This window comes from Telluria sp. Soil_C_11 (assembly GCF_057657395.1).
The window spans coordinates 1-56,203 of record NZ_JBDGIN010000009.1; the positions used below are offsets into that span (position 1 = coordinate 1).

A 56,203-nucleotide genomic window follows, 5' to 3' on the forward strand; every position below is an offset into this window, starting at 1 on the left:
TGGACGACGCCAGCGCCACCAACACGCTGCTGGGTGGACTGGGCAATGACCAGCTCTACGGCGGCGCCGGCCAGGACAACCTCGACGGTGGCGGCGACAACGACCAACTGTATGGAAATGACGGGAACGATACCCTCGAGGGGGGCGACGGCGACGATATGCTCAATGGCGGGAGTGGCGCCGACGTGCTGCATGGCGGTTCGGGAAACGACATTTTTGTGCTCGACATCCCGACGGATATCGGGACCGCAGTCGATGTGATCTCCGATTTCCGTGTGTCGGCCAACAATCGGGACAGCCTGGACATGCGAGTACTCTTGCACAGTTTTGCCGGGTACAACGGCAGTAATGCCTTTACCGGTGGATACCTCCGCTTGACCGCGTCGGGGAACGATACCTTGGTGGAGGTCGACAGAGATGGCGGGAGCGACGGCTTCGTGACTGTTGCCGTACTCACGGGCGTCACGTCGCAAACCGATGTCGCCGATGCGCTTCTGCTTTGAGACCAGGTGGCCTGCAGCTGCCCGGCGGACCGCACCAGGCCCAGCGGTCTCCGGCAGGACTGCTTCAGCATGGCATCGATCAGGCTGCGAACAGGGCTGCCGACATGTTCAGGACCCCGTGCCGCCGTCCCGTACCAGCAAGTGCTCATGCGAGCGCACCTGGTTGCGCCCCTCGTTCTTGGCAAGGTAGACGGCCGCATCCGCAGCGGCGAACAGGTCGTTGATGCCCTGTTTTTGTTCCATCGACGCCACGCCGATGGACACCGTGACCTGCAGCCTCGGCTTGTCCAGCAAGGGGGCCCGCGCAATACCGGCACGGATTCGTTCGCCGACTTCCATCGCCGTGGCCAGGGACGTCTCCGGCAGGACGACGACGAACTCCTCGCCGCCGAAGCGCGCACAGAAATCGGCCGAACGCAGGAACTCGCGCAGCCTTTGCGCGAACGCGCGCAGGACATCGTCGCCGACCATGTGGCCGAATTCATCGTTGATATTCTTGAAGAAGTCGATGTCGAGCATCAGGATCGAAAACGGCTTGCCGGAGGAGGCACAGCGCTCGAGCTGCTGCTCGAGCACGTTGTCGAGCGCACGGCGGTTCCAGTGCCCGGTCAGCGCGTCGGTCGCGGCGTCGAGCTCGACCTTCTCGAGGGCCGTGCGCAGTTGCGCCGCCAGCGAGGCGTTCGCATGCTGCAAGCGGATTCCTTCCATCAAGCGCTGCGAAATCGCGCGCGTATAGTAGGCAATCAGGGCGATGAACACGCTCAGGCCGGCGACCAGGTCGGGCGCGTTCTGGATGCTGGCAACCTGCAACAATCCGAACGCCGAGATGGCCCACAGGACGCCGATCTGGCCGTAATAGGCCACCACATAGGTGCCATACACCTGGGCATTGACCGCCGTGACGCCGCACAGCAGCGCCATCAGGACGGCATCGAGCACGGGGTCGTAGCCGACCAGGAACCAGGTCAGCAGGCCCCAGCCAAAGCCGTCCAGCGCGGCAATCCAGCGCAGCCGCCGCCGATGGACCGCCAGCGTCGAGCCGGCCACGATCATCGAGTGCAGGACCGACAGGCTGCCGGCCCATACCACGCCGGCGATGCCCAGCCACGACAGGATGGAATGCATGGGAACGCGGCCCCAGCAGAACCACACCGCGAGCAGCCATCCGACCGGCGTCGTCGTGAGTGCGCGACGCAGTGCAATCGCACACTCCGAAAAGCCCGTCTCACGCGCAAGGGATAGATCGGACTCGCTGATTGGCATATTGGTGGTCACGACGCGCCTTGTTGCCGGCTATCGGCCTCTGGCCGGTTATGGAAATTCACAATCGCTCAGTGTACGGGAGTTTTGCCATCCGGACAATAATGATTTGCTCTGGGAACTTTAGAAACAACGAAGACTGGATGTCACCTCTTCAATCTGCACAATCCTGGAGCTAGCGCAAACCCTTCCCCCGCTCCGGCTTATTGGACCGCTCATGCGACGCACAACCGGCAAAGGCGCAGTCTAACGCTCATCCTTTCCCCGGAGCGGAACATGAACCAGACGACGTTTCACGGCGATGCCGGCGCCCCTTCGAATCCGCCGCGCCGCAGCTTCCTGCGCGCCGGCCCGGCCCTCGCGGCCGCCCTCGCCCTCCCCGCCGCGGCCCGGGCGCAGACGCTCGAGCGCTGGGTCGCCACCTGGGGCGCAGCCCCGGCCGGCCCGCCGCCGGCCACATCGACGATGAGCCTGTCGAGCCAGACCCTGCGCCTGATCGTGCACGCCAGCGTCGGCGGCAGCCGTGCCCGGATCCGCATCTCGAACGAGATGGGCAGCACCCCGCTCACCATCGGCGCGGCCCGCATCGCCCTGCGCGCCAGCGCCGCCGGCACCGTGGCCGGCACCGACCGCCAGCTGCTGTTCGGCGGCCGCCCTTCGGTCGCGATTCCGGCCGGCGCGGCCGCGCTGTCGGATCCGGCCGGCTTGAGCGTGCCGCCCTTCTCCGACCTTGCCGTCAGCCTGTACCTGCCGGGCCCGTCGCGCGCCACCACCCTCCACAACCTCGCGCTCCAGACCAGCTATGTCTCGACCGCCGGCGACCGCAGCGCCAACACCAGCTTTCCGGTCCAGCGCACCATCGCCACCTGGCCCTTCCTCACGGAAGTCGACGTCAGCGGCGCCTTTTCCGGGCTGGGCGCGACGACTGCGCTGGTCGCGCTCGGCGACTCGCTCACCGACGGCCAGGCCAGCACGGCGAACGGTAACCGGCGCTGGCCGGACATGCTGGCGCGGCGCCTGCAGCTGGAACTGGGAACGGCCGGGAATATCGGCGTGGCCAACCGCGGCATCGCCGGCAACTGCCTGCTGACGGAGTTTTCGACGGCCATGCTGGGCGGGCGCCGCGCCCTCGAACGTTTCGACCGCGACGTGCTCGGCACCTCCGGCGCGCGCTGGGTGTTCGTGCTCATCGGGATCAACGACATCGTCTACAGCGCCGCCTCGCGCCCGATCCCGGTCGAGAACCTGATCGCCGACCACCAGCAGCTGGTGACGCGCGCGCATGCGGGCGGGCTGAAGGCGATCGGCGCGACCCTCGCGCCCTTCGAGGGCCAGGCCTACTACAACACGGCGCGGGAAAGCGTACGCAAGCGCTTCAACGACTGGATGCGCAGCAGCGGCGCCTACGACGCCGTGGTCGATGTCGACCTGGTGCTGCGCGACCCGGCGCGCCCGACGCGCCTGCGGCCAGCCTACGACAGCGGCGACCACCTGCATCCGAACGATGCCGGTTACGCGGCGATGGCGCAGGCGATTCCGCTGACCCTGTTCACCCAGGGGTGAGACGCGGCCTCAGGGATTGACCGAGGGCGATCGCTTCAGGCAGCGCAGCGCGAAGGTCGAGCGCGTGTGGCGCACGCCGGGCAGCTTGTACAGCTTCTTGCGCAGGAAGGTTTCGTAGCCTTCGGTGCCGGCCACCGCCACCTTGATCAGGTAATCGTATTCGCCCGACAGCAGGTAGGCTTCGATCACTTCCGGCAGCTCGGCCAGGGCATCCGAAAAGGCCTTGAAGATCTCGTCGTCGTGGCGGTCGACGGTGACTTCGATGATCACCGTGTCCGGCACGCCCATCTTGCGCTGGTCGAACACCGCCGCGTAGCCGGTGATGAAGCCGGCCTCTTCCAGCGCCTTGACGCGGTGCCAGCACGGCGTCGGCGACAGGTTCACGGTATCGGCCAGTTTCTGGTTGCTGATGCGGCCGTCGCGGCTCAGGGTGCGCAGGATGTGGCGGTCGATTTCGTCGAGCTGGCCGTCCTTCATGGGAGTGCTTCCTTGTCTATACAGGTGAGTGGAAAGATAGTTCTTTCCTATTCTAGCCCAACGATAGAAGAATCTTCCATAGAGCTGTCTCCAGGCGGACCGAACAGAAGCACATTTTTTGTGCGCTGCAGTATGATTTTCGGGCATCAATCGTTAGGAGTTTTTAGTGTCGGAAGCAGTATCCCGCGGCGGACTCGGAGTCCAGGGCGCCGCCTTCAATGCCGAATTGCCGCTCATGCTGGTCACCCCCGCGCTGTTCGCCGCCAACCTGGTGGTCGCGCGCTGGGCGCAGGGCGCCGGCATTCCCCCCGTCTTCCTCGCCTTCGGCCGCTGGGCCCTGGCCTTCATGATCCTGATGCCGTCGGTGTGGCCGCGCATGTGGGCGCTGCGCGGCACCCTGCTCGCCAGCTGGCCGCGCATCCTGCTGCTGGCCACCCTCGGCATGGGCCTGGCGGTGGCGCCGCAATACATCGGCGCACGCCATACCGGCGCCGCCAACGTCGCCATCATCCTGGCCGCCTGCCCGGCCCTCGTGACCCTGGTCGAGCGCCTGGTCTGGAAAGCGCCGCTGGGCCGCCGCCAGGCCGCCGGCCTGCTGGTGGCGATCGCCGGCGTGCTGGTGGTGCTGTCCAAGGGCGACCTCGGCGCCCTCGGCCAGCTGGAATTCGGCCGCGGCGACCTGTGGGTGGTGCTGGCCGCTGTCGGCTGGTCGCTGTACACGGTGTTCAACAAGCGCCTGCCGCTGCCGCCCCTGCCCGGCACCGTCAAGCTGGCCGCCCTGATCGGCGGCGGCGCGCTGGTGCTGGCCCCGTTCGCGGCGCTCGAAGCCGCCGGCGGCGACCTCCCCTCCTTCGGCGACGGCCGCCTGTACGTGGCGCTCGCCTTCCTGGCGGTCGTCCCCAGCCTGGGCGCCTACTTCTGCTTCGATCGCCTGGTGGCGGTGGCCGGCCCGGCGCGCGCCAGCATGGCGGTGTACCTGATCCCGCTGTTCGCCACGCTGGCGGCCTGGCCGCTGCTGGGCGAAGCGCCGCACCTGTACCACGTGGCGGGCTTCGGCATGATTTTGGCCGCGGTGGCGCTGTCCAGCCGCCGCCGCAGGTCCTGAGCGCGCCCGAAGTTTCAGTGAAGTGAACAGGTGTAACAGCCTGTAAATCCTTCAGGCAAGCGCTGCGCGGATCGGTATAGTAGGCAAGTGAGGAGAACCGCCATGAAAAAACTCGCCATCATTCTTGCAGTTGCCGCCCTGGGCGGCTGCGCGACCCCGTATCCGGGTCCCGCCAACTACGGCACCCGCGCCTATGCCCAGGCACCCGACGCGGACGGCTGGCAGGTCGTGTCGGTGACGCCGGTCGCGCCCGGCACCGCCGCCCGCGCCAGCGCATCCGGCGACGCCGGCCGCGTGACCACGTCGGACGTCGTCACCTACAGCCCGGCGCCGTCGAGCACCACCTATGTCACCCAGCCGGTTTACGTGCCGGCGCCGGTCTATGCCCCGGCCCCGGTCTACGATCCGTTCTGGTACCCGCCGGTGACGATCGGCCTCGGCTTCAGCTGGAGCAACTGGGGCCACCGCGGCGGCCACTATGGGGGCCACTACGGCGGCCACTGGCGCGGACATCGTTGACCAGCAAATCCAGCGGCAACTCAGCAAAAATGCACTAAAATGGGGAGGTCACGCGCAGGCGTGGCCTCTTTTTTTTCGCCCCGCCATACACCCTCTTCCTTACGTTTTTCTTACGGATTTGCATGAATGACGCATGCTGCAACGCGTCACATTAATCGTTTGCTGTTGCTCAATTGCCATCCTACAATGGGTCGACGATAGGTTCGGCGCGTGCCGATCCGCCCCGGAACCGGCGCCCCCCGGCGCACGGCAAAAAACGAAGTCAACTACGGAGACAGCAATGGATTTCAAACTGAAAGCATTGGTTGCAGGGGTAGCACTGGGTTTGTCGATGACCGCCATGGCCGCGGAGCCGATCAAGATCGGCGTGTCCGGTCCGTTCACGGGCGGATCGGCGCCGATGGGCGTGTCGATGCGCGACGGGGTGCGCCTGGCCGCCGCTGAAATCAACGCCAAGGGCGGCGTGCTGGGCCGGAAGATCGAGCTGGTCGAGCGCGACGACGAAGCCAAGAACGAGCGCGGCGTGCAGGTGACGCAGGAGCTGATCAACAAGGAGCACGTGGTCGCCACGGTCGGCTACATCAACACCGGCGTGGCCCTGGCCTCGCAGCGCTTCTACCAGCAGGCCAAGATCCCGGTCATGAACAACGTCGCCACCGGTTCGATCGTCACCAAGCAGTTCGCCAACCAGCCGGAGAACTACATCTTCCGCAACTCGGCGAACGACACCATCCAGTCCGCGATGATCGGCGACGAAGTCGTCCGCCGCGGCTTCAAGAAGCCGGCGATCCTGGCCGACTCCACCAACTACGGCCAGCTGGGCCGCGAAGACCTCGAGAAGGTCCTCGACAAGAAGAGCCTGAAGCCGGTCGCGGTCGAGAAGTACAACATCGGCGACGTCGACATGACCGCGCAGCTGCTGCGCGCCAAGCAGGCCGGCGCCGACGTGGTGCTCACCTACGGCATCGGCCCGGAACTGGCCCAGATCGCCAACGGCATGCAGAAGCTGGGCTGGAAAGTGCCGATCATCGGCAGCTGGACCCTGGCGATGGCCAACTTCGTCGACAACGCCGGCGCGAACGGCAACGGCGCGCGCATGCCGCAGACCTTCATCCAGAACCCGGACACGCCGAAGCGCAAGGCCTTCATCGACGCCTACATCAAGGCCTACAACCCGCCGGGCGGCCGCATGCCGTCGGCGGTGTCGGCAGCCCAGGGCTATGACTCGGTCTACCTGCTGGCCGCCGCGATCCAGCAGGCCGGCAGCACCGAAGGACCGAAGATCGCCGCCGCCCTCGAAGACCTGAAGACCCCGGTCGAAGGCGTGGTCGCCACCTACAACAAGCCGTACAGCAAGACCGACCACGAAGCCATCAACTTCGACAACACCAAGTTCGGCGAAGTGCAGAACGGCCGCGTGGTGCTGGCCAAGTAAGACGACGTAGCGCTAAAAGCAGCTCTCGCCACTAACTCGTCGTCCCTGCGCAGGCGGGGATCCAAGTTTGCCGTTACGCACGCAAGACTTGGGTTCCCGCCTGCGCGGGAACGACGTGGTGCTCAAGGTAAACTATGGAAATTCTCCTCCAGCTGGTCTTTTCCGGCATCGCGCTCGGCATGATCTATGCCGTCATCGCCTTTGGCTATCAACTCACCTTTGCCACTTCCGGCACCCTGAACTTCGGCCAGGGCGAGGCCCTGATGCTGGGCGCGCTGGTCGGCCTGTCGCTGGTCGGCACCATCCACGGCGGCCCCTATCTCGGCTACTGGGCGATGATCCCGATCGTGGTCGTGTTCGGCGCCCTGCAAGGCATGTTCGTCGAATGGATCGGGGTGCGCCCGGCGATCCGCATCAAGTCCGAATTCGGCTGGATCATGTCGACCATCGCACTGGCCATCATCTTCAAGAACGTGGCCGAGAACATCTGGGGCAAGGACGTGCTGCCCTTCCCCTCGCCGCTGTCGTCCGAGCCGTTCACCGTGATGGGCGCGAACGTCCAGCCGATGCAGGTGCTGGTGATCGTCGGCGCGCTCGCCATCATGCTGGCGGTCGAGATCTTCAACCGCAAGTCGATCTACGGCAAGGCGGTGGTGGCGACCTCGAACGACCGCGACGCGGCCGGCCTCATGGGCATCAACACGCGCATGGTGATCACGTTTTCGTACGCGCTGTCGTCGGCCACCGCGGCCTTCGCCGGCGCCCTGATCGCGCCGCTGACCCTGACCTCCGCCACCATGGGCGCCTCGCTCGGCCTGAAGGCCTTCGCGGTGGCGATCATCGGCGGCCTGACCTCGGGCATGGGCGCGATCGTCGGCGGCATCATCCTCGGCATCGCCGAAACCGCGACCGGCTTCTACCTGTCGACCGGCTACAAGGAAGTGCCGGGCCTGGTGCTGCTGCTGCTGGTGCTGGCGGTGAAGCCGTCCGGCCTGTTCGGCAAAGCCGCGATCAAGAAGGTGTAAAGCATGAATAAGAAGACTGCACTCGCCGTCGCGCTGGGCATCGTCCTGGTCGCGGCGTATCCGCTGCTGTTCACGAATCCCTACTACGTGCACCTGGCCGAGACCATCCTGATCTACGCCATCCTGCTGTACGGCCTGGACATCGTGGTCGGCTATACCGGCCAGGTCTCGCTGGGCCACGCCGGCCTGTTCGGGATCGGCTCCTACATCACCGGCGTGCTGGTGATGAAGCTGGCCATGCCCTGGTACGTGACGCTGCCGGCCAGCGTGATCGGCTGCGCCCTGTTCGGGGTGATCCTGGCCCTGCCCGCGCTGCGCGTGACCGGCCCCTACCTGGCGATGGTGACGCTGGCCTTCGGCACCATCGTGCAGATCCTGATCAACGAGATGACCTTCCTCACCGAAGGCCCGATGGGGATCATGCTGACCAAGCCGAAGCTGGCCGGCGTCGAGCTGAACGAAGTCCAGTACTACTACGCGGTGGCGGGGCTGATGTTCCTGTCGCTGCTGCTGGTGCACCGCCTGCTGCGCTCCCACATCGGGCGCGCCTTCGAGGCGCTGCGCGACAGCCCGATCGCCTCGGACTGCATGGGCGTCTCGGTGTACCGCTACAAGGTCTACGCCTTCGTGATCAGCGCCGGCTTCGCGGGCCTGGCCGGCAGCCTGTACGCCTATTCGGAACAGTACATCTCGCCCAACACCTACAACTTCGAACTGACGATCCTGTTCCTGCTGGCGGTGATCATGGGCGGACGCAAGAGCCGCCTCGGCTCCCTGATCGGCGCCGCGATCGTCGTGATGCTGCCCAGCCTCCTGTCGGACATCGAGCTGTTCCGCAAGATCGCCGTCACCGCCGCCGCGGTCGCCGTGATCGGCGCCGGCATCGCGCTGGCGCGCGGCCGCACCAGCATCGCCAAGGTCGCGGTGCCGGTGGTCGGCACCCTGGCGATGGCGATCGTCTCCTACCGCCTGCAGAACATGGTCGACTGGCGCCTGACGATCTTCGGCCTGATGACCCTGTTCGTGGTCTACTACCTGCAGGACGGCATCGTCGGCTTCTTCAAGAGCCTGATGGGACGCGGACGCCTGCACGTCGCCGCCGCGCGGGCCGGCCAGGCCGATCCGTTCGCCGGCGCCCGCGCCGATGCCGCCGGCGCCGGCGGCGAGCTGCTGCGCGTCGAGCAGATCCTGATGCAGTTCGGCGGCCTGAAGGCCCTGAACCAGGTCGACCTGAACGTGGCGCGCGGCTCGGTGCATGGCCTGATCGGGCCGAACGGCTCGGGCAAGAGCACGATGATGAACGTCCTGACCGGCATCTACAAGCCGACCGCCGGCGGCGTGGTGTTCGCCGGCCAGCCCATCGCCGGCCGCACGCCCTCGCAGATCGCGCTGGGCGGCATCGCCCGCACCTTCCAGAACGTGCAGCTGTTCGGCGAGATGACGGCCACCGAGAACGTGCTGGTCGGCCTGCACCACAGCTTCCGCTCGACCGTGTTCGACGCCATGCTGAGCACCCCGCGCTACAAGCGGGAAGAAGCGGCGGCGCGCGAACGCGCGGCGGCCATCCTGGAATTCATCGGCCTGGCCGACCTGGCGATGGAAGAAGCGCGCAACCTCCCCTACGGCAAGCAGCGCCTGCTCGAGATCGGCCGCGCGCTGGCGCTCGACCCGCGCCTGCTGCTGCTGGACGAGCCGGCCGCCGGCCTGACCGCGCCCGACATCCGCGAGCTGATGGCGATCATCCGCAAGATCCGCGACCACGGCATCACCATCGTGCTGATCGAGCACCACATGGACGTCGTGATGTCGATCTCGGACACCGTGACGGTGCTCGACTTCGGCCAGAAGATCGCCGAAGGCACGCCGGCCCGGGTGCAGTCGGATCCGAAGGTCATCGAGGCCTACCTGGGCGGCGCCGCCGAAGCAGAGCCGCCGCAAGCCGCCGCAATCTAGGAGCAAGCATGTTAACGATCCAGAACCTGCACGCCGCCTACGGCAAGGTCGAAGTCCTGCACGGAATTTCGCTCGAGGTCCCGAAGGGCAAGCTGGTGACCCTCATCGGCAGCAACGGCGCCGGCAAGACCACCACCATGCGCGCCATCTCCGGCATGATCAAGCCGAAGAGCGGCAGCGTCCAGCTCGGCGGCCAGGACATCACGGGCCTCGACTCGCACCGCATCGCGCGCGCCGGCCTGGCCCACTCGCCCGAGGGCCGGCGCGTGTTCGCCACCATGAGCGTCACCGACAACCTGCTGCTGGGCGCCTTCCCGCGCTTCACCCGCGCGCGCCCGAAAGGCGACATCCAGCACGACCTCGAACGCGCGCTGGAACTGTTCCCGCGCCTGAAGGAGCGCCGCACCCAGCTGGCCGGCACCCTGTCCGGCGGCGAACAGCAGATGCTGGCGATGGCGCGCGCGGTCATGCTGAACCCGGAAGTGGTGCTGCTCGACGAACCCTCGATGGGCCTGGCGCCGATCCTGGTCGACGAGGTGTTCCGCATCATCGCCCGCCTGAAGGCCGAGGGCGTGACCATGCTGCTGGTCGAGCAGTTCGCCCAGGCCGCGCTGAACGTGGCCGACTATGGCTACGTGCTGGAGAACGGCGCCATCGCGGTGCACGGGCCGGCGGCGAGCCTGAAGACCGATCCGAAGGTGGTGGCGGCTTACCTGGGCGGCGGGCACGCGCACTGAAGTCGCGCGCGGCGATACTGGCGGGCGCGGATTCCTGCGCTTCGCCATTCCCGGTGTATCTGGTCTTCAAGCCCTGTCATCATTCCCCGGTCGGCCAGCGATGGCCTCCACCGAAAGGCATGCATGAAACGCTTGAAGACCCTTCTCTGCGTACTCGCCCTCCTTGCCCTGGGCGGCTGCGCATCGATGTTTTCCCATGCCGGTGCGCGCCAGGCCGGCAGCGCCGTCGACTACCTGTACCCGGACGCGAATGAACCGCCGAAGATGGAGCCGACCGTCACCCGCCTGCGGCTGCCGGTGCGCGTCGGGATCGCCTTCGCGCCGGGGGCCCGCAGTGGCACCCCCGGCGGCGCCGGCCCGCAGGAAGCGGCGCAGTTGCAGCTGCTCGAACGGGTCAGGGCGGCCTTCTCGCAGTACGATTTCATCGGCAGCATCGAGGTCATCCCGGCCGCCTACCTGCGCCCGCGCGGCGGCTTCGACAACCTCGACCAGGTGGCGCGCATGTTCAACGTCGACGTGATCGCGCTGGCGTCCTACGACCAGATCCGCTTCAACGACACCAACCGCCTCGCGGTGCTGTACTGGACCGTGGTGGGCGCCTACCTGGTCAAGGGCGACCAGTACGACGTCCAGACCATGGTCGACGCCGCCGTGTTCGACGTGCGCAGCCGCAAGCTGCTGTTCCGCGCGCCGGGGACCAGCCAGGTCAAGGGCTCCTCGACGATGGCCGGCTACAGCAAGGACATCCGCGGCGCCCAGGCCGACGGTTATACGCAGGCGGTCGACCGGATGATTCCGGCGCTGCAGACGGAACTGGCGGGCTTCAGGGAGCGCGCGAAATCCGACCCAGGCATCCAGGTGGAGCGTGCGAACGGCGCACGGGGCGCCGGCAGCTTCGACTGGCCGGCCGCGCTGGCGCTGGTCGCCCTGGTCTTCTGCCTGAGGCGGCGCCGTGATTAGGGGCGCGCCGGTGACGCTGGCGATCGGCGGCACCTGCCTGCTGCTCGCCAGCTCGGGAGAGCCCCTGGCGTCGGGACTCGCCTGGGAGCGCGCCGGCATCCTGCACGGCGAGCTGTGGCGCCTGTGGAGCGGCCACCTGGTGCATTATTCGCTCTCGCATGCGGCGGCCGATGCGCTGGTGCTGCTGGCGATGGGCTGGTATGCCGAGCCGCTGATCGGGTCGCGCCGTTTCGGCCTGCTGCTGGCGGGCGCCGCCATCCTGCTGTCGCTCGGCCTGCTGGCGCTGGCGCCGGCCCTGAGCGAATATCGCGGCGCTTCGGGGCTGGCGGTACTGACGGCGGTGCTGGGCGGCGTACTGGCCTGGCGGCGCCAACCGGCGAGCCGCCCGATGTTGGGCTGCGCCGCGCTGGCCCTGGCAGCCAAGACCTCGTGGGAAGCCTGTGCGCATACCGCCGCGTTCACCGACCTGCCTCCGGGCGTGGCGGTGGCATGGCAGGCGCATCTGCTCGGCGCGCTGCTGGGCGTGGTGGCCGCGCGCCGTTTATCCCGGCAGATGGACGGCTGCGCTTAGCGGGAAGCCAGCTGCATCCCCAGCCGCAGCGCCTGCGCCATGTTGCGCGCCGCGGAGCGCAGGTTGTCGTGGGCCTGCGCCAGCGCCTCCTCGACCGTGCACGGCCGGCAAACCGCCGCGAACACGGCGTCGATGCCGTGCGCGTGGACCGCGGCCGCATCGCGCGCCAGCCCGCCGCCGATGCCGATCACCGGCTTGCCGTGGCGCTTGGCGACCCGCGCCACCCCGACCGGGGTCTTGCCGCTGACGCTCTGGCCGTCGATCCGCCCTTCCCCCGTGATCACGAGGTCGGCGTCGCGCACGGCGTTCTCGAGCCCGACCGCTTCGGCGATGATCTCGATGCCGGGCCGCAGGCGCCCGCCCAGGAACACGACCATCGCCGCCGCGATGCCGCCGCCGGCGCCGGCGCCCGGCATGCCGGCGACGTCCTTGCCGAGGTCGCGCGCGATCAGCTGCCCGTAGTGCGCCAGGCTGGCGTCCAGTTGCGCGACCATCTCCGGCGTCGCACCCTTCTGCGGTCCGAAGATGGCGGAGGCGCCATTCGGCCCGACCAGCGGGTTGTTCACGTCGCACGCGATGTCGAAGCTGCTGTCGCGCACCCGCGGATCGAGCCGGGACAGGTCGATGCGCGCCAGCCGCGCCAGTTCGCCGCCGCCCGGGCCGAGGTCCTGGCCGGCATCGTCCAGCAGCCGCACGCCGAGGGCCTGCAGCATGCCGGCGCCGCCGTCGTTGGTGGCGCTGCCGCCGACCCCGAGCACGAAGCGGCGCACGCCGGCGTCCAGCGCGTGCAGGATCAGTTCGCCGGTGCCGCGGCTGGTGGCCGTCATCGGATTGCGGCGGTCTGGGGGCACTATTTCGAGACCGCTGGCGGCGGCCATTTCGATCACGGCCAGCGGCGCGCCGCCATCCGGCGCCGGGGCCAAGCCGTAGAAGGCGCCGGCCGGCCGGCCCAGCGGCCCGGTCACCTCGAGTTCGACGCGGCGCCCGCCGGTGGCGTCGATCATCGCCTGCACCGTGCCTTCGCCGCCGTCGGCAACAGGCAGCTTGACGATTTCGGCGTCGGGGAAGATCTCGCGGAACCCGGCCCCGATGGCTTCGGCCACCTGCAGGGCCGACAGGCTCTCCTTGAACGAATCCGGCGCGATGACGACTTTCATTGACTCCCCTTTTATTCAGCGGTTGACGGGCCGCGCCAACCGTCATTCCCGGCGATCGACGCCGAACAGGTCGTGGGCATCGAGGATCGCCCAGGTGATCTCGGGATGACGGTCGAGCGCCTTGCGCACCGCGGCCGGAATGGATTGTCGCACTTTCTTGCAAAGGCCGGGCCGGTCCTCCAGCAGGATCACGATGCCGCGCAGGGTGCGCACCTCGTTCGGGCCGGGCGCGATCTTCAGCTCGACGCCGAGGTTGGCGCGGATCCTGTCCTGCAGGCGCTTGAGGTCCTCGTAGCTGGCGATGCCCTCGATCCGCTCGATCAGCTTCTGCTCCTCCATGCGCGTCAGGCGCAGGGGACGCAGGTCGGCGCCGGGTTCGCCGAGCAGGCGCTCACGGTCGCAGACGCAGGCGCCTGGCGGACATTCGGTGCGAAGGGGGAAGGTTACCTGTTGCAACATGGGCTCACGTCGTCAAGCAAGGATTGTCACAGTGTACATTATGAAGGACTTCGCTCATGCGCTGCCAGTGCGAGCCCTTCCAGTAGACGCGCCCGCAGGTGTCGCAGGTGCTGAATTCTTCCTGGGTGGCGGCGACCTGCGGCGGCAGCCGGTCCAGAACCGCGGCCTTGGCCACCTCGCGCAGCGGCGCGTTGTCGTGCAGGCAGCGCGTGAACGGTCGCGCGCGCTCGGCCAGCCCCAGGCGCTCGAACACTTCGCGCAACTGTGCCTGGGCCTTCAGGGCCCGCACATAGCAGCCGTAGGCGATGGTGCGGCGCTTGAGGAGTTCGCGGTCGCGCGTCAGCACGATGCGGTCCTCTTCCACCGCCAGCGCCTCGACCTGGTCGTCGCGCAGGCTGTTGTCGTAGATGGTGTCGAACCCGGCCATTCGCAAGAGCCGCGCCAGGCCGCCGAGGTGGGCGTCGGCGACGAACCGCAGCCGGCCCGGCGGCAGGGCCGGCGCCGGCGCGAGGTCCGCGACGTCGAAGCGGGTGAAGCGTGGATAGACCGCGACCCGGTCGCCCTCTTCCAGCAGCAGGTCGAGCCCGGCGCCCTCGCCGTTCACCAGCATCAGCGCGACCTCGGTGTGCGGCACGCCGAGCGCTTCGATCATGTGCTTGGTGGTGGCCATGCGCGCGCACGGGGTCGTGATCTCGTGCCCGCGCCGTTCGCGCGGCAGGAAATCATTCAGCTCGCCGTAGAAGCGGAAGGTGGCGCAGACCATGGCCGGCTCACGTCCCGACGGCGAACGCGCGCAGCACCTCGAGCGCATTCGGCACCGCCGCGAAGGCCGCCGTGTTATCGAAGATGCACCAGCAGTCGGCGCCGCCGGCGCGCAAGACCTCGATGCGCTGCGCCACCTCGGCAAGGAAGGCCGGCGGATAGTCCGAGTAATAGACCTTCGGCGTGCCGTGCAGGCGGATATAGCTGGCCTTTGTCGTCGGCACGTGCGGCCCGGGCTGGCCGGCCGGCGGATCGGCCATCACGCGCGTCACCCCATGCTCGCGCAGGACCGCGGTGGCGGCCTCCGAGAACCAGGTCGGATGGCGTCCCTCCAGCGCCAGCATGCAGCCGAGGCGCTGCTGCAGGCGCGGCAGGAAGTCGCGCGCCACCTCCTCGTCGAACACGCCCTTCGGCGGCAGCTGCACCAGCACGCAGCCGAGCTTCGCACCCAGGTGGCTGGCCTCGTGGGCGAAGCGGTCGAGCAGCGCGTCGACATCGCGCATGCGCGCCTCGTGCGTGATCGCCTTCGGCAGCTTGACGGAGAAACGGAACTCGGGCGGCACGCTGGCGGCCCAGCGCGCGTAGGTCTGTGGCTGGTGCGGCCGGTAGAACGAGGAGTTGATCTCGACGGCGGGAAACACGGCCGCGTAGCGCTCCAGGTGGCTTCCGTCCTCGGGGAAGTCGGCCGCCACGTCCTTGTGCAGGCTCCAGCCGGCGCAGCCGATCAGGCGCGCGCCGCCGGCGCCGGTATGTGCTGGGTTGCTGTCGCTCATGGGCAGATTCTATGCCGGGAGCACCGCTGCACGTCGCACGGCCGGCAGGCAGCCGGCGCCGGCTTTACAATATGGACGAACGACGCTTGAACAATCGCTATTTGCAGGAGCCGATCATGGCCGATCCGATGCACATCGTCTGTCCCCATTGCGACGCCGTCAACCGCGTCGCCCACGAACGGCTTGCCGACAAGCCGGTCTGCGGCAAGTGCGCGCGCGACCTGTTCGAAGGCAAGCCGCTGGACGTGAACAGTGCGCGCTTCACGCGCCACATCAGCCGCAACGATATTCCGGTGCTGGTCGATTTCTGGGCCGCCTGGTGCGGCCCCTGCCGCATGATGGCGCCGGCCTATGCCCAGGCCGCCGGGCGGCTCGAACCGCGGGTCCGCCTGCTGAAGGTGGACACCGAGGCTTCCCAGGATATCGCCGGGCTGTTCGGCATCCGCAGCATCCCGACCATCGCGCTGTTCCAGGGCGGCCAGGAAGTCGCGCGCCAGGCCGGGGCGATGGACGCCGCCAGCATCGTTTCCTGGGTCCAATCCCGGGCGCGCGCCGCCTGAGCGCGTATTCGGCTATCGTCGGGGGGACGTCACCCACTCAGCCAAGGAGGCCGGAATGTCCCAGGAACTCGTCTACGAACGTGGTCTCGAGGATGCGAAGCAGTTCGCCCGCATCCTGTACATTGCCCATGCGGCGACCTTCTTCTTTTCGCTCGGGATGCTGAACCTGCTGGTCCTGATCATCAATTACATCAGGCGCCCGGAGACGGCCGGAACCATGGTCTACACGCACCACACCTGGATGATCCGTTCGTTCTGGTGGTACGTGGTGTGGATGGCGGTGGCGATCTTCCTTGCCATCACCATCATCGGGATTCCGCTGGCCTGGCTGGTCGGCGTGGTGGCCTGGGTATGGATGGCCTACCGGATCATCCGCGGCTTCCTCGACCTGAACAACAACCGCGCGATGCCGGTCTGACGCCCCGGGCGCCGCACAGGCTCCCGCAAAAAAACGGGGCGGCCGGAGGTTTCGCCCCGGCCGCCCCGTTTCGCTGACTTAAATCAGCGCAGCATGAAGTCGATCGTGCCCACGTCATGCACACCGACCAGCGCCGCCATCATGTCGCCGCTGAGGGCGTGGCCGGCGCCCGGCGTCTGGACATGGCCGTTCGCGCTGCCCGCCTGCAGCAGCCACAGGCTGTCCGTGGCCGGCGGGGTGTCCTTGTCCATCAGCTGGCCCGGCGGCGCCGCATCGACGCCATTGCCGATGCCGTTGTTGCCGTGGTCGACGTAGAGCTTGAACACGTCCGACACCGACAGGTTCGCGCCGGCGCCGGTCGCCTTGTCGGTGGCCGTGAGGCGCACGTCGAGGGAAGTCACCTGCTTCGGCGCGGTGCCCGAGAAGGTGCCGGTGGCGGCGTCGAACTTCAGCCACGACGGCAGCGCCGAACCGTTGGCCAGGGTCGCCGAGTAGACCAGGATATCGCCCTTGTCGACATCGGCGAACACGCCGGCCGGCAGCTGGAACCAGAACGCCTTGTTGAAGTTGACGTGCAGGTCGGCCATCGTCTTCATCAGGACCGGCGCATCGTTGGTACCCGCGACCGTGATATCCAGCGTGGAGAGAAAGGCGGCGAAGCCGTCGTCGACCGCGTAGTCGAAATGCTCGGTCACGGCGGCGCCGCGGCCCAGCGACTTGACCGCGCTGGCCGTCGCGTCGAGGTCGTAGACATAGCTGCCGTCCGCGTTCAGCACCAGGGTGCCGTACTTGCCTGCGAAGGTGCCCGCCGTCGCCGACAGCACGGTGCCGGCATCGATATCGCTGTCGTTCAGCAGGACATTGCCGCCGACCGAAGCCCGGTTCGCCAGGATCGTCGCCGTGTCGGCTTTCAGGACCGGCTTGTCGTTGCTGCCGGTGATCGTGATCGCCAGGCTGCCGGCCACGGTCGCGCTGCCGTCGGTCGCGCCGTAGCCGAAGGCGTCGACCACCGAGGCGCCCTGGGCCAGGGACTGCACTGCCTTCGCGTCGTTGTTCAGGTAATAGGTATAGCTGCCGTCCTGTGCAATCGTCAGGGTGCCGTAGTTGCCCGCATAGCTGCCCGGCGCGGCGACCTTCAGCACCGCGCCGCTGTCCACGTCGCTGTCGTTGGCCAGCACGTTGCCGCTCGCCGCCACCGCGCCGTCTTCGCCGACCGCCGCGGCGTCGGACTTCGTCACCGGCGCATCGTTGGCGCCGGCGATGGCGATGTCCAGCACCGAGGCGACCGTCGCGATCGAATCGGTCACGTCGAAACCGAAATGCTCGGCCAGCGTCTGGCCCTGGGCCAGCGCCTGCACGCGGGCGTCGCCGTTGTCCAGGGTGTAGGTGTAGCCGCCGTCCTGCGCCAGCACCAGGGTGCCGTAGAGGCCCGCATAGCTGCCCGGAGCCGCGACCTTCAGCACCGCGCCGCTGTCCACGTCGCTGTCGTTGGCCAGCACGTTGCCGCTCGCCGCCAGCACGCCGTCTTCGGCGACCGCCGCGGCGTCGGCCACCGTCACCGGCGCATCGTTGGCGCCGGCGATGACGATGTCCAGCATCGAGGCGACCGTGGCGATCGAATCGGTCACGTTGAAACCGAAATGCTCGGCCAGCGTCTGGCCCTGGGCCAGCGCCTGCACGCGGGCGTCGCCGTTGTCCAGGGTGTAGGTGTAGCCGCCGTCCTGCGCCAGCACCAGGGCGCCGTAGGTGCCGGCATAGCTGCCTGGCGTCGCCACCTTCAGCACGTCGGCCGGGTTGGCATCGTGGTCGTTGGCCAGCACGTTGCCGCTCGCCGCGGCCGCGTCTTCGGCGATCTGCGCCAGGTCGGCCTCCGCGACCGGGGCCTGGTTCGCCAGGGTCACCGCGATCTCGAGGGTGGCCGCGGCGCTGTCGATGCCGTCGGTCGCCTGGTAGTCGAAATGCTCGGTCAGCACGCCGGCCACCGCCTTCGACACGTCGTAGGAGCCGGCCGGATTCAGGGTATAGCTGTAGTTGCCGTCCTTGTCGAGGGTCAGGGTGCCGTAGGCGCCGGCGATGGTGCCCGGACGCGCCACCTGCAGCACGGTGCCATGATCGATATCGGCATCGTTGGCAAGGACGTTGCCGGTCATGGCGGTGCCATCGGCCTCCTTGAACGCGGCGCGGTCGGATACCGCCACCGGGCCATCGTTCACGCCGGTCACCTCGACGGCGACGACGGCGGTCGAGGTCCTGCCCAGGTCGTCGCGCACGGTATAGGTGAAGCTGTCCTTGAGCGTTTCGCCCTGCGCCAGTTCCTGGAAGCGGGCGCCGATGTCGTACTGGACGGCGCCGTTCGACAGCGTCACCTGGGCGCCGAGCGCCGACGCTGCGCTCACCGACACCAGGGCCGCGGCCGGGTCGCCGTCGTTGGCCAGCAGACTGGCCAGCGCGACCTGGACCGGGCCGCCGTCTTCATGCGCGGCCAGGCTGTCGGCGACGGCCGGCGCATCGGCCAGCAGGCCGATCATGCCGGCGCGGTCGAGCGTGCTGCCGTTGTCGAAGGCGACGCGGTTGACGCCTTCGGCCTGGCTGACCCAGCCGGCCAGCGTGATGCTGTCGCTGGTGCCCTTGATGGTCAGCACCAGGTCGTTGCCCGACCGGGTCGCCACCAGGTCGGCCTGGGTCAGGCCGCCGGTCAGCTGCAGCGTATCGGTGCCCTGGGCATCGACCACGCGGTCGGCGCCGTCGCCGCGGCCGAAGCGATAGCTGTCGTTGCCCGCCCCGCCCTGCAGCAGGTCGGCGCCCGCGCCGCCGGCCAGGATGTCGTTGCCGGCATCGCCGGACAGGACGTTGCTGCCGGCATTGCCGGTGATGACGTTATCGAGTTCGTTGCCGCTGCCGTCGATGGCGGCGCTGCCGGTCAGGCTCAGGTTCTCGACGTTGGCGGACAGGCGGTAGCTGACGCTCGCCTGCACCGAATCGACGCCTTCGCCCGCATATTCCACGACCGTGTCGGCCGCGTCGTCGACGATATAGTTGTCGTTGCCGGCGCCGCCCGCCATCGCGTCCCTGCCGGCGCCGCCGTTCAGCACGTTGTCGGCGCCGTTGCCGGTGATGTTGTTGTCGAGCGCATTGCCGGTGCCGTTGATCGCCGCGCTGCCGGTGAGCACCAGGTTCTCGACGTTCGCGGACAGGGTGTAGCTGGCGCTGGCGCGCACGGTATCGTTGCCGGCGCCGGCCGCCTCGACCACCGCGTCGGCCGTCGCATCGACGATATAGGTGTCGTCGCCAAGGCCGCCGGCCATGGTGTCCACGCTTGCGCCGCCGTCGATCAGGTTATCGGCGGCGTTGCCGGTGATGTTGTTGGCCAGGCCATTGCCGGTGCCGTTCACGGCGCCATCCAGCAGCACCAGGTTCTCGACGTTGGCGCCGAGCGTGTAGTCGATGCTGGCGTTGACCGTGTCGGTGCCGCCGTTCGCCGCTTCCGTCACCAGGTCGCCCGCGTTGTCGACGACGTAGGTGTCGTTGCCGGTGCCGCCCTGCAGGTTATCGGCGCCGCTGCCGCCGTCGAGGACGTCGTTGCCGCCGCCGCCAGACAGGGTGTCGTTGCCGCCGCCGCCGCTCAGCGCATTGGCGCCGCCGTTGCCGGTGATGACGTTATCGAGGTCGTTACCGGTGCCGGAGATGCTGGCGCTGCCGGTCAGGACCAGGTTTTCCACGTTGTCCGACAGCGTATAGCTGGCGGTGGACTGCACGGTGTCGAGGCCTTCGCCGGCATTCTCGACCGTGATGTCGGCGGTGCTGTCGACGAAATAGGTATCGTCGCCGCTGCCGCCGCGCATGGTGTCGTTGCCCGCGCCGCCGTTCAGGACGTCGTTGCCGGCATCGCCCGACAGCAGGTCGTCGCCCGCATCGCCGTTCAGCGCGTCGTTGCCTTCGCCGCCGATGAGCGTATCCGCGCCGGTATTGCCGTTGATCGTATCGTTGCCGGCCATGCCGTTCAGCACGTTGGCGCCGGTATTGCCGTTGATGATGTTGTCGAGCTCGTTGCCGCTGCCGTCGATGTCGGCGCTGCCGGTCAGCGTCAGGTTCTCGACGTTCGCGGTCAGGGTATAGGTGATGCTGGACTGGACCAGGTCGGTTCCGCCCATGCCGGCTTCCACGACCAGGTCGCCGGCGTCGTCGACCACGAAGGTGTCGTCGCCAAGGCCGCCATCCATGCGGTCGGCGCCCAGCCCACCGTTGATCAGGTCGTTGCCGGTGCCGCCCGCCAGCTGGTCGTCGCCCGCTTCGCCGTACAGCGAATCGTTGCCGTCGCCGCCGCTGACGACGTCGTTGCCGGCGCCGGCATTCACCGTGTCGTTGCCCGCCAGGGCGTCGATCGTGTTGTTGCCGCTGTTGCCCGTGATGACGTTGGCCAGCGCATTGCCATTCCCGACCAGGTCGTCGGTACCGGTCAGCACCAGGTTTTCGACGTTCGCGGTGAGGGTGTAGTCGACGCTCGCCTCGACCGTGTCCAGGCCATTGTTCAGGGTCTCGGTGACCAGGTCGCCGGCATTGTCGACCACATAGGTGTCGTTGCCGCTGCCGCCCGCCATGCTGTCGGCGCCGAGGCCGCCGTCGAGCCGGTCGTTGCCGCCATTGTCGGACAGCGTGTCGTTGCCGGCGCCGCCCGAGAGGATGTTGCTGTTGCTGTTGCCGGTGATCGTGTTGTCCAGCGCGTTGCCGGTGCCGTTGATGGCATTGCTGCCCGTTAGGGTCAGGTTCTCGACATTGTCGGTGAGCGTGTAATGGACGCTGGCCTGGACCAGGTCCGTGCCCTCACCAAGCGCCTCGGTCACGAGGTCGCCGGCCTGGTCGACGATGTAGACGTCGTCGCCGGTACCGCCGGCCATGTTGTCCGCATCCGCGCCGCCGTTCAGCAGGTCGTTGCCCTCGCCGCCGATCAGGGTGTCATTGCCGAGTCCGCCCTGCAGGTTGTCGGCGCCGGTGCCGCCATCCAGGGTGTCATTGCCGAGACCGCCGTTCAGCGTGTCCGCGCCGGCCAGGCCGGACAGGACATTGTTGCCGGCATTGCCATTGATGATGTTGTCGAGGTCGTTACCGGTGCCGTCGATGTCGGCCAGGCCGGTCTGCGTCAGGTTCTCGACGTTCGCCGTCAGCGTGTAGGTGATGCCGGACTCGGCCAGGTCGGTGCCGGCGCCCGCGTCTTCGCTGACCAGGTCGCCGCCGTCGTCGACCACGTAGGTATCGTCGCCGGCGCCACCGGCCATCTGGTCGGCGCCCGCGCCGCCGTCGAGGCGGTCGTTGCCGGCGTCGCCGTACAGGATGTCGCTGCCGCCTTCGCCGTACAGCAGGTCGTTGCCGTCCCCACCATGGACCAGGTCGTCGCCCGCGCCCGCGTTCACGGTATCGTTGCCGGCCAGCGCATCGATCGTATTGTTGCCGCTGTTGCCGGTGATGACATTGGCGAGTACGTTGCCGGTGCCGTCCAGGTCGGCGCTGCCGGTCAGGGTCAGGTTCTCGACGTTGTCGGTCAGGGTGTAATCGATGCTCGAGCGCGTGGTGTCGGTACCCGCGCCGACGGCTTCGATCACCACGTCGCCAGCATTGTCCACCACGTAGGTGTCGTTCCCGGTGCCGGCCGACATGGTGTCGGCGCCGGTGCCGCCATCGAGCACGTCGTTGCCGATGTTGTCGACCAGGGTGTCGTTGCCGGCGCCGCCATCCAGGACGTTGCTGCCGGAATTGCCGGTGATGGTGTTGTCCAGCTCGTTGCCGGTGCCGCCGATGCTGCCGGCGCCGGTCAGGGTCAGGTTCTCGATGTTGGCGCCGAGCACATGGGTCACGCTCGACAGCACCTTGTCGGTGCCTTCGCCCGCGTTCTCGATCGCCAGGTCGCCGGCGTTGTCGACCACATAGGTATCGTCGCCGGTGCCGCCGACCAGGGAGTCCGCGCCCGCGCCGCCGTCGATGGTATCGTTGCCGGCATAGCCATACAGCGCGTTGGCGGCGGCATTGCCGACCAGATTATTGTCGAGCTCGTTGCCGTTGCCGCTGATGGCGGCGGCGCCGGTCAGCACGAGATTCTCGACATTGTCGCTCAAGGTATAGCCGACGCTGGACTGGATCGTGTCGTTGCCCGCGTCCGCCTGCTCCACGACCACGTCGCCGAGGTTATCCACCACATAGGTATCGTTGCCGCTGCCGCCGTCGAGCCGGTCGACGCCGGCGCCGCCATCCAGCGTGTCGTTGCCGGCGCCGCCGGCCAGGCTGTTGTCGCCGGCATTGCCGGTGATGGCGTTATCGAGTTCGTTGCCGGTGCCGCTGGTGTTGCCGGTGCCGGTCAGGCTCAGGTTCTCGAGGTTGGCGCCGAGCGTGTAGTCGATGCCGGCGTTGACGGTATCGAGGCCCGCGCCGGCGGCTTCCGTCACCAGGTCGCCCGCCTCGTCGACGACGTAGGTGTCGTTGCCGGTGCCGCCCTGCAGGTCGTCGGCGCCGCTGCCGCCGTCGAGGACGTCGTTGCCGGCGCCCCCCAGCAGGGTATCGTTGCCGGCGCCACCGCTCAGCGCATTGTTGCCGCTGTTGCCGGTGATGACGTTATCGAGATTGTTACCGGTGCCGGCCGTGCTGGCGCTGCCGGTCAGGACCAGGTTTTCCACGTTGTCCGACAGCGTATGGTTGACGCCGGACTGGACCGTATCCGTGCCCTCGCCCGCCTGTTCCACGACCACGTCGCCGACGTTGTCGACCACATAGGTATCGTTGCCGGCGCCGCCGATCAGGGTATCCGCGCCCCCCATGCCATTCAGCACGTTGGAACCGGAATTGCCTGTGATCGTATTGTTACGCGCATTGCCGGTACCGTTGATATCGGCCGTGCCGGTCAGGGTGAGGTCATCGACCGTGGATGCCAGCGTGGTGGTGACAGACGAGGTGGTGGTGGTCATGGTTTATCCTTGTGTGGCTCAGCGACTTATCCGAAAGCAACTATTATTGCTTATGGGAAAGTTTAGCACAAAGATTTCCACCTGGAAATAATTTCAGGCATGCCTGTTGCAGAAAACAATAAGGCCACCCGAAGGTGGCCATCCTGTACCGCGCTGTCAGCCTGCCGGCCGGCTCAGGCCAGCTTGCCGAGGGCCTGTTCCAGGTCGGCGATCAGGTCGTCCGTATCTTCCAGGCCGATATTGAAGCGCACCAGGATGCCGGCATCCGGCCAGTTGCGGCGCATGCCCTGGATCCGGTACGGCATCACCAGGCTGTTGGCGCCGCCCCAGCTATAGCCGATGCCGAACAGCGCCAGGGCATCGACGAAGCGGTCGGTCTGCTGTTCCGTGTAGCGCGCGTCGAACAGGACCGAGAACAGGCCGCCGGCGCCCGTGAAGTCGCGTTTGAAATGCTCGTGGCCGGGACAATCCTCGAAGGCCGGGTGCAGCACTTTCGTGATTTCCGGGCGTGCCTTGAGCCAGGCCGCCACCTTGCGCGCGGCGGCATCGTGCGCCTCGAAGCGCAGCTTCATGGTCGGCAGGCCGCGCATCACGAGGTAGGCGTCGTCGGCGCTGACGCCCAGCCCCAGGCGCATGTGGGCCAGGGCGATGCGGTCGATGAGAAGCTTGTCGCGGGTGATCACGGCGCCCATCAGCACATCCGAACCACCCGACTGGTACTTGGTCAGCGCATGCATGACGATGTCGACGCCGAGATCGAAGGCGCGCAGCGCGATGCCGGCCGACCAGGTGTTGTCGAGCGCGACCAGCACGCCCTTCGCCTTCGCCGCCGCGCAGATCGCGCGCAGGTCCGGCACTTCCATCGAGACCGAGCCCGGCGCCTCGGTCCAGACCAGCTTCGTGTTCGGCTGGATCAGGTCGGCGATGCCGGCGCCGACCAGCGGGTCGTAGAAGCGCGCCGTGATGCCGAAGTCGGCGGACAGCCAGCGTCCCAGTTCGCGGTTCGGGTTATAGACGTTCTCCGGCAGCAGGACATCGTCGCCGGACTTCAGCAGGGCCAGGTCGACCATCGAGATTGCGGCCAGGCCGGACGGCGCCAGCAGGCAGTGGCTGCCGCCCTCGATCTCGGCCAGGCGGGCTTCGAGCGTGAAGGTGGTCGGGGTCCCGTGCAGGCCGTAGGTGTAGGCGTTCTTGTCCTTCCACTCGCCGCTGCGCATGCTGGCGACATCCTTGAACAGGACCGTCGAGGCGTGGTGGATGGCGGCCGGGAAGGCTTCGAAACCCTCGGGGGCGCGGTAGTCGCTGTGGATCAGGGTGGTCTGGAGGGATTTTTTGGTCATTGTTTTTGCTCCGAATTGATCCGTCGTCCCGCGCAGGCGGGGACCCAGGTTTGCATGCGCCTCGACTGCTCGACGAACCCGGATTCCCGCCTTCGCGGGAGCGACGGGTTAACCTTAGGCCACGGTCGCCCACAGATCGTGCGCGTCGGCCTTCGTGACCACGACCTCGATGAACTCGCCGACCGCCGGCTTGGCCTTGCCCGGCTGGAGCGCGCGCTTGATGTGCACCACGCCGTCGATCTCCGGCGCATCGGCGTTCGAGCGGCCGATCGCTTCGCGCGGGCCGACCTCGTCGACCAGCACGCGGATCTTCTTGCCGACCTTGGCCTGCATGCGCTTCAGCGAGATCTCTTCCTGCAGCAGCATCACGCGCGCGCGGCGTTCCTCGCGCACCGCTTCCGGCACCGGATTTTCCAACTGATTGGCGCTCGCGCCCTCGACCGGCGAGTAGGCGAAGCAGCCGAGGCGGTCGATCTGCGCCTCGCGCAGGAAGTCCAGCAGGTATTCGAACTCCTCTTCCGTCTCGCCCGGGAAGCCGGCGATGAAGGTCGAGCGGATCACCAGGTCCGGGTTCATCTTGCGCCAGGCGAGGATGCGGTCCAGGTTCTTCTCGCCGCTGGCCGGGCGCTTCATGCGCTTCAGGACGTCCGGATGGGCGTGCTGCAGCGGGATGTCGAGGTAAGGCACGACATTCTCGCCCATCAGCGGGATCACCTGGTCGACGTGCGGGTACGGGTAGACGTAGTGCATGCGCACCCAGGCGCCGTACTCCTTCGCCATCTTGCCCAGTTCTTCGGTCAGCTGGGTCAGGTGGGTCTTGACCGGGCGGCCGTTCCAGAAGCCGGTACGGAACTTGACGTCGACGCCGTAGGCGCTGGTGTCCTGCGAAATGACCAATAATTCCTTCACGCCGGCCTTGAACAGGTTCTCGGCCTCCTGCAGCACGTCGTGGATCGGACGCGACACCAGGTCGCCGCGCATCGACGGGATGATGCAGAAGCTGCAGCGGTGGTTGCAGCCTTCCGAAATCTTCAGGTAGGCGTAGTGCTTCGGGGTCAGCTTGACGCCATGGTCCGGCACCAGGTCGACGAAGGGGTCGTGCGGCTTCGGCAGGTGGATGTGCACCGATTCCATCACCTCGGCCACGGCGTGCGGGCCGGTCACGGCCAGCACCTTCGGGTGCACCTTGGTGATGATGTCGTCGCCCGCCGCATCCTTCTTGGCGCCGAGGCAGCCGGTCACGATGACCTTGCCGTTCTCGGCCAGCGCTTCGCCGATGGCGTCCAGCGACTCCTGCACGGCGGCGTCGATGAAGCCGCAGGTGTTGACGATCACGAGGTCGGCGCCGGCATACGACTTGGCGGTCTCGTAACCTTCCGCGCGCAGCTGGGTCAGGATCTGCTCGGAGTCGACCAGCGCCTTCGGGCAGCCGAGCGAGACGAAGCCGACCTTGGGCGTCGCGCCGTTCGTCGTCGCGGGAGCGGGCGGAATCATGACCGGCGCTTCAGCGGCCGCGGCGGCGGAATCTTGGGAATCGGGAAGAGGCTTACGGCGGAGTTCTTGCATGTCGGATTGCGGCGAAAAATTCTGGGCAATCCGCGATTGTACAGGAAGCGGGGGAGGAGGAAAACCGAGGGGTGAAAATGGGACAGGTACCGGACCATGTCGTTCCCGGCATTGCCGGAAGCGACTCCCCGCGCAGGCGGGACCCAAGTTCTGCTCGCTTATTGTCTGCTCAACAAACTTGGGTCCCCGCCTGCGCGGGGACGACGGTTATTTCTTGTCCGTCGGCACCCCGAACGGGAAGGTCCCGAACATCGCCTTGCTCTGGCTCTGCATCTGCTCCTGCATCTGCAGGAACAGGTTCTTGCTCTGGTCGATGTAGTTGTTCATCATGCCCTGCATCATCGGGCCCTGGATATTCATGAACTGGGTCCACATCTCGGTCGAGAACGGCTTGCCCTCGAGGGCCCCGGCGGCCGAGCCGACGAACTTGTTCTGGATGTCGGTGAAGGCCTGGACGTTCTTTTCCAGGTAGGAACCCATCATGCCCTGCATCGCATGGCCGTAGTAGCGGATGATCTGCGACAGCACGGCGCTCGAGAACATCGGCGCACCGTGGGCTTCTTCTTCCAGGATGATCTGCAGGAGGATGCTGCGGGTCAGGTCTTCGTTGGTCTTGGCGTCGACCACGGTGAACTCGTCGGCATCGAGCACGAGCTGCTTGACGTCGGACAGCGTGATATAGGAGCTGGTCTGGGTGTCGTACAGCCGGCGGTTCGGGTATTTCTTGATCAGGCGTTCGCTGCTTTTTTTTCCACTGCTCATCTCAGGTTCCAAATATTGCGCCGCAGCGCTTTTGTTATGCGGTCCGCGGGCATACTGGCTGTGCCGCGGCGTCTCCGTTCCAAGAGGATATTCTCTAAAATACCACGTTGTGAACGCAGGCGCAGCAATTATTCAACAGGCAACTCACGTATTTTTCTAGCAAGTTGCCTGTCCGCCAAGAACTTGGTCCGGCTTCCTAGTCGGCGCGCGCCTTGACGTAGCGTCCCGGCGCCGCCTCGATCGCCTGGTAGCGGGCATTCCCCGGCTGGGCCGGCGGCGCCACATCCTTGCCGCCGTTTTCGGCAAGGAATTTCACCCACTCCGGCCACCAGCTGCCCTTCACTTCGGTTGCGCCGGCCATCCAGTCGGCCGGAGTCTTCGGGCGGGTGCGGCCGTTGGCCTGGTTGACCCAGTGGCTGCGCTTGTTCTTCGAGGCCGGATTGATCACGCCGGCGATGTGGCCCGACGCGCCCAGCACGAACCGGTTCGCTTTCGCCTTCTTCGGGTTCAGCAGGTTCATCGCGGCGAACGCCGCTTCCCACGGCACGATGTGGTCTTCCTTCGAACCATAGATGAACACCGGGCAGTCGATCCTGCCGAGGTCGACCTTCACGCCGGCCACCGTCAACGCCCCCGGCTCCTTCAGCCTGTTTTCCAGGTAGGTGTTGCGCAGGTACCAGCAGAACATCGGGCCCGGCAGGTTGGTGCTGTCGGCATTCCAGTACAGCAGGTCGAAGGCCGGCGGAGTCTTGCCCTTCAGGTAATTCTGCTGGACGTAGTTCCACACCAGGTCATTCGGCCGCAGCGACGAGAAGGTGGTCGCCAGGTCGCGCCCCGGCATCAGCCCGCCCGCCGCCAGCTGCTGCTCGCGCAGGGCGACCTGGGTTTCGTCGACGAACACGTCGAGCACGCCATTGTCGGAAAAGTCGAGCAGGGTCGTGAACAGCGACAGGCTGGCCGCCGGCTGGCGTCCGCGCGCCGCCTCGACCGCCAGCGCGGTGGCGGCGATGGTGCCGCCGACGCAGAAGCCGAACACGTTGACCTTGTCCTTGCCGGAAATGTCGCGCGCCACGTTCAGGGCCTGGATGGCGCCCTGTTCGATGTAATCGTCCCAGCCGAGCTTGCCAAGGTTCCGGTCGGGATTCCGCCAGGACATCATGAACACGGTATTCCCCTGCTCCACCAGATAACGCACCAGCGAATTTTCCGGCTGCAGGTCGAGGATGTAGAACTTGTTGATGCAGGGCGGCACCATCAGCAACGGCACCTCGTGCACCGTCGGCGTCGCCGGGGTGTACTGGATCAGCTGGAACAGTTCGTTCTCGAATACCACCGTGCCCGGCGTGATGCCGACGTTGCGGCCGACTTCGAAGGCCGACTCGTCGGACTGCGAAATGCGGCCCTTCTGCATGTCGGCCAGCATGTTCTGCAAGCCCTTGGTCAGGCTCTCGCCCTTGGTCTCGATCAGCTTCTGCTGGGCTTCCGGGTTCGTCGCGAGGAAGTTGGCCGGCGACAGCGCGTCGACGATCTGCTGCACGGCGAAGCGGATCTTGTGCTTGTCGCGGGTCGGCGCTTCGACGGCTTCGGCCATCGCCATCAGGAATTCGGCATTCAGCAGGTAGGACGCGGCGCTGAAGGCCGACAGCGGATTCGCCGTCCATTCGGGCGCCGAGAAGCGCTTGTCCTTGAACTCGGGCGTCTTGCCGCTCATGACGTCCTGCCACAGGCGCGTCGCCTTCTGCAGGTAGTCGTCGCGCAGCGCTTCCAGCCTGGCCTTCGGCAGGCCGGCGCCGAAATCGCCCAGCATGCGCATCACCGGCGCGGCCTGCAGCGCCATGCCGCCGCCAAACGCCGATGGATCGGGAAATTTCATCCAGGACTGCCAGACGGAGGGATCGGAAAACTGCGACATCCAGGCAGCGCCAGGCTGCTGAGTGGCTTCGGGCGTATTCATATCGGCGTCCATTGTTTAGAATCGGGTATTCAAGCGTGCAGACAGGGAAAGCATCATGTGGATCGTCGCCATCGGATGGATGTATGTCGTGACCCTGATGGCGGCCACCGAGCCCTCCGTGGTGGCCGGCATCATGACGTTTCTCTTTTACGGCATCTTGCCATTATCTCTCGTTTTTTACCTGACGGGAGCGTGGCGCGGACATGCGCGCAGGCGACGTGCACGCAAGCGGGAAGCTCAGCACTCTAAGCGCGGAAGTGCGCCTGGCCCTTGATTCCGCTTAAACGCGCCAGATCAGGCTGGCCTGGCGCCCGCTCCCTGCCCCGTCCCGCCGGTAGGAATAGAAGCGATCGGCCTCGGTGAAGGTACAACGGCCGCCGCCATGCACGCGGGTGATGCCGTCGCGCGCCAGCAGGCGGCGCGCGAGCAGGTAGATATCGGCCAGGTACTTGCCGTCGCGTCCAGGATAAGGCCGGAAGCCCTCTTCATGCGCGCCATCCGGCAGCGCGGCGCGGAAGGCCTCCACGACGTCCGGCCCGACTTCGAAGGCCTGCGGACCGATCGCGGGCCCGAGCCAGGCCGTGATCCCGCCGGCGCCCCGCGCGCGCATCGCGGCCACGGTCGCACCCAACACGCCGCCCGCCAGCCCGCGCCAGCCCGCATGGGCGGCGCCGACCACCTTACCTTCCAGGTCCGCGAACAGCACCGGCAGGCAATCGGCGGTCAGGATCGCGCAAACCACGCCGGGCTCCGTAGCGATGCTGGCATCGCCGACCTGCACCGGCGCGCCCGGCTGCACCAAGCCCGCTTCGACCACGTCGGCGCCATGCACCTGCGCGATCCAGGCCGGGCGTCCCGGCAACAGGGATTGGAGGCGCGCGCGGTTCTCGCGCACGGCGTCCGGATCGTCCTTCACGTGCAGGCCGAGGTTGAGGCCGCCACCACCCTGGCCGTCATCGAAAGGCGCCGCGCTGACCCCGCCCAGGCGGGTGGTCGCCAGCGCGCCGACGTTGGCGGGCAGGTCCGGCCAGTCGGGCCGGAGCACATCGTCGATGGGCAGTCCCGCCATCAGGCCGCTTCCGGCTCGTCGATGCCGGCGCGCGCCAGCAGTTCGGCGAAATCGTCGGCCAGCGGCACGACCCATTCCATGTGCTCCCCGGTGGCGGGATGGGTCAGGCCCAGGCGGCGCGCCTGCAGGGCCTGGCGGTGGAAGAAGGACAGCAGGTGGGGCTTGCCGTACACGGTGTCGCCGACCAGGCTGTAGCCCAGCGACTGCATGTGCACGCGGATCTGGTGGGTGCGGCCGGTTTCGAGGCGGCACTGGACCAGGCTGACCGGACGGCGGTCCAGCTCGCCCTTCGCCAGCAGTTCGTAGTGCGTGATCGCCGGCTTGGCCATCGGCGCGTTCGACACCGCCATCTTGGTGCGCTCGGTCGGGTGGCGGCTGATCGGCGAATCGACCGTGCCGGACAGGCGCGGCGTGCCCCACACCAGGGCGAAGTATTCGCGCTTGACGGACCGCGCCGCCAGCTGGCGCACCAGGTCGGTCTGGGCTTCGAGCGTCTTGCCGACCACCATCAGGCCGCTGGTATCCTTGTCGAGGCGGTGCACGATGCCGGCGCGCGGCACCGAAACCAGTTGCGGACAGCGGTGCAGCAGGCCGTTCAGCAGCGTGCCGGACCAGTTGCCCGAACCGGGATGCACGACCAGGCCGGCCGGCTTGTTGATCACCATGATGGACTCGTCCTCGTAGACGATGTTCAGTTCCATCGGTTCCGGCGTGAAGGCCGTGTCTTCCGGCGCCGGCTGCGGCACCACGACGATGGTCTCGTCGCCGTAGGCCGTGTTCTTGCCCTTCGCCGGCTTGCCGTCCACCAGGATGTGGCCGGCGTCGAACCATTGCTGAAGGCGGCTGCGCGAGAACTGCGGCACCAGGCCTGCCACGACCTTGTCGAGGCGCTGGCCGCAGTGCGACGGGTCCAGGGTCAGGGTAATCGGCGAAAAGTCGGCACCGCCCGGGGCCAGGCCGGGTTCAGGTGCGAACTCGGCGTCCAGGTCGTCGTCCAAATCGGGGTCGAGAGGCATTTCCGCCGAATTCGGCGCAGCATTTAATATCACGTTGTTCCCATCGGCTATAATCAGCCGTTCGTTGTATCTCGGTAAAAACTTTCTTGCAAAAAGCTCATGCAAAAAAAATTGTCTGTATTGGTTGTGACGGGTGCTCTGCTCAGTTTGTCAGCTTGCGGCTTGTTGCCGGGAAAGTCCGACGATAGCAAGAACGTGTCAGCGTCGAAATTATACGCTGAGGCGCGCGAGGAAATGGACGGCGCCCACTACGAAGCCGCCATCAAGCTGTTCGAAAAGCTCGAAACCAACTATCCGTTCGGCACCTATGCGACCCAGGCGCAGATGGAAATCGCCTACGCCCACTACAAGGCCCAGGACCAGGCCGAGGCGCTGGCCGCGGTGGAACGCTTCATCAAGCTGCACCCGAACCACCCGCAGGTCGACTACATGTACTACCTGCGCGGCCTGATCAACTTCAATGACCAGATCGGCTTCATGAGCTTCATCTACGCGCAGGACCCGACCGAGCGCGATCCGAAAGCGACCCGCGAAGCCTTCGCCGCTTTCAAGGAACTGGTCGACAAGTTCCCGAACAGCAAATACGCGCCGGACTCGATCCTGCGCATGAACTACCTGATCAACGCCATGGCTTCCTACGAGGTCCACGTGGCGAACTACTACTACCGCCGCGGCGCCTACCTGGCCGCGCTGAACCGTGCGCAAGGCGCCGTGACCGACTACTCGGATTCGCCGGCGCGCGAGGAAGCGCTGTTCATCATGATCCGCGCCTACGACAAGCTGGGCATGTTCGACCTGCGCGACGACACCCAGCGCGTGTTCCAGAAGAACTACCCGAACAGCCACTTCCTGGGCGGCAAGGGCAGCGGCGATGCGCCGTGGTGGAAGTTCTGGGCCAAGTCGGGACCGGCGCCGGCGCCCAAGGACGCGGTGCAGTAATTTAGTTAGCGTTCGACCGTCGTCCCCGCCTGCGCGGGGACGACGTTTTTGGGCAGGCGGTCCTCAACCCTCGACGCGCCGCCTGAACACCCACTCCTTCTCGGTCGACACGCTCGCATCGAACGCATAACCGTCGACATCGAACTTCTTCAGCTTCTGCGGATCGGTTATCCGCCGCTCGGCCGCATAGCGCGCCATCATCCCGCGCGCGCGCTTGGCGAAGAAGGAGATGATCTTGTACTTGCCGTTCTTCCAGTCCTCGAACACCGGCACGACCAGCGGCGCCTTCAGCAGCTTCGGCTTGACCGACTTGAAGTACTCTTCCGAGGCCAGGTTCACCAGCGCGCTCGCGCCGCTGGCGGCCAGCGCCTCGTTCAGCGCGTCCGTTACCGTCTCGCCCCAGAACGCGTACAGGTCCTTGCCGCGCGGGTTGGCCAGCCTGGTGCCCATCTCGAGCCGGTAGGGATGCATCTGGTCGAGCGGGCGCAGCACGCCGTACAGGCCGGACAGGATGCGCACGTGGTCCTGCACATAGGCCAGCGCCTTCGGCTTCAGGCTGCGCGCGTCCAGGCCGGTGTAGACGTCGCCGTCGAAGGACATCACGGCCTGGCGCGCATCGCCGTGGTCCGGATGCCAGCCGGCGTAGCGGGTCACGTTGAGCACCGCCAGCGGATCGGAGATGCTCATCAGCGCGCCGATCTGCGCCGGCGAATACGCCTTCAGCACGCGGATCAGCTCCGCGGCGCGGTCGATGAATTGCGGGGTCGTACGTTGGTCGGTGGTGGGCGGGGTATCGAGGTCGAGCGATTTGGCGGGCGAAAGAACGATCAGCATAGGTAAGAAAACGGTACAACCGGTAGAATTGCCGACATGATACCTGCTCTACAGAATCCCATCGTCATCGACACCAATGTCTGCCTCGACCTGTTCGTCTTCCGCGACCCGCGCTGGGCCAGCCTGCTGGCCGCGCTAGAAAGCGGCGCGGTGCAGGCCGTCACCCGGGCCGATTGCCGCGACGAGTACCTGCACGTCCTGCACTACCCTCACCTGCCGCTCGACGACAGCACGCGTCCCGATGCCGCGGCGCGCTTCGACGCCCTGATCCGCGTGGTGGCGCCCGACAGCCGCGCGATCCGCCTGCCGGTCTGCACCGACCGCGACGACCAGAAATTCCTCGAAATCGCACGCGACGCCGATGCCGCCATCCTCGTCACCAAGGACAAGGCCCTGCTCAAGCTGGCCAGGAAGACCGCGCGCGAAGGCCTGTTCCGGATCATGCAACCCGATGCCTGGGTCAAGCTGGGCTCCCAACCGTAAAACCATCATGGCTCCCCCCGTTCTCCGCTCCCGCCTGCCGGCCGTCGGCACCACCGTCTTCACCCTCATGTCCGCGCTCGCCAACGAGCACGCTGCGGTCAACCTCGGCCAGGGCTTCCCGGACTTCGGCTGCGACCCGCGCCTGCTCGACCTGGTCGACGAGGCCATGCGCGCCGGCCTGAACCAGTATCCGCCGATGTCCGGCGTGCCGGTCCTGCGCGAAACCATCGCCGCCAAGATCCAGGCCCTGTACGGCCACGCCTACGATGCCGCCACCGAGATCACGGTGACGGCCGGCGCCACCCAGGCCCTGACCACCGCGATCCTGTGCGCCGTGCATCCGGGCGACGAAGTCATCATCATCGAACCGGCCTACGACAGTTATCTGCCGGCCGTGCAGCTGGCCGGCGGCGCGCCGGTGACGGTGTCGATGCGGCTCGACGAATCCGGCTACAGCGTGCCCTGGGACACGCTGGCCGCGGCGGTGACCCCGCGCACCCGCATGATCGTGATTAACAGCCCGCACAACCCGACCGGCTCGATCCTGCGCAAGGCCGACCTGGATGCGCTGGCCGGCATCGTCGACGGCACCGACATCCTGATCCTCTCGGACGAGGTCTACGAGCACATGGTGTTCGACGGCCAGCGCCACGAGTCGGTCAGCCGCGACCCGCGGCTGGCCGAACGCGCCTTCGTCGTCTCGAGTTTCGGCAAGACCTATCACGTGACCGGCTGGAAGGTCGGCTATGTGGCGGCGCCCGCCGCCCTGACGGCGGAGTTCCGCAAGGTCCACCAGTACAATGTGTTCACCGTGAACACGCCGATGCAGCACGGCCTGGCCGGCTACATGCGCGACCCGCAGCCCTACCTGGACCTGCCCGCCTTCTACCAGAAGAAGCGCGACCTGTTCCGCGACGGCCTGGCGCGCACCCGCTTTACCCTGCTGCCGGCCGACGGCACCTATTTCCAGTGCGTGAAGTACGACGCCATCTCGGACCTGAGCGAAGCGGAATTCGCGCAGTGGCTGACGCGCGAGATCAAGGTGGCGGCGATTCCGGTGTCGGCCTTCTACAGCCAGGGCAAGGAGTCGGGGATCGTGCGGTTCTGCTTTGCGAAGCAGGATGAGACCTTGAAGGTGGCGCTGGAGCGGCTGGCGAAGGTGTAAGGCGGGCTGCAGCGCGACGGCACGCAGCGTGTAAACGTCGTCCCCGCGAAGGCGGGGATCCAAGTTTGTCGGCGCTAACGTAACGCATGCAGAACTTGGGTTCCCGCCTCCGCGGGAACGACGGTCTGGCGTTCAGCGGCCGAGCTGCTGCAAGCGCCGCTCCACGAACGCCTGCAGCTCCGCCGACAGCGTCCCGCTCGCGCGCGCCCGCTGGAAAGCCTCCAGCGCCTCGGCATTGCGCTTGTCGCCCTGCAGCGACATCCCCAGTCCCATCCACCACACGCCGTTGCCGGGCGCCACGCGCAGCGCGGCCTGGTACTGCTCGGCCGCCTCGCGGTAGCGCTGGTCGCGCTGCAGCGCGCCTGCCAGGAAGGCGTGGTAATCGGCGTTGTTGCCGGCGTACGGGAGGGTGCGGACCAGCGTGTCGATGCCGGAGCCGCCGCGCTCGATCTGCAGGCGCGCCAGCAGCATCGCCAGCGCCGGCTGGCGCAGGTTCAGGGCCAGTCCGCCCTGCAGATGGCGGATCGCTTCGTCGCCGCGCTTGGCTTCGATCAGGAGGCCCACCAGGGTCTGGCGTGCGGCTTCGTGGCCCGGATCGAGCCTCAGGGCCTGTTCCAGCGCGGCGATGGTTTCGGTCATGCGGCCATCCTGCAGGCTCGCCAGCGCGCGGCGGTACTCGCCTTCGGCGCGCTGGGATGAGGATTCCTGGCGGCCCGGTGCCCCGGCCGCCGCCGGTGAAGCCGTCTTGTGCTCGCGGCGCTCGTCGGCCTTGGCGCTGCGCTGCGCCGCCGGTTTCGCGGCGCCGGCGGACATGCGGGCCTGCAGCTCGGCCATGATGGCCTGGCGCGCAGCCCGTGCTTCCTCGCTGTCCGGCTCGTAGCCCGCCACGCTCTTGGGCTGGGCGGCCGGCGCCACGGCCGCGGGCGCCGCCGGCTGCGGGGCAGTGTGCTTCTTCGGCGCCGGCGCGGGAGCGTCGAAGGCATCCTCGCGCCGTGTGGCCCGCGCCGGCGCGGCTGCCGCGACGGCAACGGGTGCGGGCGCGTCGGCCACCGGCGCCGCCGCAGAGGCAGACGCAGAAGTGGACGCAGAAGTGGACACAGAAGCAGCGGCGACGGGAGCGGCGGCCGGCGCAGGCGAGGCGGCGTCCGCCGGCGCCACGCTGAGCGTGCTGCTCATGCCCTGCACCGGCTTGACCGCGGCCGGCGCCGGCCTGGCGACGCTGGCCACGGCGGGCCTGGCCGCGGCGCGCGGCTGCTGCTGCCAGCTCCAGCCGAACCAGGCCAGCGCCAGGATGGCGGCGGCGCCGCCCGACGCGGCGGCCATGGTCCGCGGATTGGCGCGGCCGGCCAGGCCCGCGCGCTCGCGCGCCACCGGGCGGATCTGGGACGGAAAGGATTGCGCGCCCGGCGTGCCGCGCGCGTCCAGGTCCTGGAGCATCTTGTTAATCAGGCTCATCGCAAACTCATCGGGCTGCTCATGATTTCGTGATCACCCAGCCGACGCCGGCGGCGGCGCCGGCCAGCAGGGCGCCGAGGGCCGCCCACGGCAGCATGCGGCGCCTGCCGCTGGTGGCCAGGGTGTCCTGCGCGGCCGCGCTCACGTGCGCGCGCGTGATGGCGTGCCCGCCCTCGCCGTAGCACAGCATCAGCGCCTTGTGCGCCAGCACGTTGACCAGGCGCGGCACGCCGCCGCTGGCCGCGTACAGGCGCGCGATCGCGCCGCTCGAGAACAGGCGCGCGCCGCTGAAGCCGGCCACGCGCAGGCGGTGCGCGACGTAGAAATCGAGGTCGTCGCGGCTCAGCGGGCCGAGGTGGTAGTGGAAGGTGATGCGCTGGGCCAGCTGGCGGATCGAATCCAGTTCCAGCTTGCGGTTCAGCTCCGGCTGGCCGAACAGCACGATCTGCAGCAGCTTGCGCTTTTCCGTCTCCAGGTTGGTCAGCAGGCGCAGCGCCTCCAGGCTCTCGACCGGGATCGCCTGCGCTTCGTCGAGGCAGAGCAGCACGCGCTTGCCCTGCGCGGCCAGCTCGAGCAGGCGGTCCATGATCGACTTCAGCAGGCGGTGCTGGTCGACGTCCTTGTCGAGCCGGATCTCGAGCTCGTCGGCCAGGGCCAGCATCAGGGTGCGCGGTTCGAGGTAGGGATTCGGGATGTAGGCGGTGACGAAGGCCTCGCCCAGGGTCGCCATGAACTTGCGGCACAACAGGGTCTTGCCGGTGCCGACTTCGCCCGTGATCTTGATGAAGCCTTCGCCGTTGCGCGCCGCCACCAGCAGCGTGTTCAGGGCTTCCTGCGAACGCGGGCTGCCGAAGAAGAAGCTGGTGTCCGGGGTGATCCCGAACGGCGCTTCGCGCAGGCCGAAGTGGGCGGTGTACATTACCGCATCCCTCGCGGATCGAGCTGCTCGATGCGGCGGCCGGCGTCCAGCAGGTCGTCGTTCCAGTTGTTGACGCCTTCGACGATGGTCGGCTTGATCAGCACCACCAGCTCGCGCTTCTGGTTGACGCGCTTCTTGGCGCCGAACAGGTTGCCCAGCACCGGCACGCTGCCGGCGCCCGGCACCTGCGAATTGTCGGCGGTCGAGGACTGGCGCATCAGGCCGCCGATCGCCACCACCTGCCCGTTCGCACCGCGCACGATGCTGTCCAGCTCCGAAGTCGCGGACGCCGCCAGCGGCAGGTTCAGGTTGCCGGCCGAGCCCAGGCTGACGGCCTTGTTCACGGTCGACACCTGGCTCACGGACGGGTGCACGTGCAGCAGGATGTTGCCCTTGTCGTCGATCTGCGGGGTCACGTCCAGCACCACGCCCGAGAAGAAGGCCTGCAGCGTCACGCTCGGCGTGGTGGTGGTGCCGGCGGCGGTCGAATTGGTGTTGGTGGTCACGCCGGTCACGAAGAATTCGTCGGTGCCGATCTTCAGTACCGCCTTCTGGTTGTTGACCGCCGCCACGCGCGGGCTGGACAGGACGTGCACCGTGCCCTGGGTCTCGAGGAAGGAGATCAGGGCCGCGAAATTGCTGGTCTGGACCGCCAGGCCGAACATCGAACCGGCGGCGCCGGCCGCGTTCGAGAGCGAGAAGCCGGTGCTGGCCGACAGGCCGGTGCTCGGGTCGCTGATGACGGCCGGCTGGCCGCCGCCGAACGGCAGCGGCGTCAGGGTCGCACCCGGCGCCAGCAGGCCGCCCGAGATCCGGTTGTCGTGGGCGCTCTTGATCGAGGCGAAAGAGGCCCAGTTCACGCCGCTCTGGAAGCTGTCGTTCAGCTCGACCTCGAGGATCTTCGCTTCCAGGATCACCTGGCGGTCGACCGCGAGCTGGGTCGCCTTCAGGTAGGCGTCGACGTTGCGCAGTTCGTCCGGCATCGCGCGGATCACGATCACGCCGGATTGCGGGCTCACCACGACGCTGCGGCCGCCTTCCTTCGAGCCGACGATGGCTTCGATCGACGACTTCAGGTCGACCCAGAAGTCGGTGCTCGAGGTGGTGCTGACGTCGGTGCTCTGGATCTGGTTCTGGTTCTGGCCGTTGGGATTGTTCTGGTTGTTCTGGTTATTCTGGCTGTTCTGGTTGTTGCCCTGGCTGCCGTTCTGGTTGTTGACGGCGTTCGCCACCGAGGTCGAGGACACGCGCAGGTTGGACATGCCGCGGCGGTTGCCGACCAGGTAGTTCACGCGGAACATCCTGGTCTGCATGGTGAGCGGCTTGATCGAGATGCGGGTGCCCTCGATCCGGTAGTCGTAGCCGTACATCTCGCGCACCGCATCCAGGGTCTCCTGCAGGGTCACGTCCTTCAGGTTGGCGGTGATGGAGCCGCTGACGTCCGGATGCACCAGGATGTTGTAGCGGGTGCCGGCGACGATCGAACGGAAGAACTGCTGGGCCGGCACATTGTTGAAGGAGACGTTGAAGCGCTCCTCGAGTGCCGGCCTGGCCTTCGGCAGCTGGGTGGCCAGGCTCGATGCCGGCGGCAGCAGCGCGTTGGCGACGGCATCGTCGACCGCCGGCGCGGCCGGGGCGCGCTTGTTGGCGCCGCCGGCGCTGGCGATGTCGCCCCGGATCTGGTCGTAGGTCGTGGTGCTCGGGGCGGTCTGGCAGCCGGCCAGCACGGCGGCAGCCAGCACGGTCATCGAAAGGGTATGTCGCATCGTGTTCGTCCTCTTCTCGGGCTCTCAGCGCCGGGCCTGCGCTTTGGCGTGCGCCTGCGCCGGCGTGATGCCGGAGGCTTCCTGGGCATACAGGCGCAGCACCTGGCGCTCGGCGCCGCGCACCAGCTCGACTTCGTTCTCGCCGATCCGCGCCACGCGCGCGCCATGGAACTGCTCGCCCAGGCGCACGGTTTCGCCGTCGATCACGGCCAGGTGGCGGCCGCCCTTCTCGCGTCCGATCAGGATGCTCTGCAGCTGAGGACCGCCGGCGGCAACGCCCGGCGTCGCGCCGGGGGCCAGCGCCAGGGCCGGCGGGCGGGTCGGGTCCTGCAGGGCCTGGCCGTGCGCCTGCGCGGCGGCGGCAAACAGCAGGGACAGCGCGGCGGCTTTCGCCAGGGTCAGAGCTTCATCCATTTTTCGTCCAGGCTGAGGGTGTACAGGGTCAGGGTCAGGCGCACGCTCGGGTATTCCTCGACCTCGAGCTGGGCCTTGCCCCAGAACAGCTGGGTCGGCAGCGCTTCCAGCGCGGTCATGTAATCGACCATGTCGAGGTAGCTGCCGCGCACGGTGAGTTCGACGCCATGGCGGAACAGCAGCTCGCGTTTCGCCGATGCCCTTGCCCCCGCGCCCGCGGCGGCGGTGGCGCCCGCACCGGCGTCGCGCTGCGCGTTCATGCCGCCCAGCGGCTCGACCGGCAGCGTGCGCACCGACACCATCTTCAGGCGTCCGTTGGCGCGCAGGATCGTCTCCAGCAGCGGCGCCACCCGTTCCGGCGGCACCAGGCCCTGCTGCATCGCGCGCAGGCTTTCGCCCAGGCGGGCGGATTCTTCCCGGGTCGTCGCCAGCCGGGCGCGCGCCGGCGCATCGGGGTCGGCTTCGGCGGCCTGCAGCTTCTGCAGGATCTCGGCGTTGATGCCGGCGATGTTGTTCTGTTGCTGGACGACCTGGCTGCGCAGCTGGTCCTGCGTGCGCAGCAGCGGACCGATCACGGCGAAGTTGGCGATGAAGGCCAGACCGCAGGCAGCGGCGGCGAAGCTCAGGATGCGCTCGCGCTGGCTCAGCGCATCGACGCGGGACGCGAATTTCAGCCAGTGCTGTTTCATGGCTGGGCTCCCGCCTTGGCCTGCGGCGTGGACTGCAGGTTGAATTCGACGTACGGCGCCGGGGCGCTGGTTTCCTTGCCATCCCTGACGACCTTCACCGCCGCGGCCTCGCCGATCTGCAGGCTGCCGACCGGCTTGCCCTGCATGACCCGTTCATTGCGCAGGCGGCTCAGGAAGCCCGGCACCAGGGCCGGGTCCAGCGCGCGCCCGCGCACGCCGAGGTCGAGGCCGGCGCCGGCGATGCTGACGCCGGTCAGCCACAGGCCGTCGACGTTCTGGCGCGCCAGCGCACGGAAGTATTCGGCATAGCCGCGGGTGTCGCCCAGTTCGCCGCGCTCGATCACGCCGGCGACTTCCTTCAGGCCCAGCAGCTCGTCCTGGGCCTGGGCCAGTTCTTCGGCCAGCCGCGGATCTTCCTTGCGCGGGGCGAATTCGGCGTTCACGCTGGCCAGCCGCTTGCGGGCCTTCTCCAGCTGGGCGGCGCCCTGGTCGGCCTGGGCCTGCAGGCTGGCCACGCGCACCCTGGCGGCCACGCCCATCGCCGCCAGGCCGAGCACCAGCACGCCCAGCGCGGCGGCCATGGTGGCGGCGCTGAACATCTTCTTCTTCTGCAGGAAGGCCGGATTGAAGAGATTGATCTGCTGGCTCATGCCGCGCCCTCCTCCACGCGCAGCGCCGCGCCGATAGCGACGAAGAAGCGCTGCTGGCGCCCGGGTTCGCGCAGTTCGGGAATCGCGTCCAGGTCCAGCAGCTGGCCCAGGTCGAGGGTCTCGACGCGGGTGTACAGGTTGCCGGCCAGGTATTCCTGCAGGCCTTCGGCGCCGCTCGGCGCCAGCACCAGCTTCGCCACGCTGATGAAGGAGAACTGGCGCTCGAAATTGTCGAGCGAGCGCTGCAGCTCGAGGGTGATCTTGTCGAAGCTCTGGTGGCGGCGTTCGGCGTCGCCGTCCAGCAGCTGGGCCAGCGGGACATCGATGCGGCGCGACAGGTACAGTTCGCCGCGCCAGGACACGGTCAGCAGGCCGCCGTCCTCGCCGAAGGACAGCATGGCGATGCCGCGGCCGTCCGGCTCCAGCATGGCGGAGACGTTACGCTGGGCCATTTCGGGAATGTCGATGGTGCGCAGCCGGATCTTCGACTGGACGAACAGTTTCTGGCGCGCCTGGATCGTGCTGTTGCGCGCAGCCACCGCGAACACGCTCTGCTGGGGACGCACGGCGGCGTTCGGGTCGAGCGGAATATCGAGCACGTCATAGCTCGCTTCATCGACGGGAAAGTCGAGGATGTCCTTCAGGCGCCAGCGCACCGCGGCCTTGAGTTCCTCGCGCGGCACATTGGGGGCTTCCACCGACATGAACTGGTACTCGCCGCCGCCCAGCACCGTGGTGCAGCGGTAGTTCGCGGCGTGCACTTCCTTGCCGGCCTTTTCGAGCGCCTCGGCGCCCGGCGGCCCGGGGAAGAAGGTGGCCAGCGTCAGCGCAGGCTTGCCCGCGGCAGGATGGCGCACGCTGGCGGCCGCGATACCGTCGCGCTGCAATACCATCGCCAACCAGGCTTCTGTCTTTTGAGCTTTACTAAAAAAACGCATGCGGTGGCGGTGGGTTTTGGTGAGTTTCGACGGAATTTCGCTAGATCCTTGATTATATTCAAGTCGCGTGGAAAACCGATATCATTTTTTCCACTCAGGAAAAATATTTCCGGTTTTCACCACATTGAGACTGGCGGGCGTTGTCAATACACCTCGCGCAGGTAGATCAGCGGGCTCTTATACAGGCCGAAAGTGACGCGCGCCTGGGTGCTGGGCAGCCACGGCGCGTCGGCGCTGTCGAGGGTCAGATCGACGCTGCCGACCGTGCCGCGCGGCGGCGCCTGCAGGACCAGGGTGCCCTTGCCATGAATCAGGCCGACCGCACCGGTGCCGGCCACCGTCAGCGGATTCGGCTTGCACAGGCCGGTTTTCGGGTCCTGGGCGAAGAACCTCCGGCAACCGCCGTCGACCGGCCGGATGCTTGACGCCACCAGGCTGGTCTCGTCGCTGGCACTGGCGGCCCAGGCCGTGCCATTCCAGTACTGGGCGGTCAGCGGCACGGGCAGGCGCAGCAGGTCGGAGCCGAACACGTTCGGTACGAACAGGCGCCCGGCCACGACCAGCAGGCCGTCTTCGTACTGCGGGGTCCAGGTGTTGGCCGGCGTCCTCGAGGTGATGACCGGATTCGCGCTGCCGCTCGGGCGGATGGTCTCGAGCATGCTGGCGCGCAGGTAGACCAGGGTCGGGCCGCCCCAGTCGCGCGCGCTGCGAGTAGCCGCGCTGGCCGCATTGTACGGATTGCCGGTGCTGAAGCTGGCGGTGCCTTCCATGCGCCGGAAGTCGGTGGGGCCGGTACTGAACGCCAGCACGGCGGCGCTCAGCGTCCCGCTTGCCGGCGCCGCCGCATCGTTGGGCGCCTTCGCGGCCGACACCGTGACCGGCCGTGCGCCGTCGTTCTGGAACAGCGACAGCATGGTCGGCGTGCCGTTGCGCGGCAAGCCATAGGGAATGACGACGTAGCTGAACGCCTGGCGCGAGTAGGCCGCGCCGCTGACCGGGAAGGTGGGCTTTGCGGGATCGGTGGAGACGGCCGGGCAGTTCATCGCCGGCAAGCAGTCGAAGTCCGCGTTGACTTCGGTCGCGAAATGATCGGGATAGAAACGCCCGATCACGCGGGTGCCGGTCCTGAGGCGATTCTCGGGATGCAGGCCGACGTCATCCGGCGGCGCGCCAACCGGCCCGGTGCCGAGGTAATCGACCACGTAAGGCGTCGCCGTCAGGTTGCCCGCCTCGTACCAGCGGACCGTGGCATCCATCGCGCCGAAATCCGTGACGCCGGCATTGCGCGCGAATGGCTGGTCGAGCGCGAAGGCCGCGGCCACGACAGCGCTCTTTTCGTCGATCCCCACTTTCGGCGATACCCTGGCGTTCAACAGGAACAGGTCGAGCCGCAGGTCGAGGCCGATCGTCTCGTCCGGCAGCACGCCTTTCAGTTCGGCCGCTTCCTTGCCGAAGCTCGGCGCGAACCGGTTGTTCGCCATCAGCGCGCCGACGCGCATGGTGAAGGGGTCGCCCGCCCTGGCGAAGCCGTAGCGCTCGTCCTTCAGCCAGTTGTCGTCCACGGTGCCCATGTAGTCGTCGGTACCATCCGCGCGGAACACCCGCTGGAAGCGGATGTCGGCCGGCCGCGAGATGAAATCGACGGTGCCGATGATGGCGTTATTGAAGCGCAGCGTCATCGACATCCTGCCCACGTCGGCGTAGAACAGGGGCGCGAGCGCGCTGCCGTCGGCCAGCACGGCGCTCGGTTTGCCGGCCGGCAGCTTGGCGCTCACCGTGCGCCAGGTGCCGGCGCAATCGAAATCGGCCCTGCCCGCGTAGGTGACGGCGACCGCGGAATTCGGCAGGCAGGCGAACTTCAGGTCGAGCGACAGCGGATAGTCCGTATCCTGCAGTTTCATGGCCACCCCGGCGCTGTTCACGGACGTGATGTAGATCGCCGCGTTCTTGTCCGCCGCGACCACCGGCCCGAGGAAGCGGTGGCATCCCGCCTCCTGCGGCGAGGTGACGATCTTCTGGCCGTCGGTGCAGGGTTCGCTGGTGAACGCAAACGCCGACGAGCCATGGTCGGACGCCGTGCCGCTGTTGGCGGCGGTGTTGTTGGCGGGCTTGCTGTCGCCGGTTTTGCCGGTCACTGTGGCCGTATTCGTATAGCTTCCGGACGCGGTCGGCGTCACCGCGATCACCAGCGGCGTCATCTTGTCGCCCGGCTTGAGCGGCCCGGGCTGGGTGCAGGTGACCACGGTCTGGCCATTGGCCTGGGCGTTCGAGCAGGTCCAGCCCTTGCCGCTCGCCGACATCAGGGTGAGGCCGGCGGGTAGCGTGTCGACCACGGTCACCGGTCCGATTTCGTCGTCGAGGCCGCCGTTGCTCACGGTAAGCGTGTAGTTGGTCGGGCTGCCTACCGTCAGGTCGCCGGTGCGCGTCATGGACAGCGCCAGGTCGGCGTTCGCCACGTAGGGCATGGCGACGATCTCGACGCCGAGCAGCACCAGGTCCTGGCCCGAGCGGTAGGTGGTGGACGCGCTGTTCTGCCCCGGCTGGATCACCGGCGAGGTCAGGGTGTAGACGTCGAAGTCGATGCCGTAGGAGCGCGTGTCGCCAGTGACGTTGCTGGCCGAGTTGAACTGGTTGCCCTGCGGGTTGATGGTGTCCGACATCTGGTAGCCGTTGAACAGCAGGTCCTCGCCGCCCTGCGACAGGGTTGCGTCGCCCTCCCAGGTGATGTGCCCTACTTTGCCGGTGACCCTGGGTGGCAGCGGGTTCGGCACGCTGAAGTTGCCGAGGTCGATCGTCAGGCTGCTGTTCTGGAAGGCCTGGAAGCCTTCGTACAGGTTCAGCATGCGGAACGGCTCGTCCGGGTGCGCGTACACCACGACCAGGGAGAAGCCGGCCAGCACGGCCTGGGCGTTGCACCAGGCGCCGCCGTTGTCGACGGTGAGGTCGTTGAAGGTGTAATAGCCATTGCCCTTCTTGGATACGTAGTCCGTCACGTCCGCCGCGCCGCTGAAATACGTCAGCGCCGCGCCGCTGCTGCTGGAGGTGGCGACATAGCGCCGCTTCGGGTCCGCGCTCACGCTGTAGCCGTCGAGGCTCACCGTGTAGTCGGGCGTGGCGCCCGAGCCGGCCCAGTACAGCTGGGCGCTCTTGATGGTCGCCCCGTCCGGAATCCCCGACAGGTAGGCGGTCAGCTTCTTGTTCGGGTTGGACACGCTGCAGGACCTGGCGTTGTCCTTATTGCGCTGGGTCTCCTCGGTGCCGGTGAAATTCACGTTGCCGCGGAAGCTCTGGAACAGCGAGACCGGCGTGTCGGCGCGCGCCGGCAGGCCGCCGAACAATAACAGGCAGGCCAGCAGCAGGCCGGTCCAGCAGCCGGCGAAGCGGTGCATCATAGTTCTGCCTCCAGGGTGCGCCGCACGGATTCCGCATCGTTCAGGTCCACGCAGCGGCCCTGGTCATCCGGCTTGTTGCAGGCGGTCGAGGTGATCACGTAGCGCGCCAGCTCGCCCGCGCCCTGCTGCTGGCACTTGACCTGCACGCTGAAGCCCGACAACGAAGTCCCGGCCGGCATCCTGAACATGGTCTCGGCCGCGCAGGCGCCGTTGCGGGTGCGCCGGAAGATGCCCCATTCCAGCCCGGCGCGTGCGGCCTGGTAGGCGCGCGCGCCGAGCAGGTCGACGTTGGCGCTGCCCTGCTGCGCAGTGTAGATGCCGACCATCGCCACGCCCAGGCCGGCCAGCACGACCAGCAGGAAGATCGCGGTGACGATGCCGACGCCGGCCTCGCGCCGGCGGATGCGAAGGAGTCGATTCATGGCGTATTGTCCACGTGGACCTGGTGCACCAGGCGGATCACGGCCGGCGCCTCGGTGCGGCCGCGCAGCGACAGCGCGATGCCCACCAGGCCCGTGCGCCGGGCCGCGGCGCCGTAGCTGAAGATGCCGCTGCAGCTGGTCAGGCCGGTGGCGACCAGGGCGCGCTTGCCCCCGGTGGGCACGGCCTGGTCCTTCACGATCGGGTAGCCCCAGGCGCGCCAGAGGGCCAGGCGGCCGTCCGTGTTCTGCGCGCAGTAGAAACTGACGGGGCCGGAGACGACCTGGAAGCGCTGCACCGGCGACGTCAGCGGGGACTGCTGCCAGGCGAAAGGGTTGCCGGCCAGCGTGATCGTCCTGGCCGGGATGGACTGGCCATTGATCGTCGTCGCCGCCTCGGCAGACACCGCGTTGACGCAGGCGATGTTGCCGGCGGCGCCGGCTGCCGAGGTGCTCGGGCAGCCGGTGATGCCGGTGCCGGCGAGGTCGTAGGCGTTGGCCGGCTCGAAGCCCGGTCCCAGGTTGTAGACCACCACATAGTCGCCTGCCCTCACTTGCGCGAACGTGCCCGGCATGCCGATGGCAGTGAAGGTGATGGTGCTCGGCCTGTCGAAGCTGAGGACCGGCACCGTGGGCACGCCATCGTCTTCCGACAGGTAGCGCGCGCCGGAGCGCGTCAGCAGCAATTCAAGATGGTCGCCGGCGTCGCTCACGCGCACGCTGTTGGGCAGCGCCAGCCGGATGTCGCGCGCGACGCGGCGCAGCGCCAGGTCGGCCTGGTCGGTCAGTTCGGCGCGGTCGACCGTGTCGCGGTAGCTGAGGATGGGCGCGCGGATGAACACCGCGACGATGCCGGCCACGATGCCGAGGATGGCGATCGTCACGACCGCCTCGACCAGGGTGAAGCCGCCCGTCCGGCGCGGCAGCGCGGGCTCGCGCGTCATAGGTGATTCGGCGCGTAGCGCGTGCGGTAGCCGTCCAGCGCGACGGTCTCGCCGCCGTAGCTGACCTGCACGGTGATGCGCAGGACGTCGGTGTCGGCCGTCGTGTCGGTATCGCTGCCGATGCCGTTCAGCGAAGCCGGCGCGATCGACAGGCGCGCGCTGTAGCCGGCCACGTCGAGCGGATTGCCGTTGGCGTCGGCCAGCACGCCGCCGGGATTGTCGAAGGCGGCGGTCCAGGTGTTGGGCGCGCCGACGTAGTCGTTGACGTTGTCGAAGGGGCGCCCGCTGCCCGCGCCGGCCGGTTCGGGGCTCAGCTGGCCCCAGCGTTCGGGAATGGCGCAGTCGGCGGCGGACTTGACCAGGTCGGCGTCGCCGGCGTTCGGATCGGCCGGGTCGCAATACGAGAATCTGGCCAGCTCGACTTCTTCGAGCAGGCCTTCGGCGATGATCAGCGCCTGCTTGCGGCGCACCGGATCGGCGCTGCCGCGGGTGGTCAGGTTCATCACCGTGATGATGCCGCCCACCGCGATGCCGACGATGACGATGAAGAGAATGAGTTCGACCAGGGTGACGCCGCGCTGGCGCACGCCGGGGCATGCGCGCTCAGAAGACATAGCCCGTTTCCTGCGCAACCGAGACGGTGCGGTTGACGTCATCGCCCTTGATGGTCAGGGTCAGGCCAGTGAAGCTGCTGTCCGTGGTATCGCCGCCCAGGTAGGGCCGGCCCAGGCCGTTGAAATAGAAGGCCGCGATCGCGCCCTGGGCCAGGGTCATGGTGGCGCCGCGGGGCACCCCCTCGCACTCCCAGTCCCGTACCCAGCTGCCGCCGAGGACGCAGAAGGCGCGGCTGGCGTCGCTGCCGCTGTTGCTGCCGGACGGTGCGCGAACCCGGTCCGCCAGCGGGCACAGGCTGGCGTTGCTGTAGCACAGGCGCAGGCCCTGGCTGGTGGCCTGCACGTAGATATTGCGGTTCTGGGCGATGGCGAGCTTCTGGGCGTAGCGCAGCATGGCGGCGCTGCGGTCCGCGAAGGCGGCGGCGTCGAAGCCGGTGCGATTGAAAAAACGCGCGGCGCCGATGGCGCCGAGGATGCCGACCAGGACGATCACGACGACCAGTTCGACCATCGTGAAGCCGTCCGGGCGGCGGCAGAGGATTGGACGGCGGGCGCCAGCCAGCTCACGCCTGAGCACGACGCCTGCCGTCATGGTCCGCTGGGATTACTCGCAGCGGGTGGTGGTGGCGGCCACGGTCGGGACCGGATTCGCGGCTTGTGCAGTCGGCGCCGCCATGCTGTAGCTGACGAAGCAGGTCGTCGCGGCAGCCGTGCCGACCAGGCTGTTCGGGACCAGGGCAATGCCGTCGGCCGGAACGACCGGCACGTTGGCGCCGCCGTTCTGGGCGGTCGTATAGACCGTGTAGTCGTTCGTGGTCAGGCCGGCCGCCACCATGATGCCGTTGGCGTCGGCGGTCGGATAGCCGTTGGTGGTCACCGCCACGTTGACGCCTTCGAACGCCTGGGGGCTGGTGGCGAAAGTGGCCGGGCTGACCAGGTACTTGCCGTGCACCATCGCCGAGGCGGACGAGATCGCGCCGCGCGCCGCGTTCACGCTGGCGACGCGCGCATCGGCGCCCAGGTTGGCGAACTTCGGCAGCGCCGTCGCCGCCAGGATGCCCAGGATAACGATCACGACGATCAGTTCGATCAGGGTAAAGCCGCCTTGCGCCTGCGCCTTGAAATTCTTGTTCATCAAACTCTCCGAATAAAGTTGGGTGGTTGCGACTTCGACGCCGCTTATGCTTGTTAACGACCGCCTACCCACTGACTTGATGCAGGGCCAGGCTTTTGCTTGTGCTGACAAATTCTACCTTGAACTTAAGCAACCTTGATGTGCTGAAAGAAAAACTTTTAGTATTCTTGGGCAAATACACAAGGGATTTGTCGCGTGGGTCGAACACCCAGCCGGCATGGCCGATCTGCTCCGGGTCCGGCGCATAGTATTCGCCCAGGTAGTTCTCGGGTTTCCACAGCAGCAGGTCGATCGGATTGCCGGCGGCGAGCGCGCGCAATTCCGCTTCCCGCCCGGTCGAGACCAGCTGGGCGGTCCGCACCTGCAGCGAGGTGCGCAGCGCGGCGACGACCTGGCGCGCCGCGGCGAGTTCGGCCTGCTCGCGGTAGTACTCGAAGCGGTTCAGCGCCACCGCACTGACGGCGGCGGACACCAGCACCACCAGCGCGAATTCCAGCAAGGTAAAGCCGTCCTGCCCTCGTTGTCGGCGGAATGGCGTCTTCATTTGTTATGCAGGGCCGCCTTGCCCAGGTCCCAGATCGGCAGGAAGATGCCCAGCGCCAGCACCAGCACCAGCACGCCGAGGAAGGTGATCAGGATCGGCTCGATCTGGCTCGACAGGGTCTTCAGTTCGTAGTCGACCTCGCGCTCGTACATCATCGCGATCTCGTCCATCAGGTCGTCGAGCGAGCCGGATTCCTCGCCCACCGCGATCATCTGCAGGACGATGGGCGTGAACACCTGGGCGTTGGTGGCCGTGCGCAGGATGCTTTCGCCGCGCTCGACGCCGTCGCGCATCTGCTCGATGCGCATCGCCAGGTAGGCGTTGTCCGCGGTCTGCGACACCACGGTCAGCGCCTGCACGATCGGCACGCCGCTGCGGATCGACAGCGCGAAGCTGCGGGCGAAGCGGGCCATGGTCGCCTTGTGGATGATCTTGCCGGCGATCGGCAGGCGCAGCTTGTGGCGGTCCCACGCCAGCCTGCCGGCCGTGCTGCGGGTCCAGGCGCGGAAAGCGAACACCGCGCCGGCCGCACCGGCGGCGAATGCCGGCCACCAGGCCACCGTGAAGCGCGAGGTGCCGATCAGGATCCGGGTCATCAGCGGCAGTTCGGCGTGGAAGCTGTTGAACACCTTTTCGAACTGCGGGATCACGAACACGTTCACCACCACCATCGCCGCGATCATCGCGATGACCACGAAGGTCGGGTAGCGCAGCGCCGTCTTCACGCGCTCGCGCATGTCGCGGTCGAACTCCAGGTGGTCGAACAGGCGCAGGAAGACTTCTTCCAGGCGGCCGGTCATCTCGCCGACCCGCACCATCGCCAGGTAGAACGGGGTGAAGCACTCGGGGTGGCGGCGCATCGCGGTCGACAGCTCGCGGCCGGCGTCGAGCGATTCGCGCAGGTCGCGGATCACCACGCCGAAGCTCTTGTTGACGGCCGACTCCTGCAGGCCGGCCAGGCCGCGCATGATCGGCACGCCGGATTTCAGCAGGGTGTAGATCTGGCGGCTGAACAGCTGCACGTCGAGCGAGGTGACCTTCTTCCGGGTCAGGCGCTCCCAGAGGCCTTCCTTGCCGGCGCCGGCCGGCGTGGCGGCCGAGGTGGCTTTTCTGGTGGTCGGGCTGATCTCGAGCGGGGTCACGCCGCCGCCGAACAGCTGGTCGGCAACCGCGCCGCTGTCCGCGCCCTCCAGCACGCCGGCCACCAGTTCGCCGCTGCCGTTGCGGCCCTTGTAGGCGAAAAACGGCATGCGTTAGTCTTCCATCTGGTTACTGACGCGCATGGCTTCCGCCACCGTGCTCTTGCCCTGCACCGCCAGGCGCACCGCGCTGCGGCGCAAGGTCTCGCCGCGCATCTCGGCCTGGGCCGCCTTCAGGAAGTGGCCGGGGTCCGGATGGTTGATCGCTTCGTGCACGGCGCGCGTCATCTCGAGCAGCTCGTAGACGCCGGTGCGGCCGCGATAGCCGGTGCCGTTGCAGTGCGAGCAGCCGCGCCCGTGGAACAGAGGCACGCTCTCGGCGCGCTCGCCCAGTTCGGCGCGCAGCCAGGCGCGCTCCGGCGCCGGCGCGGCATAGGGCTGGACGCAGCTCTCGCAGATCACGCGCACCAGGCGCTGGGCCAGCACGGCCTGCAGCGAGCCGCCCACCATATAGCGCGGCACGCCCATGTCCATCAGGCGCAGCGGGGTGCTGGCGGCGTCGTTGGTGTGCAGGGTCGACAGCACCAGGTGGCCGGTCATCGCGGCGCGCAGGCCGATCTGCGCGGTTTCCTGGTCGCGCATCTCGCCGACCAGCACGATATCCGGGTCCTGGCGCAGGGCCGAGCGCAGCACGCGCGCGAAATTCAGCTCGATCTTGTCGTTCACCTGCACCTGGTTGATGCCGGGCAGGCGGTATTCGACCGGGTCCTCGACCGTGATCAGTTTTTTTTCCACCGAGTTGAGTTCGGCCAGCGCGCTGTACAGGGTGGTGGTCTTGCCGGAACCGGTGGGCCCGGTCACCAGCACCAGGCCGTTGGGCCGCTGGACGATGGCGCGGAAGCGCTCCACCAGGCGCGGGTGCATGCCGATCGCATCCAGGCGCAGGTTCATGCCGACCTGGTTCAGCAGACGCATGACCACCGATTCGCCGTACTGCGTCGGCATGGTCGAGATACGCACGTCGATGCGCTGGTTGCGCACCTTGACCGCGAAACGGCCGTCCTGCGGCAGGCGCTTTTCCGAGATGTCGAGATCGGCCATCAGTTTCAGGCGCAGCGCCAGCGGGGTCGCGATCTTGATGTCGGCCTCGGTCTGCAGGTGCAGCACGCCGTCGATGCGGAAGCGGATCTGCAGGCGGCCATCCTGCGGCTCGATGTGGATGTCGGAGGCGCGCACCTGGGCGGCATCGTCGAACACCGACTGCAGCAGTTTCACGACCGGCGCTTCTTCGAGGCCGGAATTCGAGGCCAGCGCGCCGAAGTCGACCGAGGTCGTGTCGCCCAGGTCCTGCTCCAGCTCGCGCGCCAGGCCGGTAATCTCGCCGGTGCGGCGGTAGATGCGGTCGATCGCCTGCAGCACCTCGGTCTCGTTGACCACCGCCAGCTCGACGCCCTTCTTCAGGAGCCGCGCGATCTCGTCGTAGGCGAACAGGTCGGTCGGGTCGGACACGCCCACCAGCACGGTCTCGCTGCGGTCTTCCAGCACCAGCGCGCGGAAACGGCGGGCCTGGGTCTCGGGCAGCAGCCGCACCACGTCCTGGTTGATGTTGTAGAACTTCAGGTTGATATAGGGGATGCCCATCTGACGCGCCAGCGCGCCCGAGATCTGCTCCTCGGTGACATAGCCGTTCTCGACGAACACCCGGCCCAGCTTGCGCCCGGTGCGCTTCTGGTCGGCCAGCGCCGCATTCAGCTGCTCTTCCGACAGCAGCTTCTGTTGCACCAAGATTTCGCCGAGCCGGACTTTTTCAGGCCTCGCCATGTCACCCTTCACAATTTGTAGGACTAGTCCTGCAATTGTAAGACAGAAACACCAAAAATTAACCGGCGGAATTACATTCTGTCGTCCATACGTAACGTCAAGCCCTTTCGACATGTAATATGATCAACACCAAACCGGGGTCAGACTCAGATTTTTGGCAACAAACCTTGGGAAATTGCCAAGTTCCGGAGTCTGACCCCGGTTTGGGGTAACGCAAATGGAGCCGATATGACAACTTGCCGCCGCCGGATTTTTCTGATGCGCCATGGCAGCGTCACGTATTTCGATAGCGCCGGCAAACCGTTTCTGCCGGAAACCGTCGCGCTGAACGAGGATGGGCGTGCCCAGGCCGATGCGGCCGGCCGCGCTTTCGCCGGCGCCGGCGTGCGCTTCGACCGGGTGATCGTGTCCGGCTTGCCGCGCACCGTCGAGACCGCCGCCCGGGTGCTGGCCGTCACCGGGCAGGCGATCGACGCCGAGGTGTGGCCGGAGTTCGAAGAGATCCGCGGCGGCCGCCTGTCCGCGATCCCGGCCGCGGAGCTGAAGCGCGCCTTCACCGGCGCGTTCGAGGGACTGGTGCCGGCCGGGCAGCGCTTCCTGGGCGGCGAATCGGTCGGCGAGCTGATGGACCGGGTCCATCCGGCGATGGCGCGCCTGCGTGCCGATGCGTCCTGGGACACGGTCCTGCTGGTGCTGCACGGCGGCGTGAACTGCGCGATCCTGTCGCTCGCCCTCACCGGCCAGCGCCTGTTCCTGGGCGGCCTGGCGCAGGCGCCGGGATGCATCAATGCCCTCGACGTCGGCGCGGATGAGCGGGACTGGGTGGTGCGCGGCGTGAACCACAACCCGCTGGATGCACTGCAGCCGGGGGCGCGCATGACCACGATGGAGCTGCTGTTCGAGCAGTACCGTCGCTCGCGCTGAAAAAAGCACGTTCGTTCGCGGTTGCGCTATGATGATTCGATAACGATGACTTGGGTCCTCGCCTGCGCGGGGACGACGTAGCGGGAGGAGATGAATGTTCGAAGAGATGATGGGCACCAAACCCGTGTCCGAACGCCAGCGCTTCGACGCCGAAGCGCTGGGCGCCTGGATGGAAAGCCACGTCGACGGCTACCCCGGCGGCGCGCCCGCCGTCGAACAGTTCAAGGGCGGGCAATCCAACCCGACCTTCAGGCTGCGTGCGAATGACCGCCATTACGTGCTGCGCGCCAAGCCCGGCCCCGCGGCCAGACTGCTGCCGTCCGCCCACGCCATCGACCGCGAATTCCGCGTCATGGACGCACTGTACAAGGCCGGCTTCCCGGTACCGCGCCAGTACGCGCTGTGCCTGGACGAATCCGTGATCGGCCGCGCCTTCTTCGTGATGGAATACGTCGAAGGCCGCGTGTTGTGGGACCAGTCGCTGCCCGGCATGACGCGCGAGGAACGCGCCGCCATCTACGACGAACTGAACCGCGTCATCGCGCAACTGCACACGGTCGACTACGCCGCCATCGGCCTGGCCGACTACGGCAAACCCGGCAATTATTTTGCGCGCCAGATCGAGCGCTGGACGAAGCAATACCAGGCCTCGCAGACCGAAACCATCGACGCGATGGACAGGCTGATCGACTGGCTGCCCCTCCACATCCCACCGGGCGACGCCACCGCCATCGTGCACGGCGACTACCGCCTCGACAACATGATCTTCCACCCGACCGAGCCGCGCATCCTGGCCGTGCTGGACTGGGAACTGTCGACGCTGGGGCATCCGGCCGCCGATTTCTCCTACCACTGCCTGAGCTGGCATATCCCGCCCGGCAAATTCCGCGGCATCGCCGGCCTCGACCTGCAGGCGCTGGGCATCCCCGGCGAGGACGAATACATCGCCGCCTACAGCCGCCGCACCGGCCGCGCGATCCGGCGCGAGGATTTCAACTTCTATCTCGCCTATAACCTGTTCCGCCTGGCCGGCATCATGCAGGGGATCATGAAGCGCTACGTCGACGGCACCGCGGCAAGCAGCCAGGCGCTCGAAAACGGCAAGGCCGCGCGCCCGATGGCCGAGATGGCCTGGCAGTTCGCCCTGCGCGCATCGTCCTGACGCATCGTCCTGATAAAAGGAGAACCCATGGATTTCGACTACTCCGACCGCTGCCGGGAGCTGCAAGCCCGCCTGCTCGCCTTCATGGACGAGCATATCTACCCGAACGAACAGGCTTTCAGGCAGGAAGTCGAGCGCAACGGGATCGAAAAGGGCAGCCGCTGGATGCCGACCGAACTCGTGGAGCGCCTGAAACCCCTGGCCCGCCAGCAAGGCCTGTGGAACCTGTTCCTGCCGCGCTCCGAACGCGCGCCCCAAGGCCTGTCGAACCTCGACTACGCCCCGCTGTGCGAGATCATGGGCCGGGTCGCCTGGGCGCCCGAGGTGTTCAACTGCTCGGCGCCCGACACCGGCAACATGGAAACGCTGGAGCGCTATGGCAGCGAAGACCACAAGCGCACCTGGCTCGAGCCGCTGCTGCAGGGCGAGATCCGTTCGGCCTTCGCGATGACGGAGCCGGAGGTCGCTTCCTCCGACGCCACCAACATCGAAACGCGCATCGAAAAGGACGGCGACGGCTACCTCGTCAACGGCCACAAATGGTGGATCTCCGGCGCCGGCGACCCGCGCTGCAAGCTGTTCATCGTGATGGGCAAGACCGACCCCGGTGCGGACCGCCACCGGCAGCAGTCGATGATCCTGGTGCCGAGCGATTCGCCCGGCATCACGATCAAGCGCCCCCTGCCCGTGTTCGGCTACGACGACGCGCCGCACGGCCATTGCGAGATCCTGTTCGAGAACGTGCGCGTCCCGGCCTCGAACATCCTGCTCGGGGAAGGACGGGGGTTCGAGATCGCCCAGGGCCGCCTGGGGCCCGGCCGCATCCACCACTGCATGCGCGCGATCGGCGTGGCGGAGCGGGCCCTCGAACTGATGTGCCGGCGCCTCCACAGCCGGGTCGCCTTCGGCCGCAGGATCTCGGAACAGGGCGTGTGGCGCGAGCGTATCGCCGAAAGTCGCATCCGCATCGATACGGCGCGCCTGCTGACGCTGAAGACGGCCTGGCTGATGGACACGGTGGGCAACAAGCAGGCCCGGTCCGAGATCGCGATGATCAAGGTGCTGGCCCCAGGCGTCGCCCAGCAGGTGCTGGACTGGGCGATCCAGGCCCATGGCGCGGCCGGCGTGTCGGACGACTTCCCGCTGGCCTACCAGTGGGCCGGCAACCGCACCCTGCGCCTGGCCGACGGGCCGGACGAGGTGCACCGCAACGCCATCGCCAAGCTGGAGCTGGCAAGATACGCCTGAGCGCCACGCGAGACGGACCAGCATGGCATTGGCGCGCCGCCTCAAGTAACATGGCCTGAAGCGGTGCATGGGCTCCGCTGACAGCCGGAGCTTGCATTGCTGTTGTTTCAACAACGATACCTTCCATCGATCCGGTCGCGCCTGATCACCCTGGTGTTCGCCTGCGCACTGCCGATCCTGCTCGGCTATTTCGCCTTCGCGCGCGACGCCGACCGCCGCGAATCCCAGCACGTGGCGCAGGATGCGCAGATGATCGCGCGCGCCCTGGCGGCGGCCGTCGACCGCGACCTCGACAACGGCGAAACCGCGGCGCGCGCCCTCGCCAGCCAACCGAGCCTGGCGGCCGGCGACCTCGCGGCCTTCCACGCCGCCGCGCGGGCCCTGCTGCGCCCGGAATTCCCGGCCTATGCCTTCGTGCTGAGCGGCGCGGACGGCCGCGACCTGCTCGATACCCGGCACGCCTGGGGCACGGCGCTGCCGCCCAGCGGCAACGAAGCCGACGTGCGGAAGGTGTTCGAGACCGGCGACAGCGTGACCTCCGGCCTGCACCGCCGGAACGCGTCGATGCCGTGGGTGATCTCGATCGCGGTGCCGGTCTGGCGCGACGGCAAGGTGGCCTACGCGCTGTCGGTCGAACAGCGCCCGCGCCGCATCGCCGAGCTGCTCGCCGGCCAGCAGCTGCCCGAGCGCTGGGATGCCCAGGTCTACGACAACCATGGCCGCCTGGTGGCGCGCAACGGCGACTCCGTGCAGGGCACCGGTTCGCCGATTCCGCCCGAGCTGCGTGCGGCGCTGGCGCGCAGCCCGAGCGGCCAGACGAGCCTGGCGCGGCCCGGCCTCGACACCATCAACGCCGCCTACGCGAGCACGCCGATGCACGGCTGGACCGTGGCGATCGGCTTCCCGCGCCACGCGGCGCGCGACCTGCTGGGGCGTTCGCCCGGCGCGACCCTGGCCGGCATCGGCACCCTGCTCGCCATCAGCGTGCTGCTGGCCTGGGCCATCGGCGGCTCGATCGCACGCGATGTCCGCGCCCTGACCGAGCCGGCGGCCGACCTCGGGCGCGGCCAGCCGCTGTCGATTCCCGAACTGGGCACCAAGGAAGCGGCGGCGGTGGCGCGCGCGCTGCGCAAGGTCGAGGGCGACCTGCTGCAATACCGCCACCGCCTGGAAGCGCTGGTGGCAGCGCGCACCAACGAGCTGCAGCGCTCCAGCGCCCTGCTCGCCACCGTGTACGCCAGCGCGCCTGTGGGCCTGGCCTTCCTCGACCGCGGCCTGCGCGTCATCATGATCAACGACTACCTGGCGGCCGTGAACAACCTGCCGGCCGCCAGCCACATCGGCCGCACCCTGCCCGAGCTGCTGGGCGAGCGCGGCATCGCCATCGAGGAACCCTACCGCCGGGTGTTGAACACCGGCCGCCCGCTGATCGAGGTGGAGGACAGCGGCGAGTCGCCGGCCGAGCCGAACGTGACGCGCCACTGGATCTGCAGTTACTACCCGGTGCACGGTCCGGATCGCGAACTGGTCGGCATCAACGCCGTGGTGCTCGACATCACCGAGCGCAAGCGCCAGGAAGAGCGCAATCGCGACAACGAAGCCCTGTTCCGCGCCCTGTTCGAAGGATCGGCCGACGCCCACGTGCTGGCCGCCCTCGGCGCCGGCTTCGTCAGCGCCAACCAGGCCGCGGTCGAACTGTTCGGCTGCGCCGACCT

Annotated in this window: 50 protein-coding genes (1 of these 50 cut by a window edge); 20 read left to right on the top strand and 30 right to left on the bottom strand. The window is 67.6% G+C overall.

Annotation, left to right across the window (positions count from 1 at the left end):
- On the top strand, window positions 1-503 hold a 503-nt coding region (locus AC3A6M_RS15955), incomplete at its 5' end, for a calcium-binding protein (RefSeq protein ID WP_487853706.1).
- A 108-nt stretch (window positions 504-611) separates the two neighbouring features.
- Here AC3A6M_RS15955 and AC3A6M_RS15960 read toward each other — a convergent pair.
- A complete protein-coding gene (locus AC3A6M_RS15960) occupies window positions 612-1,628 on the bottom strand; it encodes a GGDEF domain-containing protein (RefSeq protein ID WP_487853707.1) in 1,017 nt (338 codons plus the stop codon).
- A 411-nt stretch (window positions 1,629-2,039) separates the two neighbouring features.
- Between AC3A6M_RS15960 and AC3A6M_RS15965 the strand changes: the two genes are divergently transcribed.
- Window positions 2,040-3,326, top strand: coding sequence for an SGNH/GDSL hydrolase family protein (locus tag AC3A6M_RS15965; protein ID WP_487853708.1), 1,287 nt, complete (start codon window positions 2,040-2,042; stop codon window positions 3,324-3,326).
- Window positions 3,327-3,335: 9 nt separating this feature from the next.
- On the opposite strand, the gene AC3A6M_RS15970 is transcribed toward AC3A6M_RS15965, so the two are convergent.
- Window positions 3,336-3,803 carry an Lrp/AsnC family transcriptional regulator gene (locus tag AC3A6M_RS15970; RefSeq protein WP_487853709.1) on the bottom strand — a complete coding sequence of 156 codons (468 nt, stop codon included), beginning with the start codon at window positions 3,801-3,803 and terminating at the stop codon, window positions 3,336-3,338.
- Window positions 3,804-3,969: 166 nt separating this feature from the next.
- On the opposite strand from AC3A6M_RS15970, the gene AC3A6M_RS15975 reads away from it, so the two are divergent.
- The 8 genes from AC3A6M_RS15975 (at window position 3,970) to rrtA (ending at window position 12,108) form a co-directional block, all read left to right on the top strand.
- Window positions 3,970-4,908: a DMT family transporter gene (locus tag AC3A6M_RS15975; RefSeq protein ID WP_487853710.1), complete on the top strand. Its 939-nt coding sequence runs from the start codon at window positions 3,970-3,972 to the stop codon at window positions 4,906-4,908.
- A 102-nt stretch (window positions 4,909-5,010) separates the two neighbouring features.
- On the top strand, window positions 5,011-5,427 hold the full coding sequence (locus AC3A6M_RS15980; protein ID WP_487853711.1) for a hypothetical protein: 417 nt from the start codon (window positions 5,011-5,013) through the stop codon (window positions 5,425-5,427).
- A gap of 280 nt (window positions 5,428-5,707) precedes the next feature.
- Window positions 5,708-6,862 carry an ABC transporter substrate-binding protein gene (locus tag AC3A6M_RS15985; RefSeq protein ID WP_487853712.1) on the top strand — a complete coding sequence of 385 codons (1,155 nt, stop codon included), beginning with the start codon at window positions 5,708-5,710 and terminating at the stop codon, window positions 6,860-6,862.
- A 134-nt stretch (window positions 6,863-6,996) separates the two neighbouring features.
- Window positions 6,997-7,887, top strand: coding sequence for a branched-chain amino acid ABC transporter permease (locus AC3A6M_RS15990; RefSeq protein ID WP_487853713.1), 891 nt, complete (start codon window positions 6,997-6,999; stop codon window positions 7,885-7,887).
- A 3-nt stretch (window positions 7,888-7,890) separates the two neighbouring features.
- Entirely contained in the window at window positions 7,891-9,840 is a 1,950-nt protein-coding gene (locus AC3A6M_RS15995; RefSeq protein WP_487853714.1) for a branched-chain amino acid ABC transporter ATP-binding protein/permease, read from the top strand.
- 8 nt (window positions 9,841-9,848) lie between these two features.
- A complete protein-coding gene (locus tag AC3A6M_RS16000; RefSeq protein WP_487853715.1) occupies window positions 9,849-10,577 on the top strand; it encodes an ABC transporter ATP-binding protein in 729 nt (242 codons plus the stop codon).
- A gap of 123 nt (window positions 10,578-10,700) precedes the next feature.
- Window positions 10,701-11,537, top strand: coding sequence for a rhombotarget lipoprotein (gene rhlP, locus AC3A6M_RS16005; protein WP_487853716.1), 837 nt, complete (start codon window positions 10,701-10,703; stop codon window positions 11,535-11,537).
- Window positions 11,530-12,108, top strand: a complete 579-nt coding sequence (rrtA, locus tag AC3A6M_RS16010) for a rhombosortase (protein WP_487853717.1) — start codon at window positions 11,530-11,532, stop codon at window positions 12,106-12,108. The genes rhlP and rrtA overlap by 8 nt, the downstream gene beginning before the upstream one ends.
- On the opposite strand, the gene AC3A6M_RS16015 is transcribed toward rrtA, so the two are convergent.
- From AC3A6M_RS16015 to AC3A6M_RS16030, 4 genes are read right to left on the bottom strand one after another with little or no spacing between them, the layout of a single operon-like run.
- Window positions 12,105-13,265 carry a glycerate kinase gene (locus AC3A6M_RS16015; protein ID WP_487853718.1) on the bottom strand — a complete coding sequence of 387 codons (1,161 nt, stop codon included), beginning with the start codon at window positions 13,263-13,265 and terminating at the stop codon, window positions 12,105-12,107. The two genes, rrtA and AC3A6M_RS16015, sit on opposite strands and share 4 nt — an antisense overlap.
- A gap of 42 nt (window positions 13,266-13,307) precedes the next feature.
- On the bottom strand, window positions 13,308-13,724 hold the full coding sequence (locus tag AC3A6M_RS16020; RefSeq protein WP_487853719.1) for a hypothetical protein: 417 nt from the start codon (window positions 13,722-13,724) through the stop codon (window positions 13,308-13,310).
- 4 nt (window positions 13,725-13,728) lie between these two features.
- Entirely contained in the window at window positions 13,729-14,487 is a 759-nt protein-coding gene (locus AC3A6M_RS16025; protein ID WP_487853720.1) for a Mut7-C RNAse domain-containing protein, read from the bottom strand.
- 7 nt (window positions 14,488-14,494) lie between these two features.
- Window positions 14,495-15,259 carry a DUF72 domain-containing protein gene (locus AC3A6M_RS16030; RefSeq protein WP_487853721.1) on the bottom strand — a complete coding sequence of 255 codons (765 nt, stop codon included), beginning with the start codon at window positions 15,257-15,259 and terminating at the stop codon, window positions 14,495-14,497.
- A gap of 116 nt (window positions 15,260-15,375) precedes the next feature.
- On the opposite strand from AC3A6M_RS16030, the gene trxC reads away from it, so the two are divergent.
- Window positions 15,376-15,819 carry a thioredoxin TrxC gene (gene trxC / locus AC3A6M_RS16035; RefSeq protein ID WP_487853722.1) on the top strand — a complete coding sequence of 148 codons (444 nt, stop codon included), beginning with the start codon at window positions 15,376-15,378 and terminating at the stop codon, window positions 15,817-15,819.
- Window positions 15,820-15,874: 55 nt separating this feature from the next.
- Window positions 15,875-16,237 (top strand): DUF4870 family protein, encoded by a 363-nt coding sequence (locus AC3A6M_RS16040; RefSeq protein ID WP_487853723.1) that lies wholly within the window; start codon window positions 15,875-15,877, stop codon window positions 16,235-16,237.
- Between the two features lie 83 nt (window positions 16,238-16,320).
- Here the strand turns inward: AC3A6M_RS16040 and AC3A6M_RS16045 are convergent, their stop codons facing one another.
- The 5 genes from AC3A6M_RS16045 to phaC all read right to left on the bottom strand — a co-directional run bounded on the left by AC3A6M_RS16045 (window position 16,321) and on the right by phaC (window position 28,809).
- The gene (locus tag AC3A6M_RS16045; protein ID WP_487853724.1) at window positions 16,321-23,187 is read right to left on the bottom strand and encodes a VCBS domain-containing protein; all 6,867 of its coding nucleotides are present in this window, start codon (window positions 23,185-23,187) and stop codon (window positions 16,321-16,323) included.
- A gap of 173 nt (window positions 23,188-23,360) precedes the next feature.
- Window positions 23,361-24,527: a cystathionine beta-lyase gene (locus AC3A6M_RS16050; protein WP_487853725.1), complete on the bottom strand. Its 1,167-nt coding sequence runs from the start codon at window positions 24,525-24,527 to the stop codon at window positions 23,361-23,363.
- Window positions 24,528-24,641: 114 nt separating this feature from the next.
- Complete coding sequence (gene rimO / locus AC3A6M_RS16055; RefSeq protein ID WP_487853726.1) at window positions 24,642-26,021, bottom strand: 30S ribosomal protein S12 methylthiotransferase RimO; 1,380 nt, start codon at window positions 26,019-26,021, stop codon at window positions 24,642-24,644.
- 279 nt (window positions 26,022-26,300) lie between these two features.
- Window positions 26,301-26,855: a polyhydroxyalkanoate synthesis repressor PhaR gene (phaR, locus tag AC3A6M_RS16060; protein ID WP_487853727.1), complete on the bottom strand. Its 555-nt coding sequence runs from the start codon at window positions 26,853-26,855 to the stop codon at window positions 26,301-26,303.
- A gap of 196 nt (window positions 26,856-27,051) precedes the next feature.
- Window positions 27,052-28,809 (bottom strand): class I poly(R)-hydroxyalkanoic acid synthase, encoded by a 1,758-nt coding sequence (gene phaC, locus AC3A6M_RS16065; protein WP_487853728.1) that lies wholly within the window; start codon window positions 28,807-28,809, stop codon window positions 27,052-27,054.
- Window positions 28,810-28,864: 55 nt separating this feature from the next.
- Here phaC and AC3A6M_RS16070 point away from each other — a divergent pair, with 55 nt between their 5' ends.
- The gene (locus AC3A6M_RS16070) at window positions 28,865-29,083 is read left to right on the top strand and encodes a hypothetical protein (protein ID WP_487853729.1); all 219 of its coding nucleotides are present in this window, start codon (window positions 28,865-28,867) and stop codon (window positions 29,081-29,083) included.
- Window positions 29,084-29,089: 6 nt separating this feature from the next.
- Here AC3A6M_RS16070 and pgeF read toward each other — a convergent pair whose 3' ends face one another.
- Window positions 29,090-29,878, bottom strand: coding sequence for a peptidoglycan editing factor PgeF (pgeF, locus tag AC3A6M_RS16075; RefSeq protein ID WP_487853730.1), 789 nt, complete (start codon window positions 29,876-29,878; stop codon window positions 29,090-29,092).
- Window positions 29,878-30,894 carry an RluA family pseudouridine synthase gene (locus AC3A6M_RS16080; RefSeq protein ID WP_487853731.1) on the bottom strand — a complete coding sequence of 339 codons (1,017 nt, stop codon included), beginning with the start codon at window positions 30,892-30,894 and terminating at the stop codon, window positions 29,878-29,880. The genes pgeF and AC3A6M_RS16080 overlap by 1 nt, the downstream gene beginning before the upstream one ends.
- Before the next feature lie 99 nt (window positions 30,895-30,993).
- On the opposite strand from AC3A6M_RS16080, the gene AC3A6M_RS16085 reads away from it, so the two are divergent.
- The gene (locus AC3A6M_RS16085) at window positions 30,994-31,833 is read left to right on the top strand and encodes an outer membrane protein assembly factor BamD (protein WP_487853732.1); all 840 of its coding nucleotides are present in this window, start codon (window positions 30,994-30,996) and stop codon (window positions 31,831-31,833) included.
- A 63-nt stretch (window positions 31,834-31,896) separates the two neighbouring features.
- Here AC3A6M_RS16085 and yaaA read toward each other — a convergent pair whose 3' ends face one another.
- Entirely contained in the window at window positions 31,897-32,667 is a 771-nt protein-coding gene (gene yaaA, locus AC3A6M_RS16090; protein ID WP_487853733.1) for a peroxide stress protein YaaA, read from the bottom strand.
- A gap of 36 nt (window positions 32,668-32,703) precedes the next feature.
- On the opposite strand from yaaA, the gene AC3A6M_RS16095 reads away from it, so the two are divergent.
- Both AC3A6M_RS16095 and AC3A6M_RS16100 read left to right on the top strand, forming a co-directional pair.
- A complete protein-coding gene (locus tag AC3A6M_RS16095) occupies window positions 32,704-33,150 on the top strand; it encodes a putative toxin-antitoxin system toxin component, PIN family (RefSeq protein WP_487853734.1) in 447 nt (148 codons plus the stop codon).
- Window positions 33,151-33,157: 7 nt separating this feature from the next.
- A complete protein-coding gene (locus AC3A6M_RS16100; protein ID WP_487853735.1) occupies window positions 33,158-34,315 on the top strand; it encodes a pyridoxal phosphate-dependent aminotransferase in 1,158 nt (385 codons plus the stop codon).
- A gap of 132 nt (window positions 34,316-34,447) precedes the next feature.
- Here AC3A6M_RS16100 and AC3A6M_RS16105 read toward each other — a convergent pair whose 3' ends face one another.
- The 16 genes from AC3A6M_RS16105 to AC3A6M_RS16180 all read right to left on the bottom strand — a co-directional run bounded on the left by AC3A6M_RS16105 (window position 34,448) and on the right by AC3A6M_RS16180 (window position 51,154).
- Window positions 34,448-35,770: a tetratricopeptide repeat protein gene (locus AC3A6M_RS16105; protein ID WP_487853736.1), complete on the bottom strand. Its 1,323-nt coding sequence runs from the start codon at window positions 35,768-35,770 to the stop codon at window positions 34,448-34,450.
- Between the two features lie 19 nt (window positions 35,771-35,789).
- Entirely contained in the window at window positions 35,790-36,689 is a 900-nt protein-coding gene (locus AC3A6M_RS16110) for an ExeA family protein (RefSeq protein WP_487853737.1), read from the bottom strand.
- Window positions 36,689-38,455, bottom strand: coding sequence for a pilus (MSHA type) biogenesis protein MshL (gene mshL, locus AC3A6M_RS16115; protein WP_487853738.1), 1,767 nt, complete (start codon window positions 38,453-38,455; stop codon window positions 36,689-36,691). The genes AC3A6M_RS16110 and mshL overlap by 1 nt, the downstream gene beginning before the upstream one ends.
- Before the next feature lie 24 nt (window positions 38,456-38,479).
- Window positions 38,480-38,869: a hypothetical protein gene (locus tag AC3A6M_RS16120; protein ID WP_487853739.1), complete on the bottom strand. Its 390-nt coding sequence runs from the start codon at window positions 38,867-38,869 to the stop codon at window positions 38,480-38,482.
- Entirely contained in the window at window positions 38,854-39,558 is a 705-nt protein-coding gene (locus AC3A6M_RS16125) for a type II secretion system protein M (protein WP_487853740.1), read from the bottom strand. The genes AC3A6M_RS16120 and AC3A6M_RS16125 overlap by 16 nt, the downstream gene beginning before the upstream one ends.
- Window positions 39,555-40,208 (bottom strand): PilN domain-containing protein, encoded by a 654-nt coding sequence (locus AC3A6M_RS16130; protein ID WP_487853741.1) that lies wholly within the window; start codon window positions 40,206-40,208, stop codon window positions 39,555-39,557. The genes AC3A6M_RS16125 and AC3A6M_RS16130 overlap by 4 nt, the downstream gene beginning before the upstream one ends.
- Window positions 40,205-41,101: a type IV pilus biogenesis protein PilM gene (pilM, locus tag AC3A6M_RS16135; protein WP_487853868.1), complete on the bottom strand. Its 897-nt coding sequence runs from the start codon at window positions 41,099-41,101 to the stop codon at window positions 40,205-40,207. The genes AC3A6M_RS16130 and pilM overlap by 4 nt, the downstream gene beginning before the upstream one ends.
- Before the next feature lie 188 nt (window positions 41,102-41,289).
- Window positions 41,290-44,538 carry a DUF7933 domain-containing protein gene (locus AC3A6M_RS16140; RefSeq protein ID WP_487853742.1) on the bottom strand — a complete coding sequence of 1,083 codons (3,249 nt, stop codon included), beginning with the start codon at window positions 44,536-44,538 and terminating at the stop codon, window positions 41,290-41,292.
- Window positions 44,535-44,960, bottom strand: a complete 426-nt coding sequence (locus tag AC3A6M_RS16145) for an agglutinin biogenesis protein MshP (RefSeq protein WP_487853743.1) — start codon at window positions 44,958-44,960, stop codon at window positions 44,535-44,537. Before AC3A6M_RS16145 ends, AC3A6M_RS16140 begins: the two co-directional genes overlap by 4 nt.
- Window positions 44,957-45,901 (bottom strand): PulJ/GspJ family protein, encoded by a 945-nt coding sequence (locus AC3A6M_RS16150; RefSeq protein ID WP_487853744.1) that lies wholly within the window; start codon window positions 45,899-45,901, stop codon window positions 44,957-44,959. Before AC3A6M_RS16150 ends, AC3A6M_RS16145 begins: the two co-directional genes overlap by 4 nt.
- Window positions 45,898-46,515, bottom strand: a complete 618-nt coding sequence (locus AC3A6M_RS16155) for a prepilin-type N-terminal cleavage/methylation domain-containing protein (RefSeq protein ID WP_487853745.1) — start codon at window positions 46,513-46,515, stop codon at window positions 45,898-45,900. Before AC3A6M_RS16155 ends, AC3A6M_RS16150 begins: the two co-directional genes overlap by 4 nt.
- Window positions 46,505-47,107, bottom strand: coding sequence for a prepilin-type N-terminal cleavage/methylation domain-containing protein (locus tag AC3A6M_RS16160; RefSeq protein WP_487853746.1), 603 nt, complete (start codon window positions 47,105-47,107; stop codon window positions 46,505-46,507). Before AC3A6M_RS16160 ends, AC3A6M_RS16155 begins: the two co-directional genes overlap by 11 nt.
- Before the next feature lie 12 nt (window positions 47,108-47,119).
- On the bottom strand, window positions 47,120-47,650 hold the full coding sequence (locus AC3A6M_RS16165; protein ID WP_487853747.1) for a prepilin-type N-terminal cleavage/methylation domain-containing protein: 531 nt from the start codon (window positions 47,648-47,650) through the stop codon (window positions 47,120-47,122).
- 64 nt (window positions 47,651-47,714) lie between these two features.
- On the bottom strand, window positions 47,715-48,194 hold the full coding sequence (locus AC3A6M_RS16170) for a type II secretion system protein (protein WP_487853748.1): 480 nt from the start codon (window positions 48,192-48,194) through the stop codon (window positions 47,715-47,717).
- Window positions 48,191-49,444 (bottom strand): type II secretion system F family protein, encoded by a 1,254-nt coding sequence (locus AC3A6M_RS16175; protein WP_487853749.1) that lies wholly within the window; start codon window positions 49,442-49,444, stop codon window positions 48,191-48,193. Before AC3A6M_RS16175 ends, AC3A6M_RS16170 begins: the two co-directional genes overlap by 4 nt.
- Window positions 49,445-49,447: 3 nt before the next feature.
- A complete protein-coding gene (locus AC3A6M_RS16180; RefSeq protein ID WP_487853750.1) occupies window positions 49,448-51,154 on the bottom strand; it encodes a GspE/PulE family protein in 1,707 nt (568 codons plus the stop codon).
- Window positions 51,155-51,412: 258 nt separating this feature from the next.
- Here AC3A6M_RS16180 and AC3A6M_RS16185 point away from each other — a divergent pair, with 258 nt between their 5' ends.
- The 4 genes from AC3A6M_RS16185 to AC3A6M_RS16200 all read left to right on the top strand — a co-directional run.
- Entirely contained in the window at window positions 51,413-52,078 is a 666-nt protein-coding gene (locus tag AC3A6M_RS16185; protein WP_487853751.1) for a histidine phosphatase family protein, read from the top strand.
- A gap of 94 nt (window positions 52,079-52,172) precedes the next feature.
- A complete protein-coding gene (locus AC3A6M_RS16190) occupies window positions 52,173-53,240 on the top strand; it encodes a phosphotransferase (RefSeq protein ID WP_487853752.1) in 1,068 nt (355 codons plus the stop codon).
- Window positions 53,241-53,267: 27 nt separating this feature from the next.
- Window positions 53,268-54,488 (top strand): acyl-CoA dehydrogenase family protein, encoded by a 1,221-nt coding sequence (locus AC3A6M_RS16195; protein ID WP_487853753.1) that lies wholly within the window; start codon window positions 53,268-53,270, stop codon window positions 54,486-54,488.
- 102 nt (window positions 54,489-54,590) lie between these two features.
- Window positions 54,591-56,203, top strand: partial view of a response regulator gene (locus AC3A6M_RS16200; protein ID WP_487853754.1) — the 5' portion only. 2,881 nt of this gene lie beyond the right edge of the window; the window shows 1,613 of its 4,494 coding nt (coding positions 1-1,613); the start codon lies at window positions 54,591-54,593; its stop codon lies off the right edge, out of view.

Bases quoted from the DNA above. Each gene is read 5' to 3' on its own strand.
- AC3A6M_RS15960 (WP_487853707.1), bottom strand. From the start codon at position 1,628: ATGCATTCCATCCTGTCGTGGCTGGGCATCGCCGGCGTGGTATGGGCC.
- AC3A6M_RS15965 (WP_487853708.1), top strand. From the start codon at position 2,040: ATGAACCAGACGACGTTTCACGGCGATGCCGGCGCCCCTTCGAATCCG.
- AC3A6M_RS15970 (WP_487853709.1), bottom strand. From the start codon at position 3,803: ATGAAGGACGGCCAGCTCGACGAAATCGACCGCCACATCCTGCGCACC.
- AC3A6M_RS15980 (WP_487853711.1), top strand. From the start codon at position 5,011: ATGAAAAAACTCGCCATCATTCTTGCAGTTGCCGCCCTGGGCGGCTGC.
- AC3A6M_RS15985 (WP_487853712.1), top strand. From the start codon at position 5,708: ATGGATTTCAAACTGAAAGCATTGGTTGCAGGGGTAGCACTGGGTTTG.
- AC3A6M_RS15990 (WP_487853713.1), top strand. From the start codon at position 6,997: ATGGAAATTCTCCTCCAGCTGGTCTTTTCCGGCATCGCGCTCGGCATG.
- AC3A6M_RS15995 (WP_487853714.1), top strand. From the start codon at position 7,891: ATGAATAAGAAGACTGCACTCGCCGTCGCGCTGGGCATCGTCCTGGTC.
- AC3A6M_RS16000 (WP_487853715.1), top strand. From the start codon at position 9,849: ATGTTAACGATCCAGAACCTGCACGCCGCCTACGGCAAGGTCGAAGTC.
- rhlP (WP_487853716.1), top strand. From the start codon at position 10,701: ATGAAACGCTTGAAGACCCTTCTCTGCGTACTCGCCCTCCTTGCCCTG.
- AC3A6M_RS16015 (WP_487853718.1), bottom strand. From the start codon at position 13,265: ATGAAAGTCGTCATCGCGCCGGATTCGTTCAAGGAGAGCCTGTCGGCC.
- AC3A6M_RS16020 (WP_487853719.1), bottom strand. From the start codon at position 13,724: ATGTTGCAACAGGTAACCTTCCCCCTTCGCACCGAATGTCCGCCAGGC.
- AC3A6M_RS16025 (WP_487853720.1), bottom strand. From the start codon at position 14,487: ATGGTCTGCGCCACCTTCCGCTTCTACGGCGAGCTGAATGATTTCCTG.
- AC3A6M_RS16030 (WP_487853721.1), bottom strand. From the start codon at position 15,259: ATGAGCGACAGCAACCCAGCACATACCGGCGCCGGCGGCGCGCGCCTG.
- trxC (WP_487853722.1), top strand. From the start codon at position 15,376: ATGGCCGATCCGATGCACATCGTCTGTCCCCATTGCGACGCCGTCAAC.
- AC3A6M_RS16040 (WP_487853723.1), top strand. From the start codon at position 15,875: ATGTCCCAGGAACTCGTCTACGAACGTGGTCTCGAGGATGCGAAGCAG.
- AC3A6M_RS16045 (WP_487853724.1), bottom strand. From the start codon at position 23,187: ATGACCACCACCACCTCGTCTGTCACCACCACGCTGGCATCCACGGTC.
- AC3A6M_RS16050 (WP_487853725.1), bottom strand. From the start codon at position 24,527: ATGACCAAAAAATCCCTCCAGACCACCCTGATCCACAGCGACTACCGC.
- rimO (WP_487853726.1), bottom strand. From the start codon at position 26,021: ATGATTCCGCCCGCTCCCGCGACGACGAACGGCGCGACGCCCAAGGTC.
- phaR (WP_487853727.1), bottom strand. From the start codon at position 26,855: ATGAGCAGTGGAAAAAAAAGCAGCGAACGCCTGATCAAGAAATACCCG.
- phaC (WP_487853728.1), bottom strand. From the start codon at position 28,809: ATGAATACGCCCGAAGCCACTCAGCAGCCTGGCGCTGCCTGGATGTCG.
- AC3A6M_RS16070 (WP_487853729.1), top strand. From the start codon at position 28,865: ATGTGGATCGTCGCCATCGGATGGATGTATGTCGTGACCCTGATGGCG.
- pgeF (WP_487853730.1), bottom strand. From the start codon at position 29,878: ATGGCGGGACTGCCCATCGACGATGTGCTCCGGCCCGACTGGCCGGAC.
- AC3A6M_RS16080 (WP_487853731.1), bottom strand. From the start codon at position 30,894: ATGCCTCTCGACCCCGATTTGGACGACGACCTGGACGCCGAGTTCGCA.
- AC3A6M_RS16085 (WP_487853732.1), top strand. From the start codon at position 30,994: ATGCAAAAAAAATTGTCTGTATTGGTTGTGACGGGTGCTCTGCTCAGT.
- yaaA (WP_487853733.1), bottom strand. From the start codon at position 32,667: ATGCTGATCGTTCTTTCGCCCGCCAAATCGCTCGACCTCGATACCCCG.
- AC3A6M_RS16095 (WP_487853734.1), top strand. From the start codon at position 32,704: ATGATACCTGCTCTACAGAATCCCATCGTCATCGACACCAATGTCTGC.
- AC3A6M_RS16100 (WP_487853735.1), top strand. From the start codon at position 33,158: ATGGCTCCCCCCGTTCTCCGCTCCCGCCTGCCGGCCGTCGGCACCACC.
- AC3A6M_RS16105 (WP_487853736.1), bottom strand. From the start codon at position 35,770: ATGAGCCTGATTAACAAGATGCTCCAGGACCTGGACGCGCGCGGCACG.
- AC3A6M_RS16110 (WP_487853737.1), bottom strand. From the start codon at position 36,689: ATGTACACCGCCCACTTCGGCCTGCGCGAAGCGCCGTTCGGGATCACC.
- mshL (WP_487853738.1), bottom strand. From the start codon at position 38,455: ATGCGACATACCCTTTCGATGACCGTGCTGGCTGCCGCCGTGCTGGCC.
- AC3A6M_RS16120 (WP_487853739.1), bottom strand. From the start codon at position 38,869: ATGGATGAAGCTCTGACCCTGGCGAAAGCCGCCGCGCTGTCCCTGCTG.
- AC3A6M_RS16125 (WP_487853740.1), bottom strand. From the start codon at position 39,558: ATGAAACAGCACTGGCTGAAATTCGCGTCCCGCGTCGATGCGCTGAGC.
- AC3A6M_RS16130 (WP_487853741.1), bottom strand. From the start codon at position 40,208: ATGAGCCAGCAGATCAATCTCTTCAATCCGGCCTTCCTGCAGAAGAAG.
- pilM (WP_487853868.1), bottom strand. From the start codon at position 41,101: ATGGTATTGCAGCGCGACGGTATCGCGGCCGCCAGCGTGCGCCATCCT.
- AC3A6M_RS16140 (WP_487853742.1), bottom strand. From the start codon at position 44,538: ATGATGCACCGCTTCGCCGGCTGCTGGACCGGCCTGCTGCTGGCCTGC.
- AC3A6M_RS16145 (WP_487853743.1), bottom strand. From the start codon at position 44,960: ATGAATCGACTCCTTCGCATCCGCCGGCGCGAGGCCGGCGTCGGCATC.
- AC3A6M_RS16150 (WP_487853744.1), bottom strand. From the start codon at position 45,901: ATGACGCGCGAGCCCGCGCTGCCGCGCCGGACGGGCGGCTTCACCCTG.
- AC3A6M_RS16155 (WP_487853745.1), bottom strand. From the start codon at position 46,515: ATGTCTTCTGAGCGCGCATGCCCCGGCGTGCGCCAGCGCGGCGTCACC.
- AC3A6M_RS16160 (WP_487853746.1), bottom strand. From the start codon at position 47,107: ATGACGGCAGGCGTCGTGCTCAGGCGTGAGCTGGCTGGCGCCCGCCGT.
- AC3A6M_RS16165 (WP_487853747.1), bottom strand. From the start codon at position 47,650: ATGAACAAGAATTTCAAGGCGCAGGCGCAAGGCGGCTTTACCCTGATC.
- AC3A6M_RS16170 (WP_487853748.1), bottom strand. From the start codon at position 48,194: ATGAAGACGCCATTCCGCCGACAACGAGGGCAGGACGGCTTTACCTTG.
- AC3A6M_RS16175 (WP_487853749.1), bottom strand. From the start codon at position 49,444: ATGCCGTTTTTCGCCTACAAGGGCCGCAACGGCAGCGGCGAACTGGTG.
- AC3A6M_RS16180 (WP_487853750.1), bottom strand. From the start codon at position 51,154: ATGGCGAGGCCTGAAAAAGTCCGGCTCGGCGAAATCTTGGTGCAACAG.
- AC3A6M_RS16185 (WP_487853751.1), top strand. From the start codon at position 51,413: ATGCGCCATGGCAGCGTCACGTATTTCGATAGCGCCGGCAAACCGTTT.
- AC3A6M_RS16190 (WP_487853752.1), top strand. From the start codon at position 52,173: ATGTTCGAAGAGATGATGGGCACCAAACCCGTGTCCGAACGCCAGCGC.
- AC3A6M_RS16195 (WP_487853753.1), top strand. From the start codon at position 53,268: ATGGATTTCGACTACTCCGACCGCTGCCGGGAGCTGCAAGCCCGCCTG.